The following is a 56952-nucleotide window of genomic DNA, read 5'->3' on the forward strand; positions in this document are numbered from 1 at the left end:
CCTCGATCTGCCCCGGCCGCGTGATCCGGACATGGCGCGCACGGCCCGGTTCTCTGACATTGCGGACAGCGTCTTCGCAGCGTTGTCCCAAGGCATGGCGGACAGCCATCCTCCTCTTGTCGCACAATGACCGCCGTCGTCACGGACCCGGCCACGTCCACCGGATGGTTGCGGCGAAACGCGGTGGCGATCCTGGGCATCGTTGGTTTGTTCGTCGTCTGGGATCTCGCCGCGCGCGCCTTTTCAGACGCTTTCGTTCTGGCAGGCCCGTCTGACGTCGTTGTCTATGTGATCGAGAACCATGCGCTGATGGCAAGGGCGCTGGGGGTCACCCTGTCCAATGCGGCCATCGGGTTTGTGCTTGGCAATCTCGCAGCGGTTCTGTTGGCGTTGATCGCCCTGATCTGGCCGCGCAGCGAAGCGGTTGTGACCGGACTTGCGCTTTTCGTGTTCTGTCTTCCCCTTGTTGCCACAGGCCCGATCCTGCGGGTTTTCTTTGGACCGGGACCTTGGCCACAGATCCTTCTCGCGGCACTTGCGGTCTATTACACAACCCTCATTCCGCTGCTTGTGGGTCTTCGCGCGGTGCCTGCCACATGGTTTGACCTTGTTCGCAGCTATGGTCGCGGTCGCGTGGCGACGCTTGTCCATGTGCGCATGATGGCGTCTCTTCCGTATCTCTTTGCAGGCCTGCAAATCGCGGCCCCGGCTGCGTTTCTGGGGGCCATGGTCGGCGAATTCACCGGGGCAGAGCGCGGCATGGGTGTGCTCACGATCCGCGCCATGCGGGCGCTTGATGTCGATATGACGTGGGCGCTGGCCAGTATTGCGACCGCAGTTGCGATCCTTGTCTATCTCGTGATCGGTTGGTTGGCCAAACTGGTTCTTCGTGATCCTCCGCCGGTGATCCTTGCCCCACCGAGCACAGGGGGAAGAGCCGGGAAAACAATCTGGAGACCATTGGCAAATGCCGCCCTCGTCACGGCGGTTATCGTGACGATCTGGTGGGGTGCGCTTGCAGCGCTTGATGTCAGCCCGTTCTTCGCGAAACGACCGGGCGACGTATTTGCTGCGTTGTACCTTGACGGGGATGCGGCGCAGACGCGCGCAACCTTGTTCACGGCTTTGGGGGAAACGGCTGTTTTCCTGTTGCCCGGATACTTTGCCGGTCTCTTTGCCGGAGCGGGACTTGCCATGCTTGTTGTCTTGCAGCCGGCGCTTGCCGGAACCGCGATGACCCTGTCGATTGCGCTGCGGTCGGTGCCGATTGTGACCACAGCGCCGCTTGTTGTGCTGTTGGTCGGGCGGGGTGCTGTCGGTACGATCACCCTGGTTGCGGTCATGGTGTTTTTTCCAACCTTTGTCGCGTGCCTGCATGGTCTTCGGCAGGCACCGGGACAGGTGATGGATGTCTTCAACAGCTTCGCAGCCGGTCCCGTGTCGCAATTGATCCGGGTGCGTATTCCCGCCATGTTGCCCGCGTTTTTTGCTGCCGCAAGAATGAGCGTTCCAGCCTCGGTTCTGGCCGTCACGGTGGTGGAGTGGCTGGCCACGGGAAACGGGATCGGCAGTCTGATGGCGCTCTCGGCGTCTTTGTCGGATTACGACATGCTCTGGAGTGCGGTTGTGCTGGTTTCCGTTCTGTCATCGCTGGGCTATGCTTCTGTAGGATTGCTCGAAGCGCGCGTGCTGCGCGTGTATGCACCTGAGCAGACGACGACATGACACAGCAGTCCGCCTCTTTTGCAATCCCCGGCGATATCACAACGCTGACGGGGGGATATATTTACGAGCGACGCTTGCTCGAAGGATTGCGCGCGGCAGGGCACGACGTGGCGCATCTTCAACTTGGAGCATCCTATCCCGACCCGACACCGGATGAGATGACCGAGGCTGTTGACGCACTGTGCGCCGTTGATCCGAACCGGGTTCTGATCCTCGACGGATTTGTTTCCGGGGCGACCGAAACCTCTGGCCTTGCCCGCGTTCGCGCCCCGATGGTTGCGATGGTCCACCATCCTCTGGCCATGGAAAGTGGCCTTTCCGACGTCCGGCGGGAACACTTGTTCAAGACCGAGCGGGACAATCTTGCGCTGGTTGAGCATGTTCTTGTGCCAAGCCCCCACACCGCCTCGATGCTGACGGAACATTATGGAGTGGCGGCTGATCGCATCACGATCGCGCGTCCGGGGACGAACAGGCCTGGAGGTGTGCCATCCCCGATTGATCCGCCGCTGATCCTGTCCGTCGGGCTTTTGCATCCACGCAAGGGCCACGACATCCTGCTGCACGCCTTGGCAAAGTTAAAGGATGTCGATTGGCAAGCCGTGATCGTCGGGTCGGATCATGACACGGGACACGCGGCACAGCTGATTGATCTGCAACAGTCTCTGGGTCTTGGAGGCCGCGTGCGATTTGCGGGCAAAGTCCCCCAGGATCAGCTGGGGCCGTTGTATCGACAGGCGTCGATTTTTGCCCTTGCCACGCGCTATGAAGGCTATGGGATTGTCTTTGACGAGGCGCTGGCGCACGGCCTGCCCATTGTAAGCTGTAAGACCGGTGCCGTGCCGGACACGGTTCCGGATGACGCTGGCGTCCTGGTGCCCGTGGACGATATAGACGGGTTTTCGCACGCCCTTGGCAGGCTTCTGACCGATCAGAGCAAGCGACGCGACTTTGCCAAAGCAGCCCAAAGGGCCGGGCTGTCTCTGCCGGATTGGTCGGAAACCGCCCGTATCGCAAGCGGCGTTCTCAATCGGCTGGGTTGAGGAAGGCCGTCAACGGATCGAATGGGTTGCCCTATTCCAAAAGGTGCCACATGTCGGGCCATTGGGCCTTGAAACGGAGCATTTCGGAAGTTTTCCGGGGTCGTCATCCCGTAGGCTCTGGCGGATATCGGGCAACGCGCGATCAGATTTCTACAGAACCAAGGCACCGTGATGCGAGACAACATGCGCTGTCAACTGGTCCGCTGAGCGGATCGCCTGGTCGGAACCTTGCCACATGATGCGTCCCGCAAGATATCCCGCATTGAACGAGTCGCCAGCCGCCGTTGTATCGACGATCTGTGCGACCGTTTCGGGGCTATGTCGGCCCAGAGTTTCGGCCGGAGGTTGCGATCAAACACAACCTCGCCACCGGCAGCGCTGATTTCGCGCCAATAGCTGAAACTGCGTTCGCCGTCCTTAAGCTGGATCATGTAAAGACCCACGGATTTTCCCGAGCGCCTGAACATTGCCTTGGTGCCCAATCCGGCATTGGCAAGAAGGTCCAGCGTCTGATCGGACGCGCCGTCGGTTCCGATGGCGCTTAGGTAATCCACCTGATCCTGCTCTGGCAGAATCTTGCGCAGATACCACGCGGTGTCCTTGCAATGCCCGCAGCGTGTGAAGTTGGTCTTGAGCCCCCAATAATGACCCCTGCTCAAGGTGCGGTTGATGCCATTCTGTGGGCTCATCCGTTGACTTTGCGCTGCATTCAGGGGCATATTGTGCACATCTTTGCGTCGCGTCGCCCTCAACTGATGAAGGGAGCGCGACACAATGGTGTCATAAGCAATGGCACGGGGTCGAACCACATGTTCGATTCCGAAGCCCGCGGGCCGGGAAATGTGATTTTTGCGCGGAGGGCACGAAAGCTGCGCAGTCAGATTTCAGGAGTCTCCTTATGGGACCGTTTCCGCACGACGCACCGAAAGCCAAAATCGACGAAGTGAACATCGCCGGAACCGACGGGTTTGAATTTGTAGAATTCGCCCATCCAGAGCCGGGTGTTCTCGAAGACCTGTTCACAAAGATGGGCTATATCGAAGTTGCGCGGCACAAGACCAAGGACATTTCGCTTATCCGGCAGGGTGGGGTGAATTATCTGATCAACCGTGAACCCAACAGCCACGCCGCGCAGTTCGTTCAGGACCACGGACCCTGTGCGCCCGCGATGGCGTGGCGTGTGGTCGATGCGCAGCACGCATTGAAATGTGCGGTGGAGTACGGGGCCAAGGAATACACGGGCGACGGCAAATCCATTGACGTTCCTGCGGTCATCGGCATCGGTGGGTCGCTGCTCTATTTCATCGAAGACTATGACAACGGCAAGACGCCCTACGATGCTGACTTCGAATGGGTTGGCGAACGCGACCCGCGCCCAGAAGGGGCCGGGTTCTATTACATCGACCATCTGACCCACAACGTGATGCAGGGGAACATGGAGACCTGGTACAGGTTCTATGCCACCGCGTTCAACTTCAAGGAAATCAGGTTTTTCGACATCAAGGGCAAGGTCACAGGCCTGACCAGCCGGGCGCTGACCTCGCCCTGTGGCAAGATCCGGATTCCGATCAACGAAAGTGCCGATGATCAAAGCCAGATCGAAGAATATCTCAGGGAATACAAGGGTGAAGGCATCCAGCACATCGCGGTGGCGACAGATGACATCTATGCCTCGACCGATCTGATCGCCGACAATGGCGTCGATTTCATGCCGGGACCACCCGCGCTTTACTACGACAAGAGCCATGACCGGGTAAAAGGCCATGATGAGCCGCTGGATCGGATGAAAAAGCACGGAATCCTGATTGACGGCGAAGGTGTTGTGAACGGCGGATCGACGCGCGTTTTGCTGCAGATCTTCTCGAAGACCGTGATTGGCCCCATCTTTTTCGAATTCATTCAACGCAAGGGGGATGACGGGTTTGGAGAAGGCAATTTCAAGGCGCTGTTTGAATCCATCGAAGAGGACCAGATTCAACGCGGTGTGATTGCCTCGGAGGCATGAGTGCCGCAAGACGGCTGGAAATCCTATTCTGGCGCTCCGGTTGAAGGCACGGGTGTGTGCCGACTGGACGAGGTTCCGGATGGCGACACGCTCTGCCTTGATCTGGACGGCTACCCCATTGTTGTGGTGCGGTTCGGGTGGGAAGTTCTGGCATATGTGAATGCCTGTCCGCATCAGTATCTGCCGCTCAACCACAGGGGCGACCGCCTGATGTCGGCTGACAAGACGATCCTGCGCTGCACCAGCCATGGCGCGGGATTTTCCGCGCGCACAGGTGACGGGGTCGCGGGGTATGGGTTGGGCGCATGTCTTGATCCGGTCCCGGTTCACCTTGATGGCACAACGATCAGGATAGGCCAGGCCGGCGGTATCGGTTCCTGATGTCTTGCTTGATGCCCGAAAGACCAGTGCAAGACCTTGCGTCAGGGCATCTGCGCCATGCGGATCAAGAACCGGCGAACGATTGTGTATTCGTCTGTGGTGAACTCGGACATCAGGCGCTTGTTGTAGCGTTCTGCCTCATTCACCAGATCGTCGAATGCGGCTTTGCCAAGCGCCGTGAGGGACAGCAATTCCTGACGTCGATCGTTTTGCATCTCTGTGCGGATCAAGAACCGGCGCGTTTCAAGCGCCACCACCGCGCGACTGACCTTTGTCTTGTGGATTTTCGCCCGTGAGCAGATGGCCTTCGCCGTCAGATTTCCGTAGCGGCCAAGATGGAACAACACACGCCATTCGGTGCGCAGCATGCCATAATTGGCCTTGTAGAATTTCTGAAACTCCAGGCTGGTCGCCTCGGCCGCCTGATTCAGCAGGTAAGGCATGAAATTCTCAAGAAGAAAGGGCTCTTTTTCCGCCATGGGTGACAAACTGAATGTTGATAGTTACAAAAGCAACCAATAGTTCAGGGGCACGCTGCAAGAGGATGAACTCATGAACAAGGTTTCTGCGCCCCACGGCCTGCAGAGTGCCGCAAGTCCGGTTGGGACTGTCGAAGGCTACATGCCCGGCTTTGGCAATGACTTTGAAACAGAGGCGCTGCCGGGTGCCCTGCCGCAGGGCATGAATTCGCCTCAGAAATGCAACTACGGCCTTTATGGTGAACAACTGTCCGGCACCGCGTTTACCGCGCCCAGCCACCAGAACGAACGCACATGGTGTTATCGCATTCGACCATCGGTCAAACATTCGCATCGCTATACGCAGATTGATCTGCCCTATTGGAAATCCGCCCCCCATATCCCCGAGGGTGTCACGAGCCTTGGTCAGTATCGCTGGGATCCGGTTCCGCATTCGGACGCGCCACTGACCTGGCTCACGGGGATGCGCACCATGACCACCGCAGGGGATGTGAACACACAGGTGGGGATGGCGACGCATATCTACCTCGTCACCGAAAGCATGGTGGATGCCTATTTCTTTTCGGCGGATTCAGAGCTTCTGGTTGTCCCGCAGGAAGGGCGTCTGCGGTTCTGCACAGAGTTGGGTGTGATCGACATCGAGCCGCAGGAAATAGCGATCCTGCCGCGCGGACTGGTGTACCGTGTCGACGTGCTTGACGGGCCATGTCGTGGGTTTGTCTGCGAAAACTACGGCCAAAAGTTCGAATTGCCGGGCAGGGGGCCGATCGGGGCCAACTGCATGGCCAACCCGCGCGATTTCAAGACCCCGGTCGCCGCGTTCGAGGATCGCGAGGTGCCCTCCAGCGTCACCATCAAATGGTGTGGCCAGTTCCACGAGACAAGGATTGGCCAATCGCCGCTGGACGTGGTGGCATGGCACGGCAATTACGCGCCCTGCAAATATGACCTGAAGGCCTATTGCCCTGTCGGCGCGATCCTGTTCGATCATCCCGACCCGTCGATCTTCACCGTTCTGACGGCGCCATCGTCCAGCCCCGGCACGGCGAACATTGATTTTGTCCTGTTCCGCGAACGCTGGATGGTGGCCGAGGATACGTTCCGCCCGCCATGGTATCACAAGAACATCATGTCCGAACTCATGGGCAACATCTATGGTCAGTACGACGCCAAACCCAAGGGCTTTATTCCCGGTGGTGTCAGTCTGCACAACATGATGCTGCCCCACGGGCCGGACAAGACCGCCTTTGAAGGCGCATCGAATGCCGACCTGAAGGCTGAAAAGCTCGACAATACGATGTCCTTCATGTTCGAAACGCGGTTTCCGCAGCATCTGACCCATTTCGCAGGCAAAGAGGCACCGCTGCAGGACGATTACATCGACTGCTGGGACAGCCTTGAAAAGAAATTCGACGGCACACCGGGCAAGAAATGAAGGTTGCAACCCGCCCGATCCCCGGCAAATCTCATCGGCATGACGGCGAGTTGGTGGTTGTATCCGACGATCTGCGCAGCTGTCGGCGGGTCCGCGATCTGACCCTTCAGGATGTGCTCGATTCCGATGTGACGGAAGACGACCTGCGTCCGCATCTCGCAAAACAGGAAGACTTTGTGCCGGCGTCTGCCCACGCACCCCTGCCGCGCGCGTATCAGTTTCTGGATGGATCAGCGTATGTGAACCATGTCGAACTGGTGCGAAAGGCGCGCGGCGCCCAGATGCCGGACAGCTTCTGGAGCGATCCACTGATGTATCAGGGTCTGTCGGTCTTTGCCGCCCCGTGCGCCCCGATTTTGGGAAAAGAAGACTGGGGCATCGATTTCGAAGCCGAGGTCGCCGTGATCACCCGGCATGTCCCGCTTGGCGTGACGGCCGAAGATGCCGCCGGTTACATCGCCTATGTCATGCTTCTGAACGATGTCTCCCTGCGCAACCTGATCCCGCCTGAGCTTTCCAAGGGTTTTGGCTTTGTCCATTCCAAACCCATCTCTGCCTGTTCACCTGTCGCGGTCACACCGGATGTGCTGCCGGGATGGGATGGGCGCAAGCTGCACGGCACGCTGCGCGTCGATCTGAACGGCACGCCCTTTGGCCGTGCCGATGCGGGCATCGACATGACCTTCGATTTCGGCGATCTGATCGCCCATGCCGCCAAGACCCGCGCGCTGCCCGCCGGATCGGTCATTGGGTCGGGCACCATTTCCAACAAACTCGACAACGGCCCCGGCAAGACAGTTGCGGAGGGTGGCGCGGGCTACTCTTGCATCGCGGAGCAGCGCATGGTCGAGACGATCTTGCACGGCGGCCCCCGCACGCCCTTTATGGCAGCGGGCGATCATGTAGAGATCTGGATGGAAGACCAATCCGGTCAGGACATCTTTGGACACATTTCACAGACGGTGGAGACGATATGAGCAAGGCTTTCGCATCACAGGGCGACATGACCGAAAAGACGATCACCTTCGATGAGATCGGTGAAGGGCTTTATGCCTTTACCGCCGAGGGGGACCCGAACTCGGGTGTCATCGTCGGCGATGACAGCGTGATGATCATCGAGGCGCAGGCGACGCCGCGTCTGGCCAACAAGGTGATCGACAAGGTACGCGAGGTCACTGACAAGCCGATCAGCCATGTCGTTCTGACCCATTACCACGCCGTGCGCGTATTGGGGGCGTCCGCCTTTGATTCCGACCAGGTGATCATGTCGGACACCGCGCGCGCTATGGTCGTGGAACGCGGACAAGAGGACTGGGACAGCGAATTTCAGCGTTTCCCCCGCCTGTTTGAAGGGCACGAGAGCATTCCCGGCCTCACATGGCCGACCACAACCTTCAGCGACAGCATGACCGTGTACCTTGGCAACCGCCGCGTTGACATCAAGCAGATCGGGCGCGCCCATACGGCGGGTGACGCAGTGATACATGTTCCGGACCAGAACGTGATGTTCACTGGCGACATCGTCGAGGATCATTCCGCCTGTTATTGCGGCGACGGCTATTTTGCTGATTGGGGCACCACGCTTGATGCGATCAAATCCTACGATGTCGACGCCATTGCACCGGGACGCGGAGGAGCACTTGTGGGCAAGGATGCGGTCGAACGCGCCATCGAAAGCACCCGTGATTTTGTCGAAAGCACCTATCGGCCGGCAGCCCGCGTCGCCGTAAAGGGCGGGACGCTCAAGGATGCGTGGGACGCGGTGCGCGATGCCTGCGATCCCAAGTTCAGGGATTATGCCATCTACGAACATTGCCTGCCCTTCAACGTCGCCCGCGCCTATGACGAAGCGCGCGGCATCTGGCATCCGCGCATCTGGACCGCGCAACGCGACCTTGAAATGTGGGAGGCCTTGCAGGGATAATCGCGATGGTTGCCGTCAGATACCAAACCGCATTTCGCCTCTACCCTTATGAAAAAGTCGCGGATCAGACGGCAGAAAGCCCGGTCCGCCATCCCGTCGTGATTGTCGGAGGAGGGCCGATTGGCATGGCCCTTGCGCTTGATCTGGGCACGCGGGGCATCCCCTGTGTGGTGCTGGATGACCACGACGGCGTCGGCATGGGCAGTCGCGCCATCTGTTTCGCGAAACGCACGCTTGAGATTTGCGATCGGTTGGGCTGTGGCGATCCGATGGTCGACAAAGGCGTCGTCTGGAATGTTGGCCGTGTCTACCGCGATGAAAAAGAAGTCTATTCGTTCAATCTCTTGCCCGAAGACGGCCACAAGCGCCCTGCTTTCATCAACCTGCAACAACCGTATTTCGAACAGTTCCTCGTGGAGGAAATCCGACGCCAACAGGCGCTGGGCGCGCCGATCGACATTCGCGGACAAAACTGCGTGACGGCCATGGAGCAGAAGGCCGATCATGTTGTGCTGGATGTCGATACACCTGACGGTGCCTATCGGATCGAGGCCGACTATCTGGTTGCCTGTGACGGGGCAAATTCGCCCATTCGCGCCATGATGGGACTTGATTTCGAAGGTCGTGTGTTCGAGGACAATTTCCTGATTGCCGACATCCGCATGCTTGCGGATTTCCCGGTCGAACGGCGGTTCTGGTTCGATCCACCTTTCAACCGTGGCGAAACCGCCCTCTTGCACAAACAGCCCGATGATGTCTGGCGGCTCGACTTTCAACTGGGTTGGAACATTGATCGCAAGGCAGAGCTTGATCCGTCCCGCATACGGGGTCGTGTGTCGGCGATGATCGGATCGGATATCGACTACGAGCTTGTCTGGACGTCGATTTACACCTTTCGCTGCTGCACCATGAAAGACTACCGCCATGGCCGCGTGTTCTTTGCCGGGGACAGTGCGCATCAGGTCAGTCCCTTTGGGGCACGCGGGGCAAATGGGGGCATTCAGGACATTGACAACCTCGCATGGAAACTGGCGGCGGTGATCAAGGGGGATGCCCCGGATGAATTGCTTGACAGTTACCATCAGGAACGCAAGCACGGGGCGCTTGAAAACATCAAGAACTCGTCCCGTTCGGCTGATTTCCTGACCCCGCGCAATCCCGCCCATGCGCTGTTCCGGGATGCGGTGCTTGATCTGGTAGAGCATTTTGATTTTGCCCGCCCGATGGTGAATTCCGGTCGTCTGTCCGTGCCTTGCACCTATGATGTCTCTGCGCTGAACGGTGCGGATGCGCTTTCCGGCGGACCGCCCCGGTCGCGCCCCGGCAGTCCGTGCAGCGATGCCCCAATCGGGGATGGGTTTCTGCTGGATCGTCTTGACGGCGGTTTTTCCGTGATCGCAATCAATACCGCGATACCTGAAGGCATGGTGGTGGCGGAGCAGGCGGTCGATGTCATCAACCTGACGACGGAGACTGACACCAGCGGGGCGCTGCGCGACCGTTATCTGGGGGATACCCCATCTGCGGTCTATCTGATCCGACCTGATCAGCATGTCGCGGCACGTTGGGCCAGTCTGGATTTGGCTGCAATTGAATTCGCGCTGAACCAAGCATTAGGAAAGGCCTGAGCGATGAGCGACCTCAACCTCGCCCCGAATTTCGACAACACCGATGATTTCTATGCGGCGTTGCTTTCGGCACATGAGGGCCTGTCGGAACCTGAAATGCACGCGCTGAATGCACGCCTGATCCTGATCCTTGCAAATCATATCGGCGATCAGGATATCCTGACCCAGGCGCTGGACGCTGCGGCGCCAAAGGGGGGCCGTGACAAAGCGAAGGCGGATACCGAGGCAGGGATTGGTACGATGGGGACTGCGCGGCGCGAGGGATCTGAGACATGACCGACGTTTTTATATGCGACTACATCCGGACCCCGATTGGCCGCTATGGTGGGGCGTTGTCGTCTGTGCGCACCGATGATCTGGGGGCCATCCCGCTTTCGGCACTGGCCCGGCGCAACCCTGAACTGGATCTTTCGGCAATCGACGAGGTGATCTTTGGTTGCGCCAATCAGGCAGGTGAAGACAATCGCAACGTGGCCCGAATGGCGCTACTGCTTGCGGGGTATCCCGACACGGTGCCGGGTACCACCATGAACAGGCTATGTGGGTCTGGCATGGATGCCGTCATAGCAGCAGCCCGTGCCATCAAAGCCGGAGAAGCCGAACTGATGGTGGCGGGGGGTGTCGAGTCGATGTCGCGTGCGCCCTTTGTGATGCCCAAGGCGACGGCGGCGTTTTCGCGTGCAAACGAAGTATACGACACCACCATTGGCTGGCGCTTTGTCAACAAGCTGATAAAGGCTCAATACGGTGTCGACAGCATGCCCGAGACTGCCGAAAACGTGGCTGAGGATTTCGGCGTCAGTCGTGCTGATCAGGACGCGTTCTCCCTGCGGTCGCAACACAAGGCTGGCGCGGCGATGGCAAACGGTCGTCTTGCGCAGGAAATCACGCCGGTCAACATTCCGCAGCGCAAGGGCGATCCGGTGGTGGTTGTCACGGACGAACATCCGCGTCCCTCCACGACGCTGGCCGATCTGCAAAATCTCAAGCCATTTGTGAAGGCTGACGGGACGGTCACTGCGGGCAATGCGTCGGGTGTCAATGACGGGTCCGCCGCGTTGATCCTTGCAACGAAAGAAGCCGCCGTACGACATGGACTGACCCCGATGGCACGGGTTCTTGGCGGGGCCACCGCAGGTATCGCGCCACGCATCATGGGGCTTGGTCCAGTGCCGGCATCGAAAAAGCTGATGGCGCGGCTGGGTCTTGGGCCGGACGACTTTGCAGTCATTGAATTGAACGAAGCTTTTGCCGCTCAGGGGCTTGCCACGCTCCGTGAACTGGGGATCGCGGATGACGACCCTCGCGTAAACCGCAATGGCGGGGCCATCGCGCTGGGCCATCCGCTTGGCATGTCGGGTGCCCGGATCACCGGCACGGCGATGCTTGATCTGAAACCGGGCGAAAAGTCGCTTTCGACCATGTGCATCGGCGTTGGCCAGGGGATCGCGATTGCTCTGGAACGTGTGTAGCCCGTTGATCCTTGATACACGCGGCGCGACGGTCGGGAAGCTGTCTTCCGCCTTTACGACCAATGCGCCGAACAGGGGGACAGCGCGTATTCCTATGTCCAGGTCATCCGGTCTGACGTGACCCCGTTCAGGGCAATTTTGACCCGGCCCGTCACACTCTATTGATCTCCCTCTGTCCGGAGTCCTAGAACATGCCATGAAGCCCAAACTCTTGACCACACTCGCCACCTATGATCGCGCGCAATTCGCAAGCGATCTCATGGCTGGCGTGACCGTGGCGATGGTGGCGTTGCCCCTGAGTCTGGCGATTGCCATTGCCTCGGGGGCGACACCGGAAAAAGGGTTGGTGACGGCCATTGTCGGCGGTTTCCTGATTTCGGCGTTCGGGGGCAGCCGCGTGCAGATCGGCGGCCCGACGGGTGCCTTTATCGTGGTGGTTTTCGGTGTCATCGCCGAACACGGGTATGACGGGCTTGTCCTCGCAACGCTCATGGCGGGGGTGATCATGCTGGTCGCTGGATACATGCGTGCCGGAAATCTGGTGGCCTATGTACCGGAACCGGTGATCAACGGCTTCACCATCGGAATCGCGATCATCATTGCGACAAGCCAGCTGAAGGATTTTTTCGGCCTGTCGATGGCGCAACCGCCCGCAGAGTTTGTTGGCAAACTCGAAGCGCTTTGGTCTGAGAGACATACCTTGAATTTCCAGGCTGTCGGGATCGGTCTTGCCACGATGGTCTTGATAGTAGGGTTGCGCCGCATCGCACCAAAGTTTCCGGGGCTTGTCGTGGCGGTTGGCGTGACCTCGGCGTTCGTCGCCGTGGCGATGCTGCCTGTCGATACGATCTTTTCCCGGTTTGGCGCATTTCCCAACACGTTGCCGATGCCTGCGCTGCCTGAGATCAGTTTGGAACGGATGGTCGAACTGCTGCCTTCGGCAATTGTCATCGCGTTTCTCGCAAGCATCGAGTCGCTGTTGTCTGCCATGGTGGCGGACAAGATGATCGGCGGTCATCACCGGCCGAATGCCGAGGTGCTGGCACAGGGGTTTGCCAATATCGGTTCGGCGCTTTTTGGCGGCCTGCCTGCCACCGGAGCCATCGCGCGTACGGCGACCAATGTCCGCGCCGGTGCCAAAACGCCTGTCGCGGGGATTGTCCACGCCCTGACCATTCTGATTGTCATGCTGGCCTTTGCACCTGTGGCCGGTTTTCTTGCCATGCCCGCGCTGGCCGGTTTGCTGATCCTGACGGCCTGGAACATGAGCGAGCCCCACAAGTGGCGCGGATATCTGCAAACACGTCTGTCGGATGGGGTCCTTCTGGTTCTGACACTGGTTTTGACCGTGTTTGCGGATCTGACCATTGCCATCGGTGTTGGCGTTTCGGTGGGTCTTGCGCTGCGATTGCGACGCGGCAAGGCGTCGATCGAAAGCGATTGGACGCCGCCGGATCGCTAAGCCAGCGCGCCCTCCGGTATCGGTTCAGACAGGGCTTCGTGTGACGGATCACCGCTTGGTTTGCGGGACATCTCCTGTTTCAGTCGGAACCAGCCCCTGTCTGGGTCAGCGCCCGGGTCGCCCGCGCCACAACCACTTCTTCGTTCGTCGGGATGACCAGCACGTCGATGTCGGAACTCGGCCCGCTGATGCGTGTGGCATGACCGTCATTTGCATCAGGGTCGATCGCCACCCCCATCCAGCACAGCCGGTCGCAGATCTGTCGACGGATGCGGGCGGAGTTTTCGCCAATTCCCGCCGTAAACACAAGCGCATCCAGTCCACCGATGGTCGACGCGAGGGCGGCCAGTTCGCTGGTGGCCCGGTGGCAAAACAGGTCGATGGCTTCTTGCGCCTGCGCCGATGTGTCTGCTTCCAGAACGGCCATATCGTTGCTGATGCCGGACACACCCAGAAGACCCGACTCCTTGTAAAGCATGGTCGAGATGTCTGTCGCCGACAGACCCTTTTCTTGCAGAAGGTAAAGAATGACACCGGGATCCAGCGTCCCGCAGCGACGACCCATCACCAGACCGTCCAACGCGGTGAAGCCCATGCTGGTTGCGACGCTGCGCCGGTTCTTCATCGCACACATGCTTGCTCCGCTGCCCAGATGGGCGACGATCACACGCCCGTTGGCCTTGTCGCCAAGATACGCGGGCAGGGTGCTTGCGATGTAGTCATAGGACAGGCCATGAAACCCGTAGCGAATGATGCCCTCGTCGCTAAGCGCGCGCGGCAGGGCAAAGAGTTGCGCAAGCCGGTCTTGTGTCCGATGAAAGCTTGTATCGAAGCACGCAACCTGTGTCAGTCCCGGTATTGAGGCGGCGACACAGCGGATGGCAGCCAGATTGTGGGGCTGGTGCATTGGCGCAAGTGGGCTGAGTGACTCAAGCTCTGCCAAAAGCGCGTCAGTGATCAGCGCCGGTTCGGCGTGATGACGCCCGCCATGCACAACGCGGTGCCCGACAGCTTTGATGGTGACGCCGCCCTGATGGGCATTCACCCAGTCAAGGAGTTCAGGAATAAGGTCGTCCTGACCTGTCTCCAGATCCATCGGCGGAAGATCCTTGCCCGACATGGCAAGGCCATCCGCATCTTTTGCCGAAAAGACCGGATTACTGCCGATACCCGAAATCTTGCCACGCAGGAGAACATCCAGGGCACCGTCACCATCGCCATAGATTGCGAATTTGAGGCTGGAGGAGCCCGCGTTCAGAACAAGGATCGCGTTTGTCATGGAACTGCTGGTGTCTGGTGGCTGATGAAAAGCTGCGCCAATGCACATGAGGCAAGCCGCGATACGGCACTGTCGGCCCGGCTTGTCAGGATGACAGGGACGCGCGCGCCCAATACGATGCCTGCGGCGTCCGCGCCTGCCAGATAGATCAGTTGCTTGGCGATCATGTTGGCGGCTTCCAGATCGGGCGCGACAAGGATGTCGGCAATGCCGGCCACATCCGACACGATGCCCTTGGCCGCGACGGCTGCCGGGGAAATGGCGTTGTCAAAAGCCAACGGTCCGTCAAGCAGCCCACCTGTGATCTGTCCCCGGTCAGCCATCTTGCACAGCGCTGCGGCGTCGACTGTCGATGCGATGCGAGGATTGACCGTTTCGACAGCCGACAGGATCGCAACCTTGGGCACCTCGATTCCCAGCGCGAGCCCAAGGTCGATGGCGTTTTGCACGATGTCGCGCTTCATCGCGAGGTCCGGGTAGATATTGATCGCAGCATCCGTGATCAGCAGCGGCTTGGGATAGGTCGGCACATCAAGCACATAAACATGGCTCATACGCCGTTCGGTCCGCAGGCCAAGCGTGTCATCCACCACAGCTTCCATCAACTCGTCAGTGTGCAGCGACCCTTTCATGAGCGCCTTGACCTTGCCGGAACGGACCAGTGCCACCGCTGCTGCCGCGGCCGCGTGGCTGTGGGGCATGTCCACAAGTTCGAACCCGTCCAGAGAACGTCCGGCCTCTTGTGCGGCCGCTTCGATCTTGGTCCTTGGGCCGACCAGAACAGGCAGGATCATGCCTTGGTGTGCCGCGTCCAGTGCGCCGGTCAAAGACAGGGCGTCGCAGGGGTGAACAACGGCGGTGCGCACCGGCTCAAGCGCCTCTGTTGCGTCGATCAACCGTGCGTATTGCGCACCCTGTGCGTGCAGATGGATCTCGGGAAGGACCGCGCGGGGCCGGTGAACCTTGTCGCGCGGAGCGATTACGGTGGCCACACCGTCGATCGCGGTCTCGCCGTCTTGGTTCAGGCAGGTGCAGGCCATCAAAAGACGCCCCTGTTCAAGCTTTTCACTGACCTCGACCCGCACGGTGACTGTGTCGCCCAGACCCACCGGGGCCTTGAAGCTCAGGCTTTGGTCAAGAAAGATCGTTCCGGGTCCGGGAAGTTCGGTGCCCAGCACCGCCGAAATGAGAGCGCCGCCCCACATGCCATGGGCGATGACCCCGTGGAACATGTCGGTTCGCGCATATTCCGCATCCACATGGGCAGGGTTCACATCGCCGGACATTACGGCGAACAGCTCGATATCCTGCGGTTTCAGTGTCCGCGTCAGTTCGGCGCTGTCTCCGACCATGATCTCGTCGTAGGTTTTGTTTTCAATGAATTGCATCGTGGTGGTCGGATTTCCCTGTTCACGCGCGGACATTCTGGCCTCCAAAGACACGGGCGCTGGCAGCCGACACCTTGCGGAAACCGTCGCCGGTCAAGATGACAGCAACGTGACCGACATCTTGCGTGGAGGCAAGTTCGCGATCAGGCTTGAGCGGTTTCAGCCCGCCAGGTGCGCCGGTTCCGGGTTTGACGCTGAAGGTCTCGGTGAGGTGCCTTGTGGTGGTTTTCATGTCGTCCAACAGGCGAGCTCCTTCGTTGGTTGGCAGGCAATGCGCCATCCTTTCGCCACCCTTAACCCGGTTCAGGTGGCGCAGCATTGATCTGGATTGGTTTTGCAACAACAGGATCAGAATCTGCGATCGCGGCTCCGGTTATGCTCCGTCTGCCCCTGTTTCAGGCGCGTGTCCCTTGGTCGGGTGGGCGTTCGCGATGGGTCTACAAAGGCCAGACGAGCAACAACAGCGGCATGCTGACCGTGACGACCAAAAGCTCGACAAGCAGACCCAGCCGCCAGTAATCGCCGAACCGGAACCCGCCGGGGCCAAGAATCAAGGTGTTGTTCTGATGCCCGATCGGCGTGAGAAACGCACAGGATGCGCCAATCGCAACAGCCATCAGGAAACTGTCCGGATTGACGTCCAGCGTCGCGGCAATCCCAAGCGCAATGGGACACAGGATGGCCGCCGTGGCGGCGTTGTTCATCACATCAGACAGGAACATGGTTGTCATCAGGACCACAGCCAGCGCCGCAATCGGACTGCCTTGCGCAATCGTTTCGACAAGGAATCGCGCCAACAGGTCGGCGGTTCCGGTGGTTTGCATGGCACCGGCAACCGGGATTAGCGCGGCCAGCAATACAATGACCGGCCAATCAATCGACGTGTAAATGTCCCTTAAAGGGATCGTGCGCAAAAGCATCGAGGCCAGAACCCCGAGCGCAAAACCCACGGCAGCAGGCAGCAGGCCCAGTGTCACCACCCCGATTGCCCCCAGCATGATCGCGCCGGCGATGAACGCCATGCGTTTGTCCGGGATGCGCAATTCCCGTTCTCCCAGTGGAACGCAGCCGGTGTCGTTGATGAATTCGGACATCATCTCTGCCGGTCCCTGCATCAAGAGCAGATCCCCGGACTTCAGTTTCAAGCTGCGGAGCCGCGTCTGCGGGGGACGACCTTCGCGCGACACGGCCAACAGGTTAAGCCCGTAACGCGTGCGCAGCCGCAGATCGCTGGCCGAACGCCCGACGATTGTCGCGCTGGGAAGGACGGCGATTTCCCGCAATATGATGTCCTCGTCGCGATCATCGCTGTCGTCGTTTTGGTCGTCGCTTGCGGAGGTTTCCGATTTGACGGATCTTGATGCATTTTCGGGTGCGTTCTCTTTGTCGTCCAGTTCGGATTTCTGCGCCTCAAGCGTGATGTCGAACACCGACAGCGCCTCGGCCAGCGCCTCGACATCGGCCTGAAGGACCAGAATGTCATCCGCGTGAATGCGGCGCCCCCCATGCGGCGCGGTGATCCGCACCTCGTTGCGCACCATGCCGACGATCTGCGCCCCGCTGTCCTTGATCTCGTTCTCAAAGCCGCGCAGTGTCATTCCGATCGCTTTGCCCTTCTCGGGCACACGCACCTCGGTGAGGTAGGTGCCGGTGTCAAAACCGCCGTCCGCAGCAGACTTGCGGGCGGGCACCAGCCGCCATCCGATAACCGCGACAAAGACAACACCCAATGCCGCAACCGCGACTCCGACCGGGGCAAAGTCGAACATTGCGAACTGGCCCAGCCCGGCCTCTTCCCGGAAGCCCGAAACGATGAGGTTTGGCGGTGTTCCCACCAGCGTGGTCATGCCGCCAAGAATGGTGCCGAACGCAAGCGGCATCAGAACCTGTCCGGGAGTGAGGTCAAGTCGACCAGAAAGTTGCATGGCGATCGGCATCAACAGCGCCATCGCTCCGACATTATTCATGAATCCTGACAGCGTTGCCCCCAACCCGATCAAGGCCAGCATGGTCGCCATGCGCCCCGCATCGCGCGGCAGGATGCTGCGCGCCAGCCAGTCCACGGCACCGGTGTTGCGCAGTCCCTGACTGAGCACCAGCACACAGGCCACAGTGATCACCGCCGGGTGCCCAAAACCTGCAAAGGCATGGGCTGATGGAACCAGCCCTGCAATGACGCACGCAATCAGCGCTGCCAGAGCGACCACATCATGGCGCAAGCGACCCCACAGGAACAACGCCATCATGCTGGCGAGAATGGCGAAGATCAGGATTTGCGGGTGGGTCAAGACGATGGCTTTCGTTCTGGGTTGTCGGTCAGGGCAGGTTTCGTGACCGGAAATTGAGACGCGTCAGCCCTGTGGGTTACCCAGTCCAATCGGATAAAGCCACGCGAACACAGTTGACTGTTTGGATCAAGACTAACTGTAAGACGTGTTCGGAGCGACAGAAAGCTTGATCCGGGCTTCGAACCCGTCTGCCTGCTTTGTACGCGGCGAGTTGAGGATCAGTTGACTGCCGATCCGATCCGCGATGGCTGCGACAATGGCAAGGCCAAGACCACTTCCCGTGGTGTCAGGCCCGGCCCGTTCAAAACGCGCTGTCAGATCCGCCAGTTTGTCTTTTGGAACCACGGGGCCGGCATTGGCCACGCACAATGTGCCATCTTGCGCCATGTCCACGGTGACGGGTTCCGTGTCTGACCCATGCCGCAAAGCGTTCTCGACGAGATTGCGGCACAAGATGCCAAAGACGTCCGGGTCAAGGTCGGACATCACGGGTGCTTCCGGAAGCGACAGTGTTACCCGGTCGCGTGTTGTGGTGCGGGCGATTTCGTCGATGACGATGCGTGCGATGTTGCGCAGATCGGATGTCTGGTCGAACCGAAGGCGGCCACCTTCGGCACGGGCCAGCTGCATCAACCGTTCAGACAGGCGGGTCAGCCGTTTCAGCGTCGCCTCGATATTCGTGGCGCGCGCCTTGGCAGCGGGTTCCCCGGTCTCTGACTGAAGTCGTTGCGCCTGCGCAATGGCCCCGGCAAGCGGTGTGCGCAATTCATGAGCCGCGTTGGCTGCAAAGCTGCGCTCGGCGTCAAATGCGCTATTGAGGCGGTTCAGAAGTGCATTCAGGGTTGCCGCCACGGGTGCGATTTCCAGCGGAATGTCATCCTCGGGAACGGGTGACAGGTCGCGCGCACCGCGTGCGTCAAGCCGTTCGCGGAACCGGCGCACGGACTTAAAGCTTGCCCTCACGGCAAGGGCGATGGCGAGCAGGGCAAGCGGGATCACAAACAGGAGCGGCAGGCCCAACCCCATCTGGATTTCACGCGCGACTTCGGCGCGATGGTCAAGCGGTTCGGCAACCGAAATGCGAATGCTGCTCTGCAAGGCCTCATCGTTGTAAAGCCTGTGGGTCGCCGTCTGGCGAAAGCCCGTCCCTTCGTAAGGCGGAAACACCGTTGGATCGGCGGAGTGTGATTGCAGCAGGATGCGCCCGCTTGCGTCGCGGACGACATAGGTGAAAAATTCGGTATGTTCGCGGACCGATCCAAGCCGTTGGGTCACGCCGTCGTCTTCGCGACTGACAATCTCCTGAACGGCAAGCGGCAGCAGGCGCTGTGCCGTTTCCTGAAGGGCAGAGTCGAAGACCTCGTCCATTTCATGTCGCAGGATGACCGCCGTCACAGAGGCCGCCACGATCCATAACAAGGTCAACAGAACGCCGAGCAGAAGTCCCAACCGGACCTGAAGACTGCGCGGCAGTCTCATGGCGTCCCCAAACGATAGCCCAAACCGCGTTCGGTCTGGATAATCCGAGCCCCCAGCTTTTTGCGCAGGCGACTGATATGAACCTCGATCGTGTTGCTTTCGACTTCGGTGTCGAAGGCGTACAGCTTGTCTTCAAGCTGCATCTTGGACAGCAATTGTCCGGGGCGCGACAGGAACGCGTCGAACAGCGCCCATTCGCGCGCGGTCAGGTACACCGCCTTGCCATCGCGCCGGATGCTTCGGGCTGCAAGGTCGATCTCTAGCGCTCCATGGCTGATGATCGGGTTTGGATTGCCGGAATAGCGCCGTGCGACCGACCCGATCCGCGCGGACAGTTCTGCGAGGTCGAAAGGTTTGACAAGGTAATCATCAGCCCCCGCATTCAGCCCGTCGATCCGGTCTGAAATCTGATCCAGTGCGGTCAGGATAATCACCGGCGTGACATCCCCTCGGGATCGCAAGGCCTTAAGAAATCCGATCCCGCGCCCATCTGGCAGCATGAGGTCAAGCAGGATCAGATCATACCCCGTGGCGGCAATCGCATCGCCAGCCGCATCAAGGCGGGACACCCAGTCCACGGATTGGCCATCGGCGGCAATCTGGTCGCGTACGGCGGCACCCAGAACGGTATCATCTTCGATCAGCAGGATACGCATGGCATTCGGGTTCCTTTGTTTCACAAGGCTTCTTGACCCATCTTGCTGACGCCAGGCTGACGCAAAACAGCCTGCTTGCTTCAGGAACCCGTCAGGTTCGAGGCGCATGGTGTGACCAAGTCAGCCCCAATCCGGAGTGTGCCGCATGAAGAAGACACTGACAATATTTGCAATTCTCGTGGGTTTTTCGGCGGGTGCGGCAAGTGCCGACGATGACGATTGTTTTGTTCCCATGGCCGACTGGCATCCACGCGAAGCGGTGGCTCGGATGGCGATGGACAATGGCTGGACCGTGCGCCGGATCAAGATCGACGATGGCTGTTACGAAATAGACGGTCGCGATGCGCAGGGGCGCCGGATTGAGGTGACCGTTCATCCGCAGACCTTGAACATAATTGATTTCGAATACGAGGATGAAGACGATGACTGAAACGTCTGCACGCAACATGTCGTCAGCCCCGGACGTGAGTGGAGGCATGGTCCGGGTCTGGGATCCCCTAATCCGGACCTTTCACTGGAGTCTGGTTGCAGCCTTTGCCGTGGCCTATCTCAGCGCCGAAGACCTGAGCACAGTACACGAGATCACGGGCTACGCGGTCGCCGGACTGATTGCTTTCCGGTTGATCTGGGGACTGGTCGGCAGCAAATACGCGCGGTTCTCACAATTCCTGAGAGGTCCGTCGCACACGATCCGCTATATGGGTGAGGTCATGCGCGGCACGGAACAGCGGTATCTTGGCCACAACCCGGCTGGGGCCATCATGACGGTTGCCTTGCTCCTGACGCTTGCGGGCACTGCCTTGACCGGGTGGCTGCTGGAAGACGAGGGCCGCGTTGCGATGCTGCCTGAGCTGCCGCAGATCGTCACTCCGGCCTATGCCGATGGCGACGACGAGCGGAATGGTGGACGCGGTTCCGAAGCCCTGGAAGAGGCGCATGAGGTGCTTGCGAACCTTATGCTGTTCCTGATTGCTGTCCATGTCGGCGGGGTGGTCCTGACCTCTTTCCGCCATAGGGAAAACCTCGTTCGTGCCATGGTGACCGGGCAAAAGTGCGCGCCGGATAGTGACGATATGACTTGAACTTCCCCCCGCGCCGAACGTCCCTTCGGCGTTTCCTGGGCCCCATCGCATTCGCTGGGGCCCTTTTTTGTTCCGACGACTTTCTGACGGCAAGCTGAAGCAAATATCCGCACTGCGTCAGGAAGACATCAGGTGGTGTCCCCAGATTGATCCCAGCACACAAATGGAGACACAACCATGAAAAAGACATTCGCCTTTCTTGCAGCGACCACGGCTCTTTCTGCGGCCGTCAGCGCACCGGCCTGGAGCGCAATACATACAATTGACGGGTCAGCTTTGCCTGTCCCGGCAGTTCTAATGGCCGGTCAGGTTGAGATGCCGCTGGTTCTTGCTCGTGACGATGATGACCGCGCGGACCGCAATGGATCCCGCCATGTAGACGACGATGACCACCATCGCACATATCGCAGTGACGCACGTCACGACGACGACGACGATGACGAGTGCGATGACGACGACGATGACGATGACGATGATGATGATGATGACGATTGTGGCGGCAACCCGCGCAACGCAGCACCTGCGGGCACTGTTGCTCCGCCAAAGAATGGTCTTTTCGGCAACGCTACACCTCCAAAAGTTCAGATGAACTGACCTTCGCCCTCACGTTCCCATTTTCCCAAAAAGGCACATTCCTCATGAAATCGCTTCTTGCAACACTGGCGTTGACGACGGCGCTGACACTTCCCGGTCTCGCAATGGCGCGCCCGGTGACATTGACCACGACGATGAACAACTACGGCGGCGATGGCGCCTATCTTGCGCTTTATGTCACCGACACAACGGGGGCGTATGTGGGCAGCCTTTGGATGGCTGGCGGCAAGTCGAAATACTATGAACACCTGAGCGACTGGTATCGCGCAACAGCCGGTGACACCGCGCAAATCAACGGGATCACCGGGGCCAGTGTCGGGGCGGGTAAGACGCTTGAGATCACGCTTGACCTGGCCGATGCGCTTTTTGATGCGGGCTATACCCTTCACATCGACGCCGCCGTCGAGGACATGCGCGACAGCCCGAACGAAGTTGCGGTGCCGTTGACGGCAAAAGGGGCGGGCACCCCGGCGAAAGGCCGCCGTTACATCGCTGATTTTACCTACGACATGTAAGGAGGCCCGGCGATGATCCGCGCTCTTCACCGTTGGCCGGGTCTTCTGGCCGCAGTTCTTTTCGTTGTCCTGTCCCTCAGCGGGGCGGCGTTGTCGGTCTTTCCCGCGGCAGAGCGGCTGTCAGCGCCGCAAGCCGCAACCGGACTTAGTGTTGCGACACTCGCGACCCGTATCCAATCGGCCTATCCCGGCGTCGAACAGATCCGGCGGTCCCGGTCGGGGCAGATCACGGCCTATTGGTTCGTAGATGGCGCACCGGGGGCTGCGGTGATCGACCCCGCGACGGGTCGGGGCGTGGGATCTGGTGATCCCAACCCGATCAAGCGTTGGTTGACCAATCTTCACCGGTCGTTGTTTCTGGGCGATGGCGGGCGGATTGCGATGGCTCTGGGTGCAGCGACGATGCTGGTCCTTGCGGTGTCTGGCTCGGTCCTCGTCGCGCGTCGGGCAGGTGGCTGGCGGCGCTGGTTCGCGCCCTTGCGTGGCCCTCTGTCCGGTCGGCTGCATGTCGAGATCGCGCGCGTCGCAGTTCTGGGTCTGATCATGTCGTCGATGACTGCGCTTTGGATGTCGGCTTCAACTTTCGATCTGCTTCCCATTGCAGCATCCGCACCAGCCTTTCCAAGCTCGGTCAGCAACGAGACCGGAGTTGCGCTGGCCTCCATCGACCTGCTGGTGCAGACCCCGGTGGCAGAGTTGCGTGATTTGAACTTCCCCTATCCCGGAGACGCCACTGACGTCTTCACCCTGAAGACGGATCAGGGGACAGGATATCTGGATCAGGGGACAGGCGCGGCTTTGGGTTGGATCGACCTGACGCGCTCGGAGCGGGTGTCGGAAACCATCTACATGCTGCACACAGGCGAAGGCGCAGCTTTTCTCGGGGTGGTTCTGGGACTGATCGCACTGGGTGTGCCGGTGCTGGCTGCCACGGGTGTCCTTGTCTGGATGGCGGGACAGCGCAGCAAACCGCAGATCCCCGGCAATCAACCTGCTGCAAAAGCTGAAACGATCCTGCTCGTCGGGAGCGAGGGAAGCAGCACCTGGGGCTTTGCGGCGACCCTGCATCAGGCGCTGCGCGCGGCGGGACAGACCGTGCATGTCACGGCAATGTCGGGCTTTGATCCTACCCGCCACACCAGGGCGCAGCGGTTCCTGATCCTTGCCGCGACATATGGCGATGGCGATGCCCCGGCGTCAGCCAAAGGATTTCTTGATCGGATGAAAGCTCTGGGGACCGCGCCGTCTGTTCCGGTTGCGGTGCTCGGGTTTGGCGACCGAAGCTACCCCGAGTTTTGCGGTTTTGCGAAACAGATCGTGCTCGAGGCCGAAAGGCAGGGCTGGGACATGCTTTTGCCCTTTGACACAATCGACCGCCAGTCCCCGCAGGAATTCGCGCGTTGGGGACGTCTGTTGGGACAGGCGCTTGGGATCAACCTTGAACTGGTCCATCAGCCAGTTCTTCCCGCAACCGAAACGCTGACGCTGGTGTCACGTCGCGACTACGGGGCAGAGATGCAGGCACCCACCGCAATCCTGCGCTTTGCCGTGCCGCGGGTTTCACTTTGGCAAAGGCTCACCGGGCAGGGTTTCGCCCGCTTCGAGGCCGGTGACTTACTGGGCATCGTCCCAGAGGGCTCTTCGATCCCGCGTCTCTATTCGCTGGCCTCTGACCGGCGCGACGGGTTTGTCGAGATCGTTGTGAAGCGCCAGCCAAGCGGGCTGTGTTCCGCGCAACTGACGCAGCTTGTGCCGGGCGATACGGCCAAGGGGTATGTCCGTCGCAATCCCGGCTTCAAACCGGGGCGGGGTGGCGCGCCTCTGATCCTGATCGGGGCAGGGACGGGCATCGGCCCGCTGGCGGGGTTCATTCGTGCCAACACACGGCCCCGCCCCATTCACCTGTTCTTTGGCATGCGCCATCCCGAGACCGATTTTCTGTATGGGCAAGACCTATCAGACTGGCAGGGACAAGGTCGGCTGACACGACTGGACACGTCAGCCTCGCGCGCGGCCAACCCGACCTATGTGCAGGATGTCCTGCGCGCCGAACGTACCGAAGTGGCCCGCCTGATCCGCGACGGGGCGCGCGTGATGGTCTGTGGCGGGCGCGGCATGGCGGCCGGTGTCGCGGATGCGCTGGCCGATATTCTGAAACCGATGGGTCTGACGCCACACGCCTTGAGGGCAGAGGGGCGCTATGTCGAAGATATCTACTGATCCAACACGCCGCGCGCTGAATGGGCCGACCATGGGTACGCGCTGGACGGCCCTGTTTCATGTCGACCCGGCGATCGACACAGACCCGGTGCGGGCGGCCTTGCAGGCCGCTGTGGACGAGGTGGACGCGCAGATGTCCACATGGAAGCCCGACAGCGATCTGATGCGCCTGAATGCGGCACCTGTCGGTGTTTGGCAGACGGTTCCGATGCCGTTGCTAGAGGTGTTGGTGCTTGGGCGTGATATCGGGCTGGCGTCTGGCGGCGCGTTTGACATGGAACTGGGGGATGCTGTGGCCGCGTGGGGGTTTGGTTCTGATACCGCTGATCCTGTGCAGATCCGTGCGGCGATGGGGCGCCATCGCAATACGGCCGCCCTTGAGATTGATGTCGCGGGTGCGCGTGTCCGCAAGACCGCCGATGTCGCGCTTGATTTGAACGGGATCGCGAAGGGGTATGGCGTAGACCGTCTGGCCGACACACTTGTTGCTCTGGATCTGCCCGCGGGGCTGGTGGGGATCGACGGTGAAATGCGCGCGATGGGGCTGCGGCCAGATGCGGCCCCGTGGTCAGTCGCCGTTGAAGCGCCTGATCCCGCGCGCCGGTCGCCGCATTCCGTACTTGCCCTGCACAACGCAGCGGTTGCCACGTCAGGCGACTACCGCCATTGGATCGACGTGCAGGGCTGTCGTTTGTCCCACACGATGGACCCGGCGCGGCGCGCTCCGCTGGTTGCGCCTCCGGCATCGGTGACGGTGATTGCCCGGACATGTGCCGAAGCGGATGCCTGGGCCACGGCTCTGATGGTTCTGGGCGCAGAGGCAGGGGCGACATTGGCAAGGCAAATCGGGTTGGATGCGCTGTTTCTGCTGCGCGACCCCACTATGGGTTTTCGTAGCAAGGCCGTTGGCCGGTTGTTTTGCGACCAATGCCCAGAGGCTGCGGCGCAACATGCGCAATGAAGATTCTAGAAAAGCGCTGCGGGCAGCCAGGTAGCCAGGAAGGGCAAGCCCCACACCAGAAGGATGCCAATCGCCTGCAGACCGATGAACGGCACAACCCCGCGATAGATATGCCCGGTTGTGATTTCCTTTGGTGCGGCGGCGCGCAGGTAGAACAGGGAAAATCCGAACGGCGGGGTCAGAAAGCTGGTTTGCAGATTGATCGCCAGAAGGATCCCCAACCAGATCGGATCATGTCCCATCAGGATGAGCGACGGTGTCACAAGCGGCAAGACGATCACGGAAATCTCGACGAAGTCCAGAAAGAAGCCAAGCACAAACACGAAGAGCATCACAAACAGCAAAGCCCCGTTCGGACCGCCCGGCAGGTTTTCCAGCAGATGCGCCACCCGCTCTTCGCCACCAAGGCCGATGAAAACCAGCGAGAAGAAACCTGCCGCAAGGATGGTGGCAAAGATCATTGCCGTCATGGTCAGCGTGGACTCAAGTGCGTCATGGATGATCTTCTCGCGAATGGCGGCGCGCAGCGCGAGGAGGACTGCACCAATCCCGACAATGGCCAGAAGGGCATAGAAGCCACCAATGGCCCATTGCAGCGCGCCGTTGTCGCTGCGTTGCAGTCGAACCGGATACATCCCTGCCAGAAGCCCCAGAACGACAAGAGCCGCCGCTCCGATCAGGATCAGCCTTGGGGTGATGCCGATCTTGCGCCCGGCCATCAGCAGCGCGCCGATTGCGCCGACAGAGGCGGCTTCGGTCGGGGTCGCCACACCTCCGAGAATTGCGCCAAGGACGGCGAAGATCAACAGGACCGGAGGGATGATCGCGGCCATGACTTCGTGCCGATCCGGTCGCGACAGTCCGATTTCCGCAGGTGGCATGTCGCGCGGGCGCAGCGCTCCGCGGATCAGGATATAAAGAAGGTACAGTGTCACCAGAAGCAAACCGGGGATCATCGCTGCCGCAAAGAACTGGCCAACCGACAAGGCTTCGACCGAGAACTTGCCCTGTTCGTATTGCGCCTGCTGGTAGGCGTTCGACATCACGTCGGCCAGGATGATCAACAGGGTGGACGGTGGAATGATCTGCCCCAGCGTCCCTGCCGTGCAGACGATCCCGGCGGACAGGGCCGGGTTGTAGCCCGCCCGCAGCATCGTCGGGAGCGCAATCATCCCCATGGCGACAACCGTCGCCCCGACAATTCCCGTAGAAGCCGCCAAAAGCGCGCCGACAAGCACAACCGAGATCCCAAGCCCGCCGCGCAACTGTCCAAAGCTGCGCCCCATCGTGTCGAGCAGTTCCTCTGCGATCCTGCTTTTTTCCAGTATAGCGCCCATCAGTACAAAAACCGGGATCGCGATCAGAACCTGATTGCCAATCAACCCGTAAGCCCGCTGGCCCAGAGCGCCTAGCAGCGAGACATCCATGATCCCGAGCATCCAGCCCAGATAGGCGAATGCCACGGCGACACCGGCAATGCTGAAGGACACGGGAAAGCCGGACAGGACCGCCGCCATGAGGGCTGCGAACATGATCAAATCAAGGTATTCTGTCACGTTCTGGCCTCTTCATGGAACATCCGCACGAGGATCGACAGGGATTGCAGCAGGATCAGGACACAAAATGCCGGGATCAGGGATTTGAGCAGAAAGACAGCCTCTATCCCTCCAACGGATATGGGGCCTTCGAGGATCTTCCAGGAATTGCGTACCGACGGCCACGACCAGTAGAGCAACGCCGTCATCGAGGGGATCAGAAGGAACAGGTGACCAAAGAGGTCGATCCGACGCTGCGTCAGGTCGCTGACCTTGGCGTAAACCACATCGACCCGGACGTGCTTGTCGACCAGCAGCGTGAAACCAGCCCCAAGCATGAACAGCGTCGCATGCATGTAAAGCACACTTTCCTGCGCCGCGATGGAATTGAAACCAAAGACATACCGCCCGATGACGATACAGAACTGCACCAGCACCATGATCAGCGCAAGCCATTTGACCACATTGGCAACAGCGCGATTCATCTGATCAATTGCGTCAGCCAGAACAAGCATCATCGGCCCCAGTCATGGTGAGTGAGGCGCGCGACACCGGGCCGCGCACCGTTTTCTTCAATAGCCGAACACACCGGCGCGGGCGTTCATCTGGCCGTTGTCAGCATAGGTCATGTAACCGCCGACCAGATCGCGATAGGCGATGAAGCTTTCGGTGATGCGAACCACAAGCTCGTCTTCATCGGCCAGGTATTCCTGCATGACTTCCTCGGCCGCGACGCCCATGGCGGTGATCACATCGTCGGGCAATTTGCGCACCTGCACGTTATGCTCGGAAACCAGGGTTTGCAGTGATTGGGCGTGCTTGGTCATGTATTCCGTCCAGACCGGGTTATAGAGACCCTGGCAGGCCTGCGTCACAACTTCCTTGAGGTCATCCGGCAGGTCGGCAAAGACATCGGCATTGACGCCGCATTCTTCGGCGGAAGACGGTTCGCCGACGCCTGGCCAGTAGTAGTAAGGCGCGACCTGATAGTACCCAAGTGCGGAATCCGTCCATGGGCCGATGAATTCGCCCGCGTCCAATGCGCCGGTCTGCAAGGCCTGGAACATCGCGGGGCCGCTCATGGCTTCTGCGGCCATGCCCAGCTTGGCCGCCATTTGCGACGCGATGCCCGTGGTGCGGAACTTGAGGCCTTTGAGGTCTTCGACCGAGGTGATCTCGTTCTTGAACCAGCCTGCCCATTGCGGACCGGAGTTGCCACACAGGAACGGCTTGATCCCGAACCGCGCGTACATTTCGTCATAAAGCGCCTGACCGCCGCCATGGTACATCCAGCCGAACTGTTCATCCGCGCGCAGGCCAAAGGGTTGCGAGCCGAAAAGCAGGATGCCCTTGGACTTTGATCCCCAATAGGCCGGAACCGCGTGATAAAGCTCTGCCGTGCCTTCGGAAACGGCATCGAACACACCATTGCCGGGCACGATTTCGCCAGCGGCATAAAGCGTGACATTGATCCGGCCACCCGACAAAGTGGTGATCCGGTCGGCCAGCGTCTGCGCAGCGACACCCGGTCCGGGCAGGTTCTTGGGCCATGCCGAAACAAGTTTCCATTCGCGCACATCCTGCGCGATGGCAGGGGCGGCAAGGGTTGTCGCTGCTGCCGCGCCAAGAGCGCCTGTTGAAAGGAATTTCCGTCGGTCCATTGTGTAGTCTCCTAGTTGGTTTGTGAGTGTTGCAGGGTTGAGGATCGACCGTCTGATGCGGCCTTCAGGTCGGGGATCAGCCGAGAATGCGTGGCAGGCGCAGACCGTGTTCGCGGGCGCAGGCAACGGCGTCTTCGTAGCCCGCGTCGGCGTGCCGCCAGACGCCGCTTGCGGGGTCATTCCAAAGCACGCGCTCAAGCCGTTTGGCGGCCTCTGGTGTGCCATCCGCACAGATGACGACGCCGGAATGCTGGCTGAAGCCCATGCCAACGCCGCCCCCGTGGTGGATGCTCACCCATGTTGCGCCCGACGCGGTGTTGACCAGAGCATTCAGAAGCGGCCAATCCGAAACCGCGTCCGATCCGTCCTTCATCGCCTCGGTTTCGCGGTTCGGCGATGCGACGGAACCGGAATCCAGATGATCGCGCCCAATGACGACCGGGGCTTTCAATTCGCCGCTGGCGACCATTTCGTTGAAGGCAAGGCCCGCCCGGTGCCGGTCTCCCAGTCCGATCCAGCAAATCCGCGCCGGCAGGCCCTGAAAGGAAATCCGCTCGCGCGCCATGTCGAGCCAGTTGTGCAGGTGGACATTGTCGGGGAACAGTTCTTTCATCTTGGCGTCGGTCTTGTAGATATCCTCCGGATCACCCGACAGGGCCGCCCACCGGAAGGGGCCAACCCCGCGACAGAACAAGGGGCGGATATAGGCGGGCACAAAACCGGGGAAGGCGAAGGCGTTTTCAAGCCCTTCTTCCAGCGCGACCTGACGGATGTTGTTGCCGTAATCCAGCGTTGGCACGCCAGCGTTCCAGAAATCCACCATTGCAGCGACATGGGTTTTCATCGACGCGCGGGCGGCTTTTTCAACCGCTTTCGGGTCGCTTTCGCGCTTGGCTTTCCATTCGCCCATGGTCCAGCCCTGCGGCAGGTAACCGTTGATCGGATCATGCGCGCTGGTCTGGTCCGTCACCATGTCCGGACGGACACCGCGCCGGTAAAGTTCGGGAAACACATCAGCGGCGTTGCCCAAGAGACCAACCGACTTGGCCTCACCCGCCTTTGTCCAGCGCTCGATCATCGCAAGCGCTTCGTCCAGCGTATCGGCGCGTTCGTCGACATACCGGGTGCGCAGCCGGAAATCTATGCTGTCGGGATTACACTCGACGGCCAGACAACAGGCCCCGGCCATCACCGCTGCCAAAGGTTGGGCACCGCCCATGCCGCCAAGCCCGCCGGTCAGGATCCACTTGCCGGTCAGGTCACCGCCGTAGTGCTGTCGACCGGCCTCTACAAAGGTCTCGTAGGTGCCCTGCACGATGCCCTGGCTGCCGATGTAGATCCATGATCCTGCCGTCATCTGGCCGTACATCGCCAAGCCCTTTTTATCGAGCTCGTTGAAATGGTCCCAGGTTGCCCAATGTGGCACAAGGTTGGAGTTCGCGATCAGGACGCGCGGTGCATCCGGGTGGGTCTTGATGACCGCGATGGGCTTGCCTGATTGCACCACCAGCGTCTCGTCGGATTCGAGATCCTTGAGGCTGGCGACGATACAGTCAAAATCGGCCCATGTGCGCGCGGCGCGTCCGATGCCGCCATAGACAACGAGTTCGTGCGGGTTCTCGGCCACATCCGGGTGCAGGTTGTTCATCAGCATCCGCAAGGGCGCTTCGGTTTGCCAGCTTTTGGCGTTCAAGTCTGGTCCGGTGGGGGGGTAGATGTCGCGCGTGTTCTTGCGTGGGTCGGTCATTGAGGCCTCCAGTCGGACAGGGTTTCGAGAATGGTTTTTACAGGCGCGCGCAGTCGGGCCGCGCGGGCGTCGTCAAAGGTCCAGGGTGGGGTTTCGGACGCGAGATAGGTGGATTGCGCCAGTTCCATCTGGATCGCATGGAGGCCTTTGGCGGGCTGGCCGTAATGGCGCGTGGTCCAGCCTCCCTTGAAGCGACCGTTCAGGATGGCGGTGTAACCCTCTGAGGTCTGGCAGATGTTCAGCGTTGCTGCCGCCATCTCGGGGGCGCAAGTTGTACCCGAATTTGTGCCGATGTTGAAATCAGGCAAAGTGCCTTCGAACAGGTACGGAATATGTGACCGGATCGAGTGGCAGTCATACAAAACCGCAAAACCGTGCAGCGCCCTGACGCGGTCAAGTTCCGCCGCCAGCGCCGCGTGATAGGGCGCGTGATAAGTTTCGCGCCGCCGCTCTATTTCGGCCGCATCCGGCTCTTGACCTTCAAGATAGATCGGCAGCCCGTCGAAATCGGTCAGTGGACACAGTCCCGTGGTGTTCTGGCCCGGATACAGGCTTTCGCCGGACGGATCGCGATTGACGTCGATGACGTAGCGATGAATGGGCGTGCGCACGCTGGTCACGTTGTCAACCAGACCCGCGTATAGCCTGTCGATATGCCAGTCGGTGTCTGCAATGGCCCGGCCGGTGTCATTGAGGCGTGCCAGACAATCGGCAGGGATGTCCGTGCCGGTATGGGGCAGCCCCAGCACCAGGGGGCTGTTGCCGCGTGTCACTTCGATCAGGCTCATAGGGACATCTCCAGACCGGCTGCCGTCGCAAGGCTGTCATCGGTGACGCAAATTGCCGCCAGCTTGATGTCAGGGGCAAGGTAGCGATCCTGATGCAAACTCGGGACAACAGCACGCAGTCCTGCCATGGCCGATTGTAAGGGGCCAGACGTCACCAGCGGCGCGCGTTGCTCTATGCCTTGTGCGGCGCACATCGCCTCGATTCCCAGAATGACAGACAGGTTTGCCGTCATGCGCCCCAGTCGCCGCGCGCCATGGGCGGCCATGCTGACGTGGTCCTCCTGGTTGGCAGAGGTCGGCGTGCTGTCGGTCGAGCACGGGTTCGCGAGATGCTTGTTCTCGCTCATCAGCGCTGCCGTGGTGACTTCGGCGATCATCAGACCGGAATTCAGACCCGGTTCCGGCGTCAGGAAGGGCGGCAGATCAAACGACAGTGTCGGGTCCACCATCAGCGCCACGCGGCGTTGTGCGATGGCCCCGATCTCGGCAAGGGCAAGGGCAATCTGATCGGCGGCAAAAGCCACGGGTTCCGCGTGGAAGTTGCCACCCGAGAGGATTTCGCCTGTATCCGCAATCACCAACGGGTTGTCGGTGACAGCATTTGCTTCGGTCTGAAGCGTTTGCCCGGCCATGCGCAACAAATCAACAGCAGCGCCTGTGACCTGGGGTTGGCAGCGGATGCAATAGGGGTCTTGTACGCGGGTATCGCCTTGGCGATGGCTTTCCCGGATGACGCTGCCGTCCAGCAGGCGGGACATGGCTGCCGCGACCTCGATCTGGCCCTGATGGCCGCGCAAGGTGTGGATCGCGGGGTTCAAGGGGGCGGTCGATCCCATGATCGCATCGGTGGACATGGCGGATGTAACAACCGCCGCCCGCGCCGCGCGCCATCCTTCAAACAGCCCTTTCAACGCACAGGCGGTCGAAAATTGCGTGCCGTTGATCAGCGCAAGACCTTCCTTGGGACCAAGCACAACAGGGGTCAGCCCCGCCTTTTGCAGCGCCGCGCCACCTGCCATGGTCTGCCCGTCAAACGTCGCTTCGCCCGCGCCGATCATCACCGCGGCCATATGCGCCAGCGGGGCCAGATCGCCGGAGGCACCGACCGATCCCTGCACCGGTATCACCGGAAGCACACCATGCGAGAGCATCGCCTCGATCAGCGCGCAGATGTCCCAACGCACACCCGACGCTCCGCGCCCAAGCGACAGCAGCTTCAGCGCCATCATCAGGCGGACGGTAGCAGGTTCCAGCGCATCACCCACACCACAACAATGCGACAGGATGAGGTTGCGCTGAAGGGTTTCGGTGTCTTCGGGGGCAATGCGGACCGACGCGAGTTTACCAAAGCCCGTGTTGATCCCGTAGACAGGTGTATCGCCCTGTGCTGCCTTGGCGACAACGCGGGCCGATGCCTCGACCGCAGGGCGGGCCGCAGGATCGAGGTGTACCGCGCCTTCCGTGCGCCAGACAGTTTCCAGCTCGGCCAGTGTTGCGGTGCCGGGGTGCAGTATCTGGGTCAAATGACACCTCCAAAAATGCGGGTATGCAACGGGTTGATGCCGATGCCGTAGGACAGTTCTGCCGGATCACTGACAGTCCAAACGGCAAGATCGGCGCGCATGCCGGGAGCGATGACGCCGCAATCGGTCAGCCCAAGCGCGCGGGCCGCATTGCGTGTGGTGCCTGCCAAGGCCTCGGCCGGGGTCATGCGAAACAGCGTGCAGGTCATGTTCATCGCCAGCAGGATCGACCCCAATGGTGACGAACCTGGGTTCCAGTCGGTGCCGACAGCCATCGAAACGCCGTGATCGCGGAAGGCCTGAACGGGCGGTGCCTGTGTTTCGTGGATGGTGTAGAACGCGCCGGGCAAAAGGACCGCGACCGTGCCCGCAGCGGCCATTGCTTCAGCATCCGCCGCAGTGGCGTATTCCACATGATCCGCGGACAGGGCACCGTATTCGGCTGCCAAAGCTGTCCCGCCGATGTGGCTGAGTTGCTCTGCATGAAGCTTGACCGGCAACCCGAGCGTGCGGGCCGCGTCGAACACGCGGGCGATCTGGTGCGTGTCAAAGGCGATGCCTTCGCAAAAGCCATCCACCGCATCGACAAGCCCTTCGGCATGGGCGGCCTCCAGCGTCGGCAGGCAGATCGTGTCGATATAGGTGTCGGCATCCAGACCGCTTGGAACCGCATGCGCACCCAGAAAACTTGTCACCACGCGGATTGGGCGTTCCTGCCCCAAAGCCCGCGCCACGCGCAGCATCTTGAGTTCGGTGTCGCGGTCCAGACCATAGCCGGATTTGACTTCGACCACGCCCACGCCTTGCGAAATCAGTGCGTCCACGCGGGGCAAGGCGGTTTGCAGGAGCTCTGCTTCGGTTGCATCACGGGTTGCGGCGACGGTCGAGACGATACCACCTCCAGCCCGCGCCACCTCTTCATAACTCGCGCCATTCAACCGCATCTCGAATTCGCGGGCGCGATTGCCGCCATGCACAATATGCGTGTGGCAATCAATCAGGGCAGGCGTGACAAGCCGCCCATCGAAGGTCTGGTGTTCAAGTCCGGCATAATCGGATGGCAGATCGGTCTGGTGGCCGACCCATGTGATCATTCCGTCTGCCACCACGATAGCCGCGTTGTTCACCAGTCCATAGCTGCTGGCGTCGTCAACCATCGTGGCGGCCGTCAGGCCGGTCATGACTTGGGGGGGTGGCATCAAGACTCCTTGCGTTAAAACTTACATAAAACTAATATGTAGTTACTTAATAATGTCAACGGAGTTATTCCCTTGCAGATAATTCATGCGAAACAGGCTCTTACAGTAAGCGGTTGGCAGAGCGACCTTGAGATCGCAATTGATGCGAACGGTCGAATCGCCGCAGTTGGTCCGCAGGGCCAGACGCCGACACACCGCGCCGCATTGCTGCTTCCCGCGCCGTTGAACCTGCACAGTCATGCCTTTCAGCGCGCCATGTCGGGCCTGACCGAAGCGCGCGGTCCAGACCCAAGGGACAGTTTCTGGAGCTGGCGACGGTTGATGTACACATTCCTTGATCAGCTGACCCCCGATCATGTGGAGGCCATTGCTGCGCTGGTCTTCATGGAAATGCTCGAAGCGGGTTATGGCGCGGTCGCTGAATTTCACTATCTGCACCACGCCGTGGGGGGGGTGCCCTATGACAACCTTGCCGAGATGTCGGAACGGATTGTGGCGGCGGCCGTGCAATCTGGAATTGGCCTCACGCATTTGCCTGTTCACTACCAATTCGGTGGCTGCGATCTGCGCCCTTTGAACGGAGGCCAACAGCGGTTTGGCAATGACCCCGACCGGTTCCTGCGCCTGCACGCCGATGCCGTTGCGGCGGTTGCGGCGGGCCCGAGTGACTTTGCCTCTGGGATGGCGCCGCATTCCCTGCGGGCGGTTGATCCCGCCGGCATGTCCGCCATTCTTGGGCAGGCGCGGTCTGGACCCATTCATATGCACCTCGCGGAACAGGTGGCAGAGGTGGAAGAAGTTCTTGCCCAACTTGGTGCGCGCCCGACGGAGTGGTTGCTGGCAAATCACCCGGTTGATGAGCGTTGGTGCCTGATCCATTGCACGCAGATGACCAATAGCGAAACGGGTGCCCTTGCCGCGACGGGGGCGGTGGCCGGGTTGTGTCCACTGACAGAGTCCAATCTTGGTGACGGAATCTTCAACGGAACGGCCTACCTGGGGGAGGGGGGCACGATTGGCTTTGGCTCTGACTCCAATGTCCACATCTCGCTGTTCGAGGAACTCAAGACGCTGGAATATTCGCAACGCCTGCGCGACCTGTCCCGTGCCGCGCTGGCGACGCAGGATCGCTCTACCGGGCGCGTGTTGTTCGATGCAGCAGCCAAGGGAGGCGCGCAGGCGGGCGGGCGTCAGAGTGGCATGATCGAAACCGGTGTATGGGCTGACCTGATTGGCCTGGACAACGACAATCAATGGCTTTGCAACCGGAAGGGCGATGCGGTGCTGGACAGTCTCATTTTCGGCGGGGGTGGGCAGTTGTGCATTCGCGATGTCTGGAGCGCAGGGCGGCATGTCGTCAAAGAGGGTCGCCATTTCAAGCGCGATGACATAATTCGCAGCTTCAAAAATACGATGCTGCAATTGGAGACCAGTATTTGACCGGGCATACTCGCCTTTCCTGGACAGATGTGCGCGATACCATTCGCGCGCGGATTCTGGACAGAACCTACGCCCCCGGAGACAAGCTGCCTCGGGACGAAGACATCGCGCTGGAATTGGGGTGCGCGCGCATTACCGTACATCGGGCGATGCAGGATCTGTCGCAGATCGGTCTGGTCGAACGCAAACGCAAAGGCGGCACGCATGTGCGGACGGATCCGGTCACGCGTGCAACCTTTGACATTCCAATCACGCGACGCGAGGTCGAACAGCGCGGCAGCAAGTACGGTTACCAGCTTATCAGCCGCACGCTGGAAAGGTCCACACCGTCGGTGATGGCGCGGTTCGGCATCCAGCAACCTGCCGAGATGCTGCACGTCAAGGCGCTGCATCTGGCCGACAACCGGCCCTACATCTTCGAAGATCGTTGGGTGGATACCAGATCGACTCCCGATATTCTGGGCGTCGATCTGAACTGTGAGAGTGCCAATGAATGGCTGGTGCGCAACAAACCCTATAGCCGCGTCGACGTGCGCTTTTACGCCATGAACGCAGAGGGCGAGAGTGCCGACCATCTGTCCACCAATGAAGGCAATGCGCTTCTTGTGATCGAACGCACGACGTGGATCGGGCCGGATCCGATCACGACGGTTCAGTCCGTCGCCGCTCCGGGATATCAGCTGACAGCACTGAACTGATCCGGGACGCTCGGTGGCCGGGCATTGGTGTCCATGCCGGTTGCGGGCAAGTCAGACTTCGCTGATCTGGTAGATTGACCGTGCCAGCCAGTCGGGATCAATCTCAACACCCCATCCCGGCGCGTCGCTCACCCGCGCATGGCCATCTTCGATGTCGTAGGGCGATTTGACGAACAGTCCTTCTTGCCACGGGTAGTAGTCCGGGCCTTCGATCGAGAATTCGAGGTATTTGCCCGCGTTCGGAATCGCGCGCAGCAGGTGCATGGTAAACAACGTCACCAGTGACCAGTTGGCGCAATGCGGGGTCACGGGCAGACCGGCGGCCTGTGCCATCTTGACCACGCGCAGCGTCCGACAAATCCCACCCAAATATAGGATGTCCGGCTGGACGATATCGACCGCCCGCATGTCGATCATCCGTTTCCAGGTCGGCAAGTCGCAATCCTGTTCGCCGCCGGTCACGTCGATATCAAGCGCGTCCGTCACCTGTTTGGTTTGCTCCAGTTCCCAGTAGGGGCAGGGTTCCTCAAAGTGCGAAAAACCATGATCCTGAAGGATGTGACCAACCTCGATCGCCCGGTCGGGCGAATAACAGCTGTTGGCATCAATGAGCAGGTCCACATCGTCGCCGAGTTCGCGGCGCATGGTCGGGATGATTTCTTCGGTGCGGCCGGGCCATTCGTCCTTGTTGCGTCCCACCTCGGCCCCGGCGCGCACCTTGAACGCGTCAAAGCCCTTGGAGTCGCGAAGATGTTTCAGGCGGGACGCTTCGTCAGCAGGTGTGATGTCGCGCTTCATCGACGAGGCATATGCCCGGATCGGTCCGGGCGTTCCGCCAAGAAGTTCGACCACCGGTTTGCCCTGCTGCTTGCCGCGCAGATCCCAGATCGCGGTATCCAGACCCGCCATCGCACGCCGGAGATAAGAGCCGGGAAACTTGTGCTCGCGTTCGGTCACGATATCCAGCAAGTCGTCCAGATCGGTCGTATCCTGACCCAGTGTCCAGGGTGCGACCTGCCGGTGCAGCACCTGACAGGTGATGTCCGAATGATAGGTCGAGACCTGTCCCCACCCCTGTGCGCCGTCCTCGCTGGTGACGCGGACAAATCCGACCGCTTCGGTGGTGAAGGTCTCAATTGATTTCAGTTTCATGACTTTAGCCCTTGGCCTCTTTGAGGATAAGATCGGACGCTTTTTCCCCGACCATGATTGCAGGTGCGTTGGTGTTGCCGGTTGGAATACTGGGAAAGATCGACGCGTCCGCCACGCGAAGCCCCTGCACCCCGTGAACCCTGAGCCGTTCATCAACAACCGAATGGGTCGGATCGCGGCCCATACGGCAGGTCGAACATTGGTGAAAGACCGTCCAAGAGGTCTTGCGGGCATAGGCGGCAATTTCATCATCGCTCTGGATGTCTGAACCGGGCAGCAGTTCGTTTTCGATGACCGAGCGCAGGGCCTCTGTATCCGCAATCCGGCGCATCAGTTTTGTTCCGGCGACCATCAAGGCGCGGTCATGGTCGGTTGAAAGGTAATTGGGGTGCAATTCCGGTGGTTCGAAAGGGTCGGCTGAGCGGATCTGCAAATGACCGACGCTGGTGGGCTTGCACGGGTTGAACCCGATCAAGAGGCCGGGAAACGGATCGGGGCTCATCAACGGGCGCACGCCGACGGGCGCGCGGGTATAGCTGACCGGTGAAAAATACAGCTGCAGGTCCGGCCCGGAAGAAGCATCGGACAGCGTCACAAATCCTCCCCCCTGATTGAGGCTGAGGGACAATGGCCCCTTGCGTTTGAGAGCGTATGACAACGCAACCTTCAATTTTCCCAAGACCGGGCCAAGCTGCTGATTGAGGCTGGGGACGCGTGAAACATAAAGGTTATCGCTGCCAAGATGGTCCTGCAGATTGCGCCCCACCTGCGGCGCGTTCAAAACAACCGGAATGCCGTGATCCTGCAAGACATGACCTGGCCCGATCCCGGACAGTTGTAGCAGTTGCGGTGAATTGATCGCCCCGCCGGACAAAATCACCTCGACGCGGGCATGTGCGGTCTTGGTCTGACCGTTCTGGCGGTATTCAACGCCTGTGGCGCGCGTGCCGTCGAACAGGATACGCGTGACATGCGCCCGTGTGCGGATGTCCAGATTGGGGCGCTTTTTGGCAGGTTTGAGGTAACAGCGTGCCGCCGACGCGCGATAGCCCCCTTTGGTGGTGATCTGGTAAAGGGCTGCCCCCTCCATGTCCGCGCCGTTGTAATCGGGATTGTGCGGGATTCCTGCCTGTTCGGCGGCCTTGAGGTAGACGCGCGTAAGAGGGTGCACCTCATCGGTCACATCATGCACGGCCAAAGGCCCACCAACGCCACGGTCGGCGCTGGGCGCTCCGTCCCAGTCCTCCATGCGGCGAAAGATCGGTTCGACATCGCTCCAGCCCCAGCCGGGTGCCGCGTCGTTCCATTGCGCATAGTCACTGGGATGGCCCCGGACATACACCATCGCATTGATGGAACTGGACCCGCCAAGCACTTTGCCGCGCGGCCAGTAGATCGGCCGATTGTCAAGGTTTGGATCGGGTTCGGTAATGTATTTCCAGTTGACGCGCGCGTCGTAGAACACTTTGCCATAGCCTATCGGAACTTGAATCCAGGGCACCTGATCGGATCCACCCGCCTCGAGCAGCAGAACCCGGAACCTGCCGTCCTGCGACAGTCGGTTCGCCAGCACCGATCCGGCCGAACCAGCCCCGACAATGACGAAATCGAATGTGTCCAAGCTATTTCTCCGACGGGTCACGCCCGACCATCTGCGTCAATACCATCATCAACGAGGCGAGAAGGGGCATGATCGTCGACCTTGCCGTGATCGTGGGATTGATCCGATCGGGCAAGTCGTTGACCATGTTGATCTTGTCACGGTGTATTCCGGTCTCTGGCACCATTAATGCGGCCTTTTGTTCGAATGCCAAGGGGCTTTGAGAAGGTTTGAACCGTGACCTTCGTCGCCACCAACAGTGTTCTGACGGGATTCGTCCGACGCCATGGCACCTTCAATGATCTAGTCGGTCGCCAGTACCGCTGTGGCTTCGATCTCGATCAGGGCTGCATCCTCGACCAACGCGTCCACCACAACCATGGTCATCGCAGGAAAATTCCGGCCCAGCACACGGCGGTAGGCCTCTCCGATCTGGCGCTGGTTGGCGAGATAGTCTTTCTTTGACGTCACATACCACGTCAGCCTGACCAGATCCTCCGGAGCGCCACCCGCCGCGTCCAGAATCCGCGCGATGTTGCGCAAGGCCTGTTCCATCTGCCCCTCGAACGTGTCCGAAACGAAATGCTGGTTCTCGTCCCATCCGATTTGTCCACCGATATAGAGCGTGCCGTCCTGTGTCAGAACGCCGTTTGCATAGCCCTTTGCCGGAGCCCAGCCATCGGGCTGAATGATCCTGTGGCGCATCAGTTGTCTTCCTTCAGAAAGTGTTCAATTTTGTTCCGCAGCGCGACTGGCCAGTGTTCCGCGCGCCCGTCTGCCCCCACATGCACCAGCACCGACTGCGCGACAAAACGTGTCTCGCCGCCGCAAAGGGCGGTGATTGTCAGTTTCAGGCTGGACCGCCCGATCTCGCGGCACTCGAGCCGCAGTTCAAGCCGGTCGCCGTGGCGGCTTGGCGCGGTGAACCGGGTCGAAATCTCGGCCGTTGGTACGCCTCCACTGCGATGAAGCGTTTCGAACGGGTGATCCAGTTCGGTGTCAAAAAACGCCTCGACACAGTCGTTGATCATCTCGAAATAGCGCGGATAGAAAACGATGCCGGCGGGGTCGCAATGCTTGAACAGGACCTTCTGATGAAAGGAAAACGGCACTGCTCAAACCCCAAGATACTGATCGGTCACGTCTGCGGTGAGTTCGCCAAAACCACCTGCCCAGACAGAGCGGCCCTTTTCAAGGATCACGGCTTTGTCCGCCACCGTGGCCAGTTCCCTCAAGGACTTGTCGACAACAAGGATGGCCAACCCGGTTTCCGCTTTCAGCCGCCCGATCGCCGCCCAAATCTCTTGTCGAACCACGGGGGCGAGCCCCTCTGTCGCCTCGTCAAGGATCAAGAGCCGTGGGTTTGTCATCAAGGCACGGCCAATGGCCAGCATCTGTTGCTCGCCGCCGGAAAGCGAAGACGCCACCTGTTCGCTGCGTTCTCCCAAGCGCGGAAATACGCGGTGGACCGCATCCAGATCCCAAGATCCCGGTCGGGCAGCGACGATCAGGTTTTCCTGCACCGTCAGGTTGGCGAAGCAGCGTCTGCCTTCAGGCACCAGTCCGATCCCGGCACGCGCCGCCATGAAGGCGGGCAGGGATCCCATGTCGCGCCCGTCAAAGGTGACTGTGCCGCCGCGATGTGCGAGCAGGCGGCAGATGACTTTGACGGTGGTCGATTTGCCCATGCCGTTTCGCCCCATCAGCGCAAGAACCTGACCTTCCTCAAGGTCGAGATGCACATCGAACAGCGCTTGCGAGGCCCCGTAGAAGGCCGAGATATGGGTGAGTTTCAACAGGCTCACGCCGCGTCCTCCTCGCCCAGATAGGCGGTCCTGACCAGAGGATCGGAGCGGATCTCGGACGCCGTTCCGGTTGCGATGATTTCGCCATAGACAAGCACGCTGATCCGGTCGGCCAATGCAAATACGGCGTCCATGTCATGTTCCACCAGAAGGATCGGTGCCTCCTTGCGCAGGGTGTCCAGAAAACCCGTAAGCCTGTGCGATCCTTCGGCCCCCAGACCAGCCATCGGTTCATCCATGAGAAACACCTTGGGCGCGCGCGTCAGGGCGACGGCAACCTCCAGTTGCCGCCTTTGACCATGTGACAGTTCTGCCGTGCGGAAGCTTGCAAACTCGTCTAGCCCGACCTGCTGCAAGGCGTGATGGCCAATGCCAAGCAGTTCGTCGTCCTTCATGACGTTCTTGAAAAAGCGAAACACGTTGCCGCGACGGCCAAGCGCCCCAAGAACAACATTCTGAAGCACCGTCATGTCCATCGCCAGTGAAGAGATCTGGAACGTCCGGGCCAACCCGGTTCTGGCGCGGGCCACCGTGTCAAGCGATGTGATGTCCCGCCCTTCGAACCAGACCGATCCCGAATCCGGGGCAAGGCTGCCGTCGATCTGTTTGATCAGGGTCGATTTCCCCGCGCCATTGGGGCCGATCAAGGCGTGAATTTCGCCGGCCTTGAGATCAAGCGACACGTTGTTGCTGGCCGTGAGCGCCCCGAAGTTCTTCGAGATATTGCGTATGTCGAGGAGTGTCTCAGTCATGCGCAACCTCGCGTCCGGCAACCAGCCCGATCAGGCCACCCTTGGCGAACAGCACGACGACCAAGAGTAGCGCCCCCAGATAGATGCTCCAGTAGTCGCTGATCCCCCCGAGGAAATGCTCCAGCATGATGAAAAGGGCGGCACCGACGACCGGGCCGAAAAGCCGGCCAACGCCACCCAGAATGATGAAGATCATGATTTCACCAGAGGTGTGCCAACTGAACATCGTCGGGCTGACAAATCGGTTGAGATCAGCGAATAACGCACCGGCGAGCCCAGTGATGGCGCCGGAAATGGCAAAGGCCACCAGCCGCAGGCGATAGGGTTCGATCCCGACCGATTGTACGCGTGTCGCGTTCTGACGCGCCGCAGAGAGTGCAAGGCCGAAGGATGACCTCGACAGCCGTGACACGCCGAAGATTGCGATACCAAGGATGACGTAGCAGATCAGAAAGAACTGGATCGGGTCCAGCGTATTGAGACCGGGAAACCCGTTGCGGACGTAGATGGACAGCCCGTCCTCACCGCCATACGCGGGCCAACTGATGGCGAAGAAATAGAACATCTGACCGAATGCCAGCGTGATCATGATGAAATAGACCCCCGAGGTCCGCAAACTCAACGCCCCGATCGCCAGTGCGGCAAACCCGCTTGTGATCATCGCGACAAGCCAGATGATCGGCATCGACTTTGTGCCCTCGATCAGAAACGGCCAATCGGAAAGCGGTGTGTAGGTTTGGGCATGGCTGGCCAGAACGCCCATCGCATAGCCGCCAACCCCGAAAAACACGGCATGACCAAAGCTGACCAGCCCGCCCAATCCCAGTGCCACGTTGAGCCCGACACCGGCCAGTGCCAGTATGGCGACGCGGGTCGCCAGTGTGATCGTGAACGGCTCGCTTGAGATCCAGGCCCAGAGCGGAACAGCCAACAGTCCAAGGAATATGACTGCATTCAGAAGGGTTTCACGCTGCATGTCAGGCATTTCCATAAAGTCCGCTTGGCTTGAACAGCAGCACCGCTGCCATCAAGATATAAATCGACATCGAAGCCAACGCCGATCCGACCGAAGTTGCAGCGGCGGGGTCCATGAACGTGCCAAAAAAAGACGGCAGGAGGAACCGGCCCAATGTGTCGGTCAGTCCGACCAGAATGGCACCGACCAGCGCGCCCTTGATCGAGCCGATCCCACCGATCACGATCACTACAAAAGCAAGGATCAGAACGGGTTCCCCCATGCCCACCTGTACCGACTGGATCGCCCCGATCAGCGCGCCAGCCAAACCCGCGAGCGCGGCACCCAGTGCAAAGACCAGCGTATAGAGCCGCGAGATATTGACCCCGAGCGCACCAATCATTTCACGGTCGCTTTCTCCGGCGCGGATCTGAATGCCGATGCGGGTCCAGGCAATCAGCGCGAAAAGACCGGCTGCGACCACAAGTCCAACAACGATCAGCATCAGTCTGTAAAGCGGATACTGAATGCCTCCGGGTAGCGTGACTGGCCCCGAAAGATAGTCCGGAATGTCCAGAAACAGCGGGAAAGACCCGAAGATCCAGCGCGTGCCTTCGGAGAAGATCAGGATGAGCGCGAAGGTCGCCAGAACCTGATCCAGATGATCGCGCGAATAAAGATGCCGGATTACCGTCCATTCGATGATCGCGCCGGCGATGGCGGCTGCGGCAAGGCTGGCAACAAGCGCAAGCAGGAACGACCCGGTCGCCGCCGCAACGGCTGCGGCGGCAAAAGCACCGATCATGTAAAGCGAACCATGTGCGAGATTGATCAGCCCCATCACTCCGAAGATCAGCGTCAAACCAGCGGCCATCAGGAACAGCATGATACCGAACTGAAGTCCGTTCAGAAGTTGCTCGATGATCAGTATGAGCGACATATGTCAGACTTTCCCGCGTCGGATCGTGCTTTGGAGGCCGGGCCGCAAGCGCGACCCGGCAAGGACATTACATCTTGCAATCAGCAGCGTAGGCGTCGGAATGGTTTTCGAGCGCGGTGCCGATGATCTTGTTGGTGTAGACGTCGCCTTCCTTGATCACTTCGCGGACATAGATGTTCTGGATCGGGTGATTGTTCGGACCGAACGAGAACGCGCCGCGGGTGCTGTCGAAATCCGCCGCTTTCAGGGCAGACCTGAACGCCTCTGCGTCAGAGACCTCTGCAGAGTCGAGGGCGCTGATCAACAGGTTTGCGGTATCGAACCCCTGCGACGCATAAAGCGACGGTAGGCGGCCATACTCGTCCTGGAAACTGCTGACGAATGCTGTGTTGGTCGGGTTGTCCAGATCCTTGTTCCACTGCGACGTGTTGATTACGCCAAGCGCCGCATCACCCACAGCCTGAAGAATCCCTTGGTCAAAGCTGAACGCCGGTCCGACCACAGGAAGACCGACACCCGAGTCGGCATATTGCTTCAGGAAGGAAATCCCCATTCCGCCCGGCAGAAAGAAAAAGACGGAATCCGCGCCAGATGCCCGGATCTGGGCAATCTCGGCGGCGTAGTCGGCCTGACCCAGCTTCGTATAAAGCTCACCCGCGAGATCGCCTTTGAAGTAGCGCTTGAAACCGGTCAGCGCATCCTGCCCGGCGGGATAATTCGGGGCCAGAATGAAGGTGTTCGTGAACTCTGCGTCCGTGGCGTAAGCGCCCGCCGCTTCGTGCAGGTTGTCGTTCTGCCAGGCCACGTTGAAATAGTTGGGATTACAGCCCGCGCCGGCAAGGGCGGACGGGCCGGCGTTCGGCGACAGGTAGAATTTGCCCTGCGCCACGGCGCTTGGCACCACGGCCATGGCAAGGTTGGACCAGATGATACCGGTCAGCACGTCGACATTTTCCGACTGGATCATCTTGTCCGCAAGCTGAACCGCGATATCGGGTTTTTGCTGATCATCCTCGATGACCACTTCGATGTCGTCACGGCCGGATTGCTTGATCGCAAGCATGAAGCCATCGCGCACGTCGATGCCTAGCCCGGCACCGCCGCCGGACAGCGTGGTGATCATGCCCACCTTCGTTTCGGCCTGTGCGCCGAAGGCCAGCGCGCCAAGCGCCGTGGCCAAAGCAAGTGTCTTCAGTTTCATATTTTTATCTCCCTGGTCTGTTGGATCGCTTCGCGTGTTGGGCTGCGAAGTCTGTCGTGAATTGACTATACTGTCCCTTTCAGTCCGCACAAACGGCCTTCGGCAAATGGGTCGGGCTGACTGGCATTCCTCATTCCTTCAGGTCTCGCAGCACAAACCGCTGGATCTTGCCGGTTGCGGTCTTTGGCAGTGATGCGTGAAAGTGGATGGATCGTGGGTATTTGTAAGGTGCAATCATCGCCTTTACATGCTCCTGAAGCGCAATGCGCGTTTCATCAGAGGGGGCAGATCCTTCGGCAAGAACAACATGCGCCTCGACGATTTGTCCGCGCTCCTCGTCAGGGGCGCCGACAACGGCACATTCCAGCACGGCGTCATGTGCCAGAAGCGCAGCTTCGACCTCGGGACCGGCGATGTTATAGCCTGCCGAAACGATCATGTCGTCATTGCGTGCGGCGAAATGCAGATAGCCGTCATCATCCATCCAGAAGCTGTCACCGGTGATATTCCAGCCGTCGCGGACATAGCCGCTTTGCCGAGCATCCGCGAGATAACGGCAACCGGTCGGGCCACGCACTGCGAGGCGGCCGATGTCTCCGCGTTTTACGTCCCGCATGTCCGCATCCACAACCCGCGCCTCATAGCCAGTGACCGGTTTGCCGGTACAGGCCGGGCGGTGGTCGTCAAAGCGATTGGATATGAAGATATGCAACATCTCGGTTGCTCCGATCCCGTCCAGCATCGGCTTTCCGGTCTTGGCTTTCCATTGCTCGTAAATCGGCGCGGGCAGCGTTTCTCCCGCCGAAACGGCGGCCCGCAAACTGGACAGATCGGCGCCGTCTTCCATGGCCTGCAACATCACGCGGTAGGCGGTCGGAGCGGTAAAGCAGATTGTCGCGCGGTACTTCTGGATAATCTCGATCAGGTTCGGCGGGGACGCGGTTTCAAGCAAGGCCGCCGCTGCGCCGAAACGCAGAGGAAACACCGCCAACCCTCCCAGCCCGAAGGTAAAGGCAAGGGGCGGTGAGCCGACAAAAACATCGTCGGGCGTGACCCCAAGCACTTCGCGCCCATACCCGTCCGCAATGATCAAGAGATCGCGGTGAAAGTGCATCGTGGCTTTCGGTTCGCCGGTGGTGCCAGAGGTAAAGCCAAGAAGGGCGACGTCGTCGCGACCGGTCTGCACAGCGTCGAATGTCACCGGCTTTTCCAGCGCCAGCCGGTCAAGTTCGGCGTCGTGGTTGGACGTGCCGTCAAAGCCGACAACTCTGGTCAGGTGTGCGCTGTGCTCTGCACAGCTGGTCATTTCGTCCATCAAACGCGTGTCGCAAAGCGCATGGGTGATCCGGGCCTTGTCGACGATCTTGGACAATTCACCAGCCCGCAGCATTGGCATCGTGTTCACGACCACCGCCCCGGCTTTGGTGGCGGCCAACCAGCAGGCGACCATGGCAGGATTGTTTGCGGACCGTATCAGGACGCGGTTGCCCGGCTTGAGCCCCAGATCATCCACAAGAGCGTGCGCCAGCCTGTTGGTCCAGTCCGACATCTCCTTGTAGGTCCGCCGCCGCCCGTTGCCGATCAGCGCGGTCCGGTCGCCAAAACCCTTGGTGACCATCGCATCGGTCAATTCGACCGCAGCGTTCAGACGTTCGGGGTAGGGGAAGCGGTCAAGAAGCAGGTCGGGAAACTGATCCGGGGACGGCAGATTGTCCCGCGTGAAGGTATCGACATGCGCAGTTGGTCCAAGTGCAGTGCCCATTTTATCGTCTCTCCCCCAATCTCAAGGATTCCCCGGTGTCTGCCAGGGCGCGCGACATGGCGTCTTGCGGGCCGGTCATCTGGCACGCTCTTCGGCTGCAAGGTGATCGGCCATGACCTGCCGTGCGATCACCACCCGCTGGACGTCCGACGCCCCTTCATAGATCCTCAGCGCGCGGATTTCGCGATACAGGTGTTCGACCGTTTCACCGGATTTCACGCCGTCGCCGCCATGCAGCTGCACCGCGCGGTCGATGACCTGTTGCGCGTGGTCGGTCGAGAAAAGCTTCGCCATCGCCGCCTCGCGCGTTACACGCGGGGCTCCCATGTCCTTGGTCCACGCGGCGCGGTAGACCAGCAGTGCGGCCGCATCCACGTCCACCGCCATGTCTGCGATGTGGCCCTGAACCATCTGCATGTCAAAAAGCGGTGCCCCCTGCACCTGGCGCGCCATCACGCGGGACAAAGCCTCGTCCAATGCGCGCCGTGCAAAGCCAAGGGCCGCCGCCGCAACGGTCGAACGAAACACATCCAAGACCGACATCGCAATTCTGAACCCCGCGCCCCGATCCCCAATCAGCGCGGCGGCCGGAATGCGGCAATCGGAGAACCGAAGGCGCGCCAGCGGATGCGGCGCAATGGTCTCCAGTCGTTCCACAATCTCGAATCCCGGCAGGCCAGCGGGTATGACAAAAGCTGATAACCCGCGTGCGCCCGGCGCCTCGCCGGTGCGCGCGAAAAGTGTGTAGACATCCGCAATTCCACCATTGGAAATCCACGTTTTTTCGCCGTTCAGAACAAACGTATCTCCATCTTCGACCGCCGTCATCGTTGAATTGGCGACATCCGACCCCGATTGCGGTTCCGTCAGTGCAAATGCCGATATGGCCTTTCCACTTCGCGTCAGAGGCAGCCATTCTGCCTTCTGGGAGGCCGTTCCGAAAAGCGATATCGCCCCTGTCCCCAACCCCTGCATGGCAAAGGCAAAATCGGCCAACCCGTCATGCCGCGCAAGGATGTCCCGCGTCAGGCAAAGGCGTCGAACGTCAAGTGGCGTCTCGTCCTCGGTCGCGCTGTGCTCAAGCCATCCTGCGTCGCCCAGCCCGCGGACAATATTGCGACACGCCGTATCGGTGTCGTCTTGGTCGATCTGCGGCAGCGTCGCGGCGGCCCAGGACTCAAGTCCGGACGCCAGCGCATGATGCTCGGGCGCAAAGAAGGGCCAGTCGAGAAAGCTGCGATCCGGCATCAGTTCCCCTCGAAGTTCGGTTTGTCCTTGGCGACGAATGCCCGGTAGGCGCGTTCGAAATCGGCGGTCTGCATGCAGATGGCCTGCGCCTGTGCCTCGGCTTCGATCGCCTGTTCCAATCCCATGTTCCATTCCTGGTTCAATTGGGTTTTTGTGATCGAATGGGCAAATGTCGGACCGTCCGCCAGCCTTTGCGCCAACGCGCGCGCCGCATCCTCCAATGCGTCCGGGTCATGCAGGGCGTTCCAGAATCCCCAGTTCAACCCTTCTTCGGCCGACATGCTGCGCCCGGTATACAGCAATTCCGCCGCGCGGCCCTGACCGATGATCCGGGGCAGCATGGCGCAGGCACCCATGTCGCATCCCGCCAGACCGACGCGCGTGAACAGAAAGCCGCATTTTGCTGACGGGGTGGCCAGACGCAGGTCCGACGCCATCGCGATGATCGCGCCCGCGCCGACACAGACACCATCGACCGCTGCAATGATCGGTTTGCCGCACCCGATCATCGCCTTGACCAGATCGCCCGTCATCCGTGTGAAGGCCAACAGCTCTTTCATCTGCATGCCGACCAACGGGCCAATGATCTCATGCACGTCCCCGCCGGAACAGAAGTTCCCGCCGTTCGAGCCAAAAATCACCACGTCCACATCGTCGGCATAGACCAGCGCGCGGAACGTGTCGCGCAGTTCGGCGTAGCTTTCGAAGGTCAGCGGGTTTTTCCGTTCGGGCCGGATCAACCGGATCGTGGCGATACGGTCCGTGACCTGCCAGTCGAAATGTTGGGGGCTGAGGTCAGCCAGCTTGGTCATGTGTCCCTCCTTCTGCGCGCCTGACAAGGTCGCGCAACATGTCGAGGTCTTCTTCTCCAAGGTTGGCAAAGATCCGATCCACCTCAATCTCATGGGCGCGTGCGAGTTCCTTGAACTGCGTGCGGCCTGCATCGGTCAGCGTGACCATCACCACGCGACGATCCGTTTCGCTGGCCAGCCGTCGCACCAGCCCTTCGCTTTCAAGCCGGTCAACCACCGTCGTGGCATTCCCGTTCGACACCAGAAGCATCCGGCTGAGTTCGCTCATCTTCATCGGCGTTTCGCTGCGAAACAGCGCCGCCATCACGTCAAACCGGGGCAGGGTGGTATCATAGGACACCCGCAGAAAATCGCGCAGCTGGTTCTCGGTCCCGCGCGTGAGCCGCAACAGGCGAATCCAGGTCCGAAGCCTGCGCCGGGCCAGTGTCATACTTCACCCCCCGCGATGGCAATGGCCTGACCATTGATCCCGGCGGAAGCGGGGCCACAAAGCCAAAGCGCCGCGGCTGTCACTTCGGCAGGTTGAACAAGCCGGTTTTGCGGATTGACGCCGGTCAGCGCGGCGCGCGCCTCACTGGCGGATTTTCCGGTCTTCGCGACGATGGTGTCGACTGATCGCGCGGTCATCTCGGTGTCAAGAAACCCTGGGCAAAGCGCGTTGACCGTAATGTCCTTGCGTGCCACTTCGAGCGCCAGCGACCGCGTCAGACCAACAACACCGTGTTTGGCCGCAGCATAGGGGGCGACGTAGGCATAGCCCTTAAGCCCCGCAGTCGATGCAACGGAAATGAGCCTGCCCCATCCCGGCATCTGGTTCAAACCCTCCTGCAGCGTCAGAAACACCCCGGTCAGGTTGACAGCCAGCATCGCGTTCCACTGCTCCAGCGTCGTGCGGCCAAACGGGGCGCTGTCGGCGGCTCCGGCATTGGCGATCACGATGTCCACAGGGCCTGCGGTCTTGAACAAGGCCCGAACAGACGTCTCGTCTGTGACATCCGCCACAATCGGGACGATCCCCGGCATCTGCGATGACAGCGCGTCTAGCGGGACCGCGTTGCGCCCGGCAATCACAACCTCGGCTCCTTCGGTCGCAAAGGCCCGTGCAAGGTCCGCACCCAGACCAGTGCCTCCTCCGGTGATCAGAATGCGTCGGCCCGTTTGCGTCATGCGCGGATCATCTCCTGTGCGCGCTCGCGCAGGCGATACGCCTGATCACGGCCGGCAAGGTAGGGATCAGGCCAAGTCACGCCGGTATCCCCCAATTCCAGCGCGGCATGCAGCGTCCAATAGGGATCGGCCAGGTGCGGACGCGCAAGGCAGACCAGATCGGCACGCCCGGCGATCAGGATGGAATTGACATGATCGGTCTCGAAGATATTGCCGACCGCCATTGTCGGCATCCCCAATTCGTTGCGGATGCGGTTCGAAAACGGGGTCTGGAACATGCGCCCATAGACGGGCGACGCCTTGGTTGTTGTCTGTCCGGCCGAGACGTCGATGATGTCCGCGCCAGCGCCCCGGAACATGGCTGCTATCTCTACCGCATCTTCGGGTGTGATCCCGTTTTCCCCAACCCAGTCGTTTGCGGAAATGCGCACCGACATCGGCTTGGGCGCGGGCCATACCGCGCGCATGGCCTTCATGATTTCCAGAGGATAGCGCATGCGGTTCTCAAGACTTCCGCCATAGTCATCCTTGCGCAGATTGGACAGCGGCGAGATGAAAGACGACACAAGATAGCCATGTGCCGCGTGCAGTTCGATCATGTCGAACCCGGCCCGCGCTGCCATCTCTGTCGAAGCGACAAACTGATCGCGCACCGCGTCCATGTCGGCGCGGGTCATCTCTCGGGGTGTGTCGGTCTGCTCCGACCACGCAACCGGCGATGGCGCCATCACCTCCCAGTTGTCGCTTGGCAAACGGGTGTCGGCCTCTTCCCAGCCAACCTGTGTCGAGCCCTTGCGCCCGGAATGGCCGATCTGGCAGCAGATCTTGGCACCGGTTTCGCCATGCACGAAGTGTACCAGACGCCGCCACGCCGCTTCATGTTCCGGCGCATATAGCCCTGGGCATCCAGGCGTGATCCGGCCCTCGGGACTGACGCAGGTCATTTCGGTGTAGACAAGCCCCGCGCCACCCTTTGCGCGTTCGGCATAATGCACGAAATGCCAGTCCGTCGGGCAGCCATCGACGGCCTTGTATTGAGCCATCGGTGATACAACGATCCGGTTTTCCAGTTCCATATCGCCGAGCTTGAACGGCGCAAACATCGGGGCGCGCACCGGCGCATCGGCAGGCACACCGGACTGAGTCTGAAACCACCGCTCGGCACTATTGACCCATGCGGGATCGCGAAGGCGCAGGTTTTCATGACTGATCCGCTGCGACCGGGTCAGCAGGTTATAGGCAAACTGCATCGGTGCCTGATCAAGATACCGTTCCACCTCTTCGAACCATTCCAGCGAATTGCGCGCCGCCGATTGCAGGCGCAGAACTTCAAGCCGACGTTCATCCTGATACCGCGCGAAGGCCTTTTCCAGCGTCGGTTCGGACTGCAGGTAGGTGGCAAGCGCGATGGCGCTGTCAAACGCCAGCCGCGACCCCGATCCAATCGAAAAATGTGCCGTGGCCGCCGCGTCGCCCATAAGGACGACATTCCCGTGATACCACGTCTTGCAGATCACCCGTGGGAAATTCATCCAGACCGCCGAGCCGCGCAGATGCGTGGCGTTCGAAATCAGCGCGTGCCCCCCAAGGTGTTTTTCGAACACGCGTCGGCAGGTCTCGACCGTTTCCTCTTTGGACATGTCGGCAAAGCCGAACGCGTCCCAGGTCGATTGCAGACATTCGACGATGAATGTCGCGGTGTTGTCGTCGAACTGGTAGACATGCGCCCACATCCAACCATGTTCGGTCTTTTCAAAGATGAAGGTGAAGGCGTCGTCGAATTTCTGATGTGTGCCAAGCCAGACGAACTTGCACAGACGGGTGTCGATGTCCGGCTGAAAGACATCTTCGTATTCGCGGCGGACGGCGGAATTGATCCCGTCAGACGCGACAACGATGTCATAATCGCGCCGATACTCTTCGGCGGTCTTGAATTCGGTTTCAAACTGAAGATCGACGCCAAGCTCTCGGGCGCGCTCCTGCAAGAGGATCAGCATCTGCTTGCGCCCGATTCCGGCAAAGCCGTGGCCGCCAGAGACGGTGCGCGCACCATTATGTTCAACCGCGATGTCGTCCCAATAGGCAAAATGGCTGCGAATTGCGTCGGTGCTTTTCGGATCGTTCTGCTGCATCCGGTCAAGCGCGTCGTCCGACAGGACAACCCCCCAGCCAAAGGTGTCGTTTGCGCGGTTTCGCTCCAGCACCGTCACTTCGTGGGCGGGGTCGCGCAGTTTCATGCTGATCGCGAAATACAGGCCGGCAGGACCTCCACCCAGGCACATGATATTCATGTCGCGAACCCCTCCGGCTAAAGGTCAATTCGAATCTTCGATAGGAAAAAGCTTAACAGCAGGCCAAATCCATTCAAGTCAAAATTATTTAACCTTAAAATGTTGATACTTGAATTAAGGGGAAACCCGGTTAGTCTCTGATATTGCAAACGGTCGGGCAATAAAGCTGACTGGCCGTGCATCTGACAGAGGGTTGCATGGAACCTGTTACAATTGAAATCCAAGGCGATATCGCCGTCGTCACCATCGACAACCCGCCCGTCAATGCGGCCTCGCTTGCGGTGCGCCGCGGATTGATGAACGCCCTCCATGTCACTGAGGACGCCAAGGTGCAGGCGGTTGTGTTGCGCTGCGCGGGAAGGACGTTTGTCGCGGGCGCGGATGCAAAGGAATTCAACGCCCCTCCCGTCGCGCCTTTCTTGCCGGACGTCTGCGCCGCAATCGAAGCCGCCTCGGTGCCTTGGGTGGCAGCCGTTCATGGAACCGCGTTGGGTGGCGGCTGCGAGATCGCACTGGCCTGCATGGGTCGCATTGCGGACACACAGGCGCGGCTTGGCTTTCCCGAAGTGTCCTTGGGGCTCATACCGGGGGCAGGGGGAACCGTTCGTTTGCCCCGAATAATCCCGACGTTACATGCGCTTGAAATGGTCGTGACGGGCAAACCCGTCGACGCCGCGAAAGCGCTGGACTGGGGCCTGATCGACGCGATTGCTGCGGGCGACCTCGCCGAGACAGCAAAGCTCCACGCCCGTGAATTGGCGGACTTCCCCAACCTGACACCGCTGTCCAGCCGCGATCCGGTGGATCCACCGACCCAGTCGGATTGGAAAGCGGCGGTCACCAGGCTGACGTCGCGTGCAGGTGGTCAAAATGCACCGCACGAGGCCGCTGCTGCGATCCACGATGCCATTCACATGACGGCGCAAGAAGCGTTTGCCGCAGAACGCGCCCGCTTTGTCCGGCTCAAGGAAGACCCTCAATCGCAGGCGCTTCGGCACGTCTTCTTTGCGGAACGCAGTGTTTCGCGGATGGACCGCCTGCGGGACGTTGTCCCGCGCGCAGTGTCGACTGTTGGCGTGGTTGGGGGCGGCACCATGGGGGCCGGCATTGCCGCCGCTTTGGTGCTGTCAGGCCTCAAGGTGATCCTGATCGAACGGGACGAAGACGCCCTCGCTGCGGGGCTTACGCGGGTCACTGACACGCTGGCCGACAGCCTGAAGCGCGGACTTCTGACCAAGGACGCGCATGCCCGTATGGTTCAGTCCCTTGATGGGGCCACCGATTATGCCGCGCTGTCGGGGGCGGATCTGGTCATCGAAGCGGTGTTCGAGGATATGTCGGTCAAAAAAGACGTGTTTGCCCGGCTTGACGCCGCAACCCGGCCGGATGCGGTTCTGGCCACCAACACGTCTTATCTGGATGTCAGTGAAATTGCCGGCAGTGTAGCCGACCCGTCCCGCGTGCTGGGCCTGCATTTCTTTTCTCCTGCGCATATCATGAAACTTGTCGAAGTGGTGCATCCAGAACGTGTCGCGGATGATGTGCTGGCTACAGGTTTTGCGCTGTCCAAGCGACTGGGAAAGATCGCTGTTCCTGCGGGTGTCTGTGACGGGTTCATCGGCAATCGCATCATGTCGGCCTACCGGCGCGAAGCGGACTATATGATCGAAGATGGTGCCCTTCCACACGAGGTCGATTCCGCCATGCGCGAATTCGGATTCCCAATGGGGGTATTCCAGATGCAGGATCTGGCGGGTCTGGACATCGCCTGGGCCATGCGCAAGCGCCGTGCGACGACGCGGCCCACGCAGGAACGCTATGTCGCGATTGCCGACAAACTTTGCGAGGCAGGGCGCTTTGGCAGAAAGACGGGGCAGGGTTGGTATGATTACCGAACCGATCCGAAAGGCACCGTTGATCCCGAGGTGACGCGCCTTGTCAAAGCCGAATCCTCTGCCCGTGGCATCACCCGCACTGCGCTGTCCAAGGAAGAAATTCTGCAACGCATTCTGGGAGCGATGCAGTCCGAAGGTCAGGCAGTGCTTGACGAAGGCATCGCTGCGACACCCGAAGCAATAGATGTCGTCATGATCCTTGGTTACGGATTTCCGCGATGGCGCGGCGGGCCGATGTATATGCGGGCGCATCCGGACAGCGGCATCTGACGCACCCTGACTTTAACGCAGGTAGACGGCGCTGAATTCCGCGACCGGCTGACCTTCGGCGTCCAGCAACACCAGCATGTGTCCGGTCTGCCGGACGGCGCGCGTTGCCTCAAGGACGGCTTGCAGACTGCGTTCGGCCGTATCAAGCGGAGGTGGGCAGGCCATCTTCGTGCTGGCGGCGGCTGTGAAGGTAAGGCCATTATCCTTGCGCTCGTATCCACCGATCAGTTGATTGCAACCAACGGTCGCGCGGAACCGAGCCTCGGGATCGCCGTGAAACACCAGATGAGGTTCGCGGCGATTGTCCATTGGCCCGACAGGTTCGCCCATCAGGCTGTCGATGCGCCAGTAGGTGTTGGTCAGCGACGCCGTTGAGACGTGCTGTGCGCAGGTTTCGCCGGGGATGGTCTTGATGAAACGGTTGACCACCAGATGCCGTTGTTCGGAGCCTTCCATAGCCGCGCGCGTCACCAGCCCGCCTTCGACATGCACAAGAAGTGCCTCCCCCGGAGCAGGCACATCGTCACGATAGGCACGCTCGAGCGTGAGATAGTCGCCTTGGTTGGTGATGGGATAGGATCGACCCGTGATACATTCCTCGAACAGGGCAGTGTCTGCGAAATAGGTCATCCTGCCCAACAGGAACAGGTTGTCCAGGTCGGTCGGGTCCAGCACGCCTTGGCTGATCAGGTCGTAAGGCAGGTCCGAGGTGATCGGATTGCCCTGAATATCCATCTGGCGCAGACGGTCAGGGCCCGTCACCTCCCAGAAAAGCGGCATTTCGGACGCGCCATGAAGAACAATCGCGCCTCTTGCCGGATCGGCATACCAACGTCCGATCTCGTCACGCTGAAGCGGGTCTTCGCTGCGCAGCCACTCCCGGTGCATGTGGTATGTCTGATTGGCCCAGAGATCGAGGTGATGCACGATCCCTTCGCAATCGGCGCAGGGAAGGGTGCCCCGGAATGTCGCTGGAACGCGCAAGCCATGGGCACCTATGGCGGGTGCCGCATCGCCAGACCTATCACGCTGCACCATCTTCAGCACGACCTCCACATCCTCTGGCCCATTGTCTAGAAGAACGCGGGTCATCGTGTCGGTGATGAACAGAAGGTGCCCGTCGCGTCGGATCGTGGCGCGTAATGCGTAGATTGCCTGCGGATCAAGGTGGGCGGCGTCGTAATCAATGACAAACGCGATCGGCGGTTGGCCGGGATCGTCGATCACCGTCCGGGCAAGCGGGATGGCGGGAGCGCCCGCGCGCGCGACGTCCTCGATGACCGCCTCGAACACGGTGCCGGGCGGCAACGCGATCCGTTCGCGGATCAGCGCGGCACCGGTCAGCGTGTCCGCTCCCGCCACGGACATACTGGAAACAAACGCAAAGATCAGGCTGGCAAGCGCCGCCACAGGGCGACCGCGCAGCCTCATGGAAGAAAACACCATTGTCGTTTTTCCTCTTTTCCCAAACGTCCGGGCCGCAGACCTGTCCCGCATCCGCCAAAGCGGCTTTCCGGGGTCTGGTGACCCTGTTGCCATAAAGACTGTAACGTCCGACATGCGGGAGCGGCAAAAAAAAGTGAGGTGAGGACGTGAATCCGGACGATAACGACATCGTTCCGGACCTGCGATCTTTGTTAGTCGACGGACCCGGCATAGTGCGCCGCAGGCGCCTGCACCCATGTCACCTGCATGTCGACCTGTGCTGCGGCCAGCAAGTTCATCACCGGGCAGCGGAATTCGACATTGCGGCACAACTGGCGAAAGCGCGCCTCGGGTTCGTCGGAATAGACGGTGATATCCAGCTTGCCGCTTTCGAAATAGGGTCGGATGCCCGGCACGCCTTTGGGTCCGCGCACGTCGATCTGGCTTTCGCAGGCGAAATCCACTCCGGCATAGGAAAAACCCATGGCATTGGCGACGCCGTTGATGATGACGCCGTCGCAACCAACCAGCGCCACCAGAACCGTCTCAAGAGGGCTCGGCGCGCTGTTGGTGCCGCCCAGCGACGCGGGCTCGTCGGTATAGACCGGTTCGAAATCCCGCACCTGGATCTTTGTGCGCGTTCCGGCTGCGTTGGTCGCCTTCACATGGCGCACGCCGATCTTGCGCGTTTTGGGGTCGATGCTTGGCTCGATAATGTCGGGATCAATCATGTCATTCATTGCGGGGCCTTTCAGTTGAGGGGGATCAAGGCACCAACGGGCGGATCGCCTCGCAGCACATCGAAAAGGAACCAGATCATGCCAAAGACCGCCGCACCATAGAGCGCCGCCGTCCAGAGCCGCATCTGCGCTTGCGCCAGCAGCATCCAGCACAAAAGCACCAGCGTCGGGATCGTTAATCCGATGGCCCAGAGCGCGACCGCATAGGCCAGCAGCACGGCGAGGATCTTCAGCTCACCCGCGTCGCGACCAAGGTCGGGTTGGTATTCCCGAACCCCGCGCAGAACCAGCCAGAGCGTGAGTGGAACACCTGGTGCGATGGCAAGGAGC

The 56952-nt window shown here is 60.4% G+C and carries 54 protein-coding genes (1 of these 54 only partly in view); 21 read left to right on the forward strand and 33 right to left on the reverse strand.

What is annotated here, in order from left to right; all coding sequences use genetic code 11:
* Positions 1-126 precede the first annotated feature (126 nt).
* Both ACTIEN_RS04025 and ACTIEN_RS04030 read left to right on the forward strand, forming a co-directional pair.
* The gene (locus tag ACTIEN_RS04025) at positions 127-1725 is read left to right on the forward strand and encodes an ABC transporter permease (protein ID WP_439521825.1); all 1599 of its coding nucleotides are present in this window, start codon (positions 127-129) and stop codon (positions 1723-1725) included.
* The gene (locus ACTIEN_RS04030) at positions 1722-2768 is read left to right on the forward strand and encodes a glycosyltransferase family 4 protein (RefSeq protein WP_439521826.1); all 1047 of its coding nucleotides are present in this window, start codon (positions 1722-1724) and stop codon (positions 2766-2768) included. Before ACTIEN_RS04025 ends, ACTIEN_RS04030 begins: the two co-directional genes overlap by 4 nt.
* Before the next feature lie 150 nt (positions 2769-2918).
* Here ACTIEN_RS04030 and ACTIEN_RS04035 read toward each other — a convergent pair whose 3' ends face one another.
* Positions 2919-3098: a PfkB family carbohydrate kinase gene (locus ACTIEN_RS04035; RefSeq protein WP_439521992.1), complete on the reverse strand. Its 180-nt coding sequence runs from the start codon at positions 3096-3098 to the stop codon at positions 2919-2921.
* Between the two features lie 568 nt (positions 3099-3666).
* On the opposite strand from ACTIEN_RS04035, the gene hppD reads away from it, so the two are divergent.
* Positions 3667-4773 (forward strand): 4-hydroxyphenylpyruvate dioxygenase, encoded by a 1107-nt coding sequence (hppD, locus tag ACTIEN_RS04040; RefSeq protein ID WP_439521827.1) that lies wholly within the window; start codon positions 3667-3669, stop codon positions 4771-4773.
* The gene (locus ACTIEN_RS04045; protein WP_439521828.1) at positions 4774-5154 is read left to right on the forward strand and encodes a Rieske (2Fe-2S) protein; all 381 of its coding nucleotides are present in this window, start codon (positions 4774-4776) and stop codon (positions 5152-5154) included.
* A gap of 41 nt (positions 5155-5195) precedes the next feature.
* Here ACTIEN_RS04045 and ACTIEN_RS04050 read toward each other — a convergent pair whose 3' ends face one another.
* Positions 5196-5597 (reverse strand): MarR family winged helix-turn-helix transcriptional regulator, encoded by a 402-nt coding sequence (locus ACTIEN_RS04050; protein ID WP_439521829.1) that lies wholly within the window; start codon positions 5595-5597, stop codon positions 5196-5198.
* Between the two features lie 109 nt (positions 5598-5706).
* Between ACTIEN_RS04050 and hmgA the strand changes: the two genes are divergently transcribed.
* From hmgA to ACTIEN_RS04085, 7 genes are all read left to right on the forward strand, one after another.
* A complete protein-coding gene (hmgA, locus tag ACTIEN_RS04055; protein WP_439521830.1) occupies positions 5707-7068 on the forward strand; it encodes a homogentisate 1,2-dioxygenase in 1362 nt (453 codons plus the stop codon).
* On the forward strand, positions 7065-8045 hold the full coding sequence (locus ACTIEN_RS04060) for a fumarylacetoacetate hydrolase family protein (RefSeq protein WP_439521831.1): 981 nt from the start codon (positions 7065-7067) through the stop codon (positions 8043-8045). The genes hmgA and ACTIEN_RS04060 overlap by 4 nt, the downstream gene beginning before the upstream one ends.
* Positions 8042-8992, forward strand: coding sequence for an MBL fold metallo-hydrolase (locus ACTIEN_RS04065; protein ID WP_439521832.1), 951 nt, complete (start codon positions 8042-8044; stop codon positions 8990-8992). The genes ACTIEN_RS04060 and ACTIEN_RS04065 overlap by 4 nt, the downstream gene beginning before the upstream one ends.
* 5 nt (positions 8993-8997) lie before the next feature.
* The gene (locus tag ACTIEN_RS04070; protein ID WP_439521833.1) at positions 8998-10620 is read left to right on the forward strand and encodes an FAD-dependent oxidoreductase; all 1623 of its coding nucleotides are present in this window, start codon (positions 8998-9000) and stop codon (positions 10618-10620) included.
* A gap of 3 nt (positions 10621-10623) precedes the next feature.
* Positions 10624-10896: a DUF2783 domain-containing protein gene (locus ACTIEN_RS04075; RefSeq protein WP_439521834.1), complete on the forward strand. Its 273-nt coding sequence runs from the start codon at positions 10624-10626 to the stop codon at positions 10894-10896.
* Positions 10893-12092 (forward strand): 3-oxoadipyl-CoA thiolase, encoded by a 1200-nt coding sequence (gene pcaF, locus ACTIEN_RS04080; RefSeq protein ID WP_439521835.1) that lies wholly within the window; start codon positions 10893-10895, stop codon positions 12090-12092. Before ACTIEN_RS04075 ends, pcaF begins: the two co-directional genes overlap by 4 nt.
* Positions 12093-12288: 196 nt before the next feature.
* Positions 12289-13554 (forward strand): SulP family inorganic anion transporter, encoded by a 1266-nt coding sequence (locus tag ACTIEN_RS04085; RefSeq protein WP_439521836.1) that lies wholly within the window; start codon positions 12289-12291, stop codon positions 13552-13554.
* Positions 13555-13633: 79 nt separating this feature from the next.
* On the opposite strand, the gene ACTIEN_RS04090 is transcribed toward ACTIEN_RS04085, so the two are convergent.
* The 6 genes from ACTIEN_RS04090 to ACTIEN_RS04115 form a co-directional block, all read right to left on the reverse strand.
* Positions 13634-14833 (reverse strand): acetate/propionate family kinase, encoded by a 1200-nt coding sequence (locus ACTIEN_RS04090; protein WP_439521837.1) that lies wholly within the window; start codon positions 14831-14833, stop codon positions 13634-13636.
* Positions 14830-16257, reverse strand: coding sequence for a bifunctional enoyl-CoA hydratase/phosphate acetyltransferase (locus tag ACTIEN_RS04095; RefSeq protein ID WP_439521838.1), 1428 nt, complete (start codon positions 16255-16257; stop codon positions 14830-14832). The genes ACTIEN_RS04090 and ACTIEN_RS04095 overlap by 4 nt, the downstream gene beginning before the upstream one ends.
* Positions 16244-16462 carry a hypothetical protein gene (locus ACTIEN_RS04100; protein ID WP_439521839.1) on the reverse strand — a complete coding sequence of 73 codons (219 nt, stop codon included), beginning with the start codon at positions 16460-16462 and terminating at the stop codon, positions 16244-16246. Before ACTIEN_RS04100 ends, ACTIEN_RS04095 begins: the two co-directional genes overlap by 14 nt.
* 196 nt (positions 16463-16658) lie before the next feature.
* Positions 16659-18509 (reverse strand): SLC13 family permease, encoded by a 1851-nt coding sequence (locus ACTIEN_RS04105; RefSeq protein WP_439521840.1) that lies wholly within the window; start codon positions 18507-18509, stop codon positions 16659-16661.
* A gap of 132 nt (positions 18510-18641) precedes the next feature.
* Positions 18642-19988: a sensor histidine kinase gene (locus ACTIEN_RS04110; RefSeq protein WP_439521841.1), complete on the reverse strand. Its 1347-nt coding sequence runs from the start codon at positions 19986-19988 to the stop codon at positions 18642-18644.
* On the reverse strand, positions 19985-20644 hold the full coding sequence (locus tag ACTIEN_RS04115; protein WP_439521842.1) for a response regulator transcription factor: 660 nt from the start codon (positions 20642-20644) through the stop codon (positions 19985-19987). The genes ACTIEN_RS04110 and ACTIEN_RS04115 overlap by 4 nt, the downstream gene beginning before the upstream one ends.
* Before the next feature lie 145 nt (positions 20645-20789).
* On the opposite strand from ACTIEN_RS04115, the gene ACTIEN_RS04120 reads away from it, so the two are divergent.
* From ACTIEN_RS04120 to ACTIEN_RS04145, 6 genes are all read left to right on the forward strand, one after another.
* Positions 20790-21074 (forward strand): PepSY domain-containing protein, encoded by a 285-nt coding sequence (locus tag ACTIEN_RS04120; protein ID WP_439521843.1) that lies wholly within the window; start codon positions 20790-20792, stop codon positions 21072-21074.
* The gene (locus tag ACTIEN_RS04125; RefSeq protein WP_439521844.1) at positions 21067-21726 is read left to right on the forward strand and encodes a cytochrome b/b6 domain-containing protein; all 660 of its coding nucleotides are present in this window, start codon (positions 21067-21069) and stop codon (positions 21724-21726) included. Before ACTIEN_RS04120 ends, ACTIEN_RS04125 begins: the two co-directional genes overlap by 8 nt.
* A gap of 177 nt (positions 21727-21903) precedes the next feature.
* The gene (locus tag ACTIEN_RS04130; protein ID WP_439521845.1) at positions 21904-22320 is read left to right on the forward strand and encodes a hypothetical protein; all 417 of its coding nucleotides are present in this window, start codon (positions 21904-21906) and stop codon (positions 22318-22320) included.
* A gap of 44 nt (positions 22321-22364) precedes the next feature.
* Complete coding sequence (locus ACTIEN_RS04135; RefSeq protein WP_439521846.1) at positions 22365-22835, forward strand: DUF2271 domain-containing protein; 471 nt, start codon at positions 22365-22367, stop codon at positions 22833-22835.
* A gap of 12 nt (positions 22836-22847) precedes the next feature.
* A complete protein-coding gene (locus tag ACTIEN_RS04140; RefSeq protein WP_439521847.1) occupies positions 22848-25055 on the forward strand; it encodes a PepSY domain-containing protein in 2208 nt (735 codons plus the stop codon).
* A complete protein-coding gene (locus ACTIEN_RS04145; RefSeq protein WP_439521848.1) occupies positions 25036-26016 on the forward strand; it encodes an FAD:protein FMN transferase in 981 nt (326 codons plus the stop codon). The genes ACTIEN_RS04140 and ACTIEN_RS04145 overlap by 20 nt, the downstream gene beginning before the upstream one ends.
* Before the next feature lie 5 nt (positions 26017-26021).
* Here the strand turns inward: ACTIEN_RS04145 and ACTIEN_RS04150 are convergent, their stop codons facing one another.
* The 7 genes from ACTIEN_RS04150 to hutI all read right to left on the reverse strand — a co-directional run bounded on the left by ACTIEN_RS04150 (position 26022) and on the right by hutI (position 34469).
* A complete protein-coding gene (locus ACTIEN_RS04150; protein WP_439521849.1) occupies positions 26022-27572 on the reverse strand; it encodes a TRAP transporter large permease in 1551 nt (516 codons plus the stop codon).
* On the reverse strand, positions 27569-28066 hold the full coding sequence (locus ACTIEN_RS04155) for a TRAP transporter small permease subunit (protein WP_439521993.1): 498 nt from the start codon (positions 28064-28066) through the stop codon (positions 27569-27571). The genes ACTIEN_RS04150 and ACTIEN_RS04155 overlap by 4 nt, the downstream gene beginning before the upstream one ends.
* A 57-nt stretch (positions 28067-28123) precedes the next feature.
* Positions 28124-29212, reverse strand: coding sequence for a TRAP transporter substrate-binding protein (locus tag ACTIEN_RS04160; protein ID WP_439521850.1), 1089 nt, complete (start codon positions 29210-29212; stop codon positions 28124-28126).
* 76 nt (positions 29213-29288) lie between these two features.
* A complete protein-coding gene (gene hutU, locus ACTIEN_RS04165; RefSeq protein WP_439521851.1) occupies positions 29289-30959 on the reverse strand; it encodes a urocanate hydratase in 1671 nt (556 codons plus the stop codon).
* On the reverse strand, positions 30956-31741 hold the full coding sequence (gene hutG, locus ACTIEN_RS04170) for an N-formylglutamate deformylase (protein ID WP_439521994.1): 786 nt from the start codon (positions 31739-31741) through the stop codon (positions 30956-30958). Before hutG ends, hutU begins: the two co-directional genes overlap by 4 nt.
* 2 nt (positions 31742-31743) lie before the next feature.
* Positions 31744-33270, reverse strand: a complete 1527-nt coding sequence (gene hutH, locus ACTIEN_RS04175; protein ID WP_439521852.1) for a histidine ammonia-lyase — start codon at positions 33268-33270, stop codon at positions 31744-31746.
* Entirely contained in the window at positions 33267-34469 is a 1203-nt protein-coding gene (gene hutI, locus ACTIEN_RS04180; RefSeq protein WP_439521853.1) for an imidazolonepropionase, read from the reverse strand. The genes hutH and hutI overlap by 4 nt, the downstream gene beginning before the upstream one ends.
* Before the next feature lie 72 nt (positions 34470-34541).
* Here hutI and ACTIEN_RS04185 point away from each other — a divergent pair, with 72 nt between their 5' ends.
* Together ACTIEN_RS04185 and ACTIEN_RS04190 are read left to right on the forward strand one after the other, a co-directional pair.
* The gene (locus tag ACTIEN_RS04185; protein WP_439521854.1) at positions 34542-35909 is read left to right on the forward strand and encodes a formimidoylglutamate deiminase; all 1368 of its coding nucleotides are present in this window, start codon (positions 34542-34544) and stop codon (positions 35907-35909) included.
* Positions 35906-36607, forward strand: a complete 702-nt coding sequence (locus ACTIEN_RS04190) for a GntR family transcriptional regulator (RefSeq protein ID WP_439521855.1) — start codon at positions 35906-35908, stop codon at positions 36605-36607. Before ACTIEN_RS04185 ends, ACTIEN_RS04190 begins: the two co-directional genes overlap by 4 nt.
* A 51-nt stretch (positions 36608-36658) precedes the next feature.
* Here ACTIEN_RS04190 and ACTIEN_RS04195 read toward each other — a convergent pair whose 3' ends face one another.
* The gene (locus ACTIEN_RS04195) at positions 36659-37759 is read right to left on the reverse strand and encodes a mandelate racemase/muconate lactonizing enzyme family protein (protein ID WP_439521856.1); all 1101 of its coding nucleotides are present in this window, start codon (positions 37757-37759) and stop codon (positions 36659-36661) included.
* 4 nt (positions 37760-37763) lie between these two features.
* A complete protein-coding gene (locus ACTIEN_RS04200; RefSeq protein ID WP_439521857.1) occupies positions 37764-39380 on the reverse strand; it encodes a GMC family oxidoreductase in 1617 nt (538 codons plus the stop codon).
* A 68-nt stretch (positions 39381-39448) separates the two neighbouring features.
* Between ACTIEN_RS04200 and ACTIEN_RS04205 the strand changes: the two genes are divergently transcribed.
* The gene (locus ACTIEN_RS04205; RefSeq protein ID WP_439521858.1) at positions 39449-39583 is read left to right on the forward strand and encodes a hypothetical protein; all 135 of its coding nucleotides are present in this window, start codon (positions 39449-39451) and stop codon (positions 39581-39583) included.
* A 79-nt stretch (positions 39584-39662) separates the two neighbouring features.
* On the opposite strand, the gene ACTIEN_RS04210 is transcribed toward ACTIEN_RS04205, so the two are convergent.
* The 13 genes from ACTIEN_RS04210 to ACTIEN_RS04270 all read right to left on the reverse strand — a co-directional run bounded on the left by ACTIEN_RS04210 (position 39663) and on the right by ACTIEN_RS04270 (position 52292).
* The gene (locus ACTIEN_RS04210; RefSeq protein ID WP_439521859.1) at positions 39663-40064 is read right to left on the reverse strand and encodes a RidA family protein; all 402 of its coding nucleotides are present in this window, start codon (positions 40062-40064) and stop codon (positions 39663-39665) included.
* Positions 40064-40471, reverse strand: coding sequence for an acyl-CoA thioesterase (locus tag ACTIEN_RS04215; RefSeq protein ID WP_439521860.1), 408 nt, complete (start codon positions 40469-40471; stop codon positions 40064-40066). The genes ACTIEN_RS04210 and ACTIEN_RS04215 overlap by 1 nt, the downstream gene beginning before the upstream one ends.
* 3 nt (positions 40472-40474) lie before the next feature.
* Positions 40475-41164, reverse strand: coding sequence for an ABC transporter ATP-binding protein (locus tag ACTIEN_RS04220; RefSeq protein ID WP_439521861.1), 690 nt, complete (start codon positions 41162-41164; stop codon positions 40475-40477).
* Positions 41161-41916 carry an ABC transporter ATP-binding protein gene (locus tag ACTIEN_RS04225; protein ID WP_439521862.1) on the reverse strand — a complete coding sequence of 252 codons (756 nt, stop codon included), beginning with the start codon at positions 41914-41916 and terminating at the stop codon, positions 41161-41163. Before ACTIEN_RS04225 ends, ACTIEN_RS04220 begins: the two co-directional genes overlap by 4 nt.
* Complete coding sequence (locus ACTIEN_RS04230) at positions 41909-42892, reverse strand: branched-chain amino acid ABC transporter permease (protein ID WP_439521863.1); 984 nt, start codon at positions 42890-42892, stop codon at positions 41909-41911. The genes ACTIEN_RS04225 and ACTIEN_RS04230 overlap by 8 nt, the downstream gene beginning before the upstream one ends.
* Before the next feature lies 1 nt (position 42893).
* A complete protein-coding gene (locus tag ACTIEN_RS04235; RefSeq protein ID WP_439521864.1) occupies positions 42894-43811 on the reverse strand; it encodes a branched-chain amino acid ABC transporter permease in 918 nt (305 codons plus the stop codon).
* 67 nt (positions 43812-43878) lie between these two features.
* Positions 43879-45012 (reverse strand): ABC transporter substrate-binding protein, encoded by a 1134-nt coding sequence (locus ACTIEN_RS04240; protein WP_439521865.1) that lies wholly within the window; start codon positions 45010-45012, stop codon positions 43879-43881.
* Between the two features lie 130 nt (positions 45013-45142).
* Positions 45143-46774: an AMP-binding protein gene (locus tag ACTIEN_RS04245; RefSeq protein WP_439521866.1), complete on the reverse strand. Its 1632-nt coding sequence runs from the start codon at positions 46772-46774 to the stop codon at positions 45143-45145.
* Positions 46775-46849: 75 nt separating this feature from the next.
* Positions 46850-48022, reverse strand: a complete 1173-nt coding sequence (locus ACTIEN_RS04250) for an acyl-CoA dehydrogenase family protein (protein ID WP_439521867.1) — start codon at positions 48020-48022, stop codon at positions 46850-46852.
* Positions 48022-48834, reverse strand: coding sequence for an enoyl-CoA hydratase family protein (locus ACTIEN_RS04255; protein WP_439521868.1), 813 nt, complete (start codon positions 48832-48834; stop codon positions 48022-48024). Before ACTIEN_RS04255 ends, ACTIEN_RS04250 begins: the two co-directional genes overlap by 1 nt.
* A complete protein-coding gene (locus ACTIEN_RS04260; protein ID WP_439521869.1) occupies positions 48818-49264 on the reverse strand; it encodes a MarR family winged helix-turn-helix transcriptional regulator in 447 nt (148 codons plus the stop codon). Before ACTIEN_RS04260 ends, ACTIEN_RS04255 begins: the two co-directional genes overlap by 17 nt.
* Positions 49261-50001 (reverse strand): SDR family NAD(P)-dependent oxidoreductase, encoded by a 741-nt coding sequence (locus ACTIEN_RS04265; protein ID WP_439521870.1) that lies wholly within the window; start codon positions 49999-50001, stop codon positions 49261-49263. The genes ACTIEN_RS04260 and ACTIEN_RS04265 overlap by 4 nt, the downstream gene beginning before the upstream one ends.
* A complete protein-coding gene (locus tag ACTIEN_RS04270; RefSeq protein WP_439521871.1) occupies positions 49998-52292 on the reverse strand; it encodes a bifunctional salicylyl-CoA 5-hydroxylase/oxidoreductase in 2295 nt (764 codons plus the stop codon). The genes ACTIEN_RS04265 and ACTIEN_RS04270 overlap by 4 nt, the downstream gene beginning before the upstream one ends.
* Positions 52293-52489: 197 nt before the next feature.
* Between ACTIEN_RS04270 and ACTIEN_RS04275 the strand changes: the two genes are divergently transcribed.
* A complete protein-coding gene (locus tag ACTIEN_RS04275) occupies positions 52490-54457 on the forward strand; it encodes a 3-hydroxyacyl-CoA dehydrogenase NAD-binding domain-containing protein (protein ID WP_439521872.1) in 1968 nt (655 codons plus the stop codon).
* 12 nt (positions 54458-54469) lie between these two features.
* Here the strand turns inward: ACTIEN_RS04275 and ACTIEN_RS04280 are convergent, their stop codons facing one another.
* The 3 genes from ACTIEN_RS04280 to ACTIEN_RS04290 form a co-directional block, all read right to left on the reverse strand.
* On the reverse strand, positions 54470-55903 hold the full coding sequence (locus tag ACTIEN_RS04280) for an META domain-containing protein (RefSeq protein WP_439521873.1): 1434 nt from the start codon (positions 55901-55903) through the stop codon (positions 54470-54472).
* A 191-nt stretch (positions 55904-56094) separates the two neighbouring features.
* A complete protein-coding gene (locus tag ACTIEN_RS04285) occupies positions 56095-56622 on the reverse strand; it encodes an OsmC family protein (RefSeq protein ID WP_439521874.1) in 528 nt (175 codons plus the stop codon).
* Between the two features lie 11 nt (positions 56623-56633).
* On the reverse strand, positions 56634-56952 hold the final stretch of the coding sequence (locus ACTIEN_RS04290; protein ID WP_439521875.1) for a tripartite tricarboxylate transporter permease. It continues 1616 nt past the right edge of the window; the window shows 319 of its 1935 coding nt (coding positions 1617-1935); the start codon falls outside the window, past its right edge; its stop codon occupies positions 56634-56636.

Origin of the sequence: Marivita sp. (assembly GCF_051859345.1) — a bacterium.
Taxonomy (GTDB): Bacteria; Pseudomonadota; Alphaproteobacteria; order Rhodobacterales; family Rhodobacteraceae; genus Marivita.

What these genes read in the sequence shown, in the direction of transcription:
- ACTIEN_RS04025 (WP_439521825.1), top strand. Translation starts at nt 127, where the DNA reads ATGACCGCCGTCGTCACGGACCCGGCCACGTCCACCGGATGGTTGCGG.
- ACTIEN_RS04030 (WP_439521826.1), top strand. Translation starts at nt 1,722, where the DNA reads ATGACACAGCAGTCCGCCTCTTTTGCAATCCCCGGCGATATCACAACG.
- hppD (WP_439521827.1), top strand. Translation starts at nt 3,667, where the DNA reads ATGGGACCGTTTCCGCACGACGCACCGAAAGCCAAAATCGACGAAGTG.
- ACTIEN_RS04050 (WP_439521829.1), bottom strand. Translation starts at nt 5,597, where the DNA reads ATGCCTTACCTGCTGAATCAGGCGGCCGAGGCGACCAGCCTGGAGTTT.
- hmgA (WP_439521830.1), top strand. Translation starts at nt 5,707, where the DNA reads ATGAACAAGGTTTCTGCGCCCCACGGCCTGCAGAGTGCCGCAAGTCCG.
- ACTIEN_RS04060 (WP_439521831.1), top strand. Translation starts at nt 7,065, where the DNA reads ATGAAGGTTGCAACCCGCCCGATCCCCGGCAAATCTCATCGGCATGAC.
- ACTIEN_RS04065 (WP_439521832.1), top strand. Translation starts at nt 8,042, where the DNA reads ATGAGCAAGGCTTTCGCATCACAGGGCGACATGACCGAAAAGACGATC.
- ACTIEN_RS04070 (WP_439521833.1), top strand. Translation starts at nt 8,998, where the DNA reads ATGGTTGCCGTCAGATACCAAACCGCATTTCGCCTCTACCCTTATGAA.
- ACTIEN_RS04075 (WP_439521834.1), top strand. Translation starts at nt 10,624, where the DNA reads ATGAGCGACCTCAACCTCGCCCCGAATTTCGACAACACCGATGATTTC.
- pcaF (WP_439521835.1), top strand. Translation starts at nt 10,893, where the DNA reads ATGACCGACGTTTTTATATGCGACTACATCCGGACCCCGATTGGCCGC.
- ACTIEN_RS04085 (WP_439521836.1), top strand. Translation starts at nt 12,289, where the DNA reads ATGAAGCCCAAACTCTTGACCACACTCGCCACCTATGATCGCGCGCAA.
- ACTIEN_RS04090 (WP_439521837.1), bottom strand. Translation starts at nt 14,833, where the DNA reads ATGACAAACGCGATCCTTGTTCTGAACGCGGGCTCCTCCAGCCTCAAA.
- ACTIEN_RS04095 (WP_439521838.1), bottom strand. Translation starts at nt 16,257, where the DNA reads ATGTCCGCGCGTGAACAGGGAAATCCGACCACCACGATGCAATTCATT.
- ACTIEN_RS04110 (WP_439521841.1), bottom strand. Translation starts at nt 19,988, where the DNA reads ATGAGACTGCCGCGCAGTCTTCAGGTCCGGTTGGGACTTCTGCTCGGC.
- ACTIEN_RS04115 (WP_439521842.1), bottom strand. Translation starts at nt 20,644, where the DNA reads ATGCGTATCCTGCTGATCGAAGATGATACCGTTCTGGGTGCCGCCGTA.
- ACTIEN_RS04120 (WP_439521843.1), top strand. Translation starts at nt 20,790, where the DNA reads ATGAAGAAGACACTGACAATATTTGCAATTCTCGTGGGTTTTTCGGCG.
- ACTIEN_RS04125 (WP_439521844.1), top strand. Translation starts at nt 21,067, where the DNA reads ATGACTGAAACGTCTGCACGCAACATGTCGTCAGCCCCGGACGTGAGT.
- ACTIEN_RS04130 (WP_439521845.1), top strand. Translation starts at nt 21,904, where the DNA reads ATGAAAAAGACATTCGCCTTTCTTGCAGCGACCACGGCTCTTTCTGCG.
- ACTIEN_RS04135 (WP_439521846.1), top strand. Translation starts at nt 22,365, where the DNA reads ATGAAATCGCTTCTTGCAACACTGGCGTTGACGACGGCGCTGACACTT.
- ACTIEN_RS04140 (WP_439521847.1), top strand. Translation starts at nt 22,848, where the DNA reads ATGATCCGCGCTCTTCACCGTTGGCCGGGTCTTCTGGCCGCAGTTCTT.
- ACTIEN_RS04145 (WP_439521848.1), top strand. Translation starts at nt 25,036, where the DNA reads ATGTCGAAGATATCTACTGATCCAACACGCCGCGCGCTGAATGGGCCG.
- ACTIEN_RS04155 (WP_439521993.1), bottom strand. Translation starts at nt 28,066, where the DNA reads ATGCTTGTTCTGGCTGACGCAATTGATCAGATGAATCGCGCTGTTGCC.
- ACTIEN_RS04160 (WP_439521850.1), bottom strand. Translation starts at nt 29,212, where the DNA reads ATGGACCGACGGAAATTCCTTTCAACAGGCGCTCTTGGCGCGGCAGCA.
- hutU (WP_439521851.1), bottom strand. Translation starts at nt 30,959, where the DNA reads ATGACCGACCCACGCAAGAACACGCGCGACATCTACCCCCCCACCGGA.
- hutI (WP_439521853.1), bottom strand. Translation starts at nt 34,469, where the DNA reads ATGCCACCCCCCCAAGTCATGACCGGCCTGACGGCCGCCACGATGGTT.
- ACTIEN_RS04195 (WP_439521856.1), bottom strand. Translation starts at nt 37,759, where the DNA reads ATGAAACTGAAATCAATTGAGACCTTCACCACCGAAGCGGTCGGATTT.
- ACTIEN_RS04205 (WP_439521858.1), top strand. Translation starts at nt 39,449, where the DNA reads ATGATCGTCGACCTTGCCGTGATCGTGGGATTGATCCGATCGGGCAAG.
- ACTIEN_RS04210 (WP_439521859.1), bottom strand. Translation starts at nt 40,064, where the DNA reads ATGCGCCACAGGATCATTCAGCCCGATGGCTGGGCTCCGGCAAAGGGC.
- ACTIEN_RS04225 (WP_439521862.1), bottom strand. Translation starts at nt 41,916, where the DNA reads ATGACTGAGACACTCCTCGACATACGCAATATCTCGAAGAACTTCGGG.
- ACTIEN_RS04230 (WP_439521863.1), bottom strand. Translation starts at nt 42,892, where the DNA reads ATGCAGCGTGAAACCCTTCTGAATGCAGTCATATTCCTTGGACTGTTG.
- ACTIEN_RS04235 (WP_439521864.1), bottom strand. Translation starts at nt 43,811, where the DNA reads ATGTCGCTCATACTGATCATCGAGCAACTTCTGAACGGACTTCAGTTC.
- ACTIEN_RS04240 (WP_439521865.1), bottom strand. Translation starts at nt 45,012, where the DNA reads ATGAAACTGAAGACACTTGCTTTGGCCACGGCGCTTGGCGCGCTGGCC.
- ACTIEN_RS04245 (WP_439521866.1), bottom strand. Translation starts at nt 46,774, where the DNA reads ATGGGCACTGCACTTGGACCAACTGCGCATGTCGATACCTTCACGCGG.
- ACTIEN_RS04250 (WP_439521867.1), bottom strand. Translation starts at nt 48,022, where the DNA reads ATGCCGGATCGCAGCTTTCTCGACTGGCCCTTCTTTGCGCCCGAGCAT.
- ACTIEN_RS04255 (WP_439521868.1), bottom strand. Translation starts at nt 48,834, where the DNA reads ATGACCAAGCTGGCTGACCTCAGCCCCCAACATTTCGACTGGCAGGTC.
- ACTIEN_RS04260 (WP_439521869.1), bottom strand. Translation starts at nt 49,264, where the DNA reads ATGACACTGGCCCGGCGCAGGCTTCGGACCTGGATTCGCCTGTTGCGG.
- ACTIEN_RS04265 (WP_439521870.1), bottom strand. Translation starts at nt 50,001, where the DNA reads ATGACGCAAACGGGCCGACGCATTCTGATCACCGGAGGAGGCACTGGT.
- ACTIEN_RS04270 (WP_439521871.1), bottom strand. Translation starts at nt 52,292, where the DNA reads ATGAATATCATGTGCCTGGGTGGAGGTCCTGCCGGCCTGTATTTCGCG.
- ACTIEN_RS04275 (WP_439521872.1), top strand. Translation starts at nt 52,490, where the DNA reads ATGGAACCTGTTACAATTGAAATCCAAGGCGATATCGCCGTCGTCACC.
- ACTIEN_RS04280 (WP_439521873.1), bottom strand. Translation starts at nt 55,903, where the DNA reads ATGGTGTTTTCTTCCATGAGGCTGCGCGGTCGCCCTGTGGCGGCGCTT.
- ACTIEN_RS04285 (WP_439521874.1), bottom strand. Translation starts at nt 56,622, where the DNA reads ATGAATGACATGATTGATCCCGACATTATCGAGCCAAGCATCGACCCC.